Annotated in this window: 55 protein-coding genes, 1 tRNA gene and 1 pseudogene (1 of these 57 running past the window's edge); 24 read left to right on the forward strand and 33 right to left on the reverse strand. The window is 42.1% G+C overall.

Annotated features, from left to right (window positions below; all coding sequences use genetic code 11):
- Positions 1 to 167: 167 nt before the first annotated feature.
- From BV375_RS21160 to prfC, 5 genes are all read right to left on the reverse strand, one after another.
- Complete coding sequence (locus BV375_RS21160) at positions 168 to 548, reverse strand: response regulator (RefSeq protein WP_086763946.1); 381 nt, start codon at positions 546 to 548, stop codon at positions 168 to 170.
- A gap of 13 nt (positions 549 to 561) precedes the next feature.
- Positions 562 to 2,424 (reverse strand): response regulator, encoded by a 1,863-nt coding sequence (locus BV375_RS21165; RefSeq protein ID WP_086763948.1) that lies wholly within the window; start codon positions 2,422 to 2,424, stop codon positions 562 to 564.
- Positions 2,425 to 2,973: 549 nt separating this feature from the next.
- Complete coding sequence (locus BV375_RS21170) at positions 2,974 to 3,480, reverse strand: RNA-binding protein (protein ID WP_086763950.1); 507 nt, start codon at positions 3,478 to 3,480, stop codon at positions 2,974 to 2,976.
- A 647-nt stretch (positions 3,481 to 4,127) separates the two neighbouring features.
- Positions 4,128 to 6,359 carry a M48 family metalloprotease gene (locus tag BV375_RS21175; RefSeq protein WP_086763952.1) on the reverse strand — a complete coding sequence of 744 codons (2,232 nt, stop codon included), beginning with the start codon at positions 6,357 to 6,359 and terminating at the stop codon, positions 4,128 to 4,130.
- Between the two features lie 93 nt (positions 6,360 to 6,452).
- Positions 6,453 to 8,081 carry a peptide chain release factor 3 gene (gene prfC, locus BV375_RS21180; protein ID WP_086763954.1) on the reverse strand — a complete coding sequence of 543 codons (1,629 nt, stop codon included), beginning with the start codon at positions 8,079 to 8,081 and terminating at the stop codon, positions 6,453 to 6,455.
- A 173-nt stretch (positions 8,082 to 8,254) separates the two neighbouring features.
- Here prfC and BV375_RS21185 point away from each other — a divergent pair.
- Positions 8,255 to 8,482 (forward strand): annotated as a pseudogene (locus BV375_RS21185) (DUF4870 domain-containing protein); the annotation flags it as partial.
- Positions 8,483 to 8,605: 123 nt separating this feature from the next.
- Here the strand turns inward: BV375_RS21185 and BV375_RS21190 are convergent.
- Positions 8,606 to 8,830, reverse strand: coding sequence for a hypothetical protein (locus BV375_RS21190; RefSeq protein ID WP_086763955.1), 225 nt, complete (start codon positions 8,828 to 8,830; stop codon positions 8,606 to 8,608).
- A gap of 8 nt (positions 8,831 to 8,838) precedes the next feature.
- Here BV375_RS21190 and hemB point away from each other — a divergent pair, with 8 nt between their 5' ends.
- From hemB to BV375_RS21230, 7 genes are all read left to right on the forward strand, one after another.
- The gene (gene hemB, locus BV375_RS21195; protein WP_086763957.1) at positions 8,839 to 9,819 is read left to right on the forward strand and encodes a porphobilinogen synthase; all 981 of its coding nucleotides are present in this window, start codon (positions 8,839 to 8,841) and stop codon (positions 9,817 to 9,819) included.
- 533 nt (positions 9,820 to 10,352) lie between these two features.
- Entirely contained in the window at positions 10,353 to 10,643 is a 291-nt protein-coding gene (locus BV375_RS21200; protein WP_086763959.1) for a helix-turn-helix transcriptional regulator, read from the forward strand.
- Between the two features lie 1,156 nt (positions 10,644 to 11,799).
- Complete coding sequence (locus BV375_RS21205) at positions 11,800 to 12,783, forward strand: alpha-ketoacid dehydrogenase subunit beta (protein ID WP_086763960.1); 984 nt, start codon at positions 11,800 to 11,802, stop codon at positions 12,781 to 12,783.
- A 177-nt stretch (positions 12,784 to 12,960) separates the two neighbouring features.
- On the forward strand, positions 12,961 to 14,373 hold the full coding sequence (gene secD, locus BV375_RS21210) for a protein translocase subunit SecD (protein WP_086763961.1): 1,413 nt from the start codon (positions 12,961 to 12,963) through the stop codon (positions 14,371 to 14,373).
- The gene (secF, locus tag BV375_RS21215; RefSeq protein ID WP_086763962.1) at positions 14,370 to 15,347 is read left to right on the forward strand and encodes a protein translocase subunit SecF; all 978 of its coding nucleotides are present in this window, start codon (positions 14,370 to 14,372) and stop codon (positions 15,345 to 15,347) included. Before secD ends, secF begins: the two co-directional genes overlap by 4 nt.
- Before the next feature lie 166 nt (positions 15,348 to 15,513).
- Positions 15,514 to 15,948 carry a hypothetical protein gene (locus tag BV375_RS21220; protein ID WP_086763963.1) on the forward strand — a complete coding sequence of 145 codons (435 nt, stop codon included), beginning with the start codon at positions 15,514 to 15,516 and terminating at the stop codon, positions 15,946 to 15,948.
- Positions 15,949 to 16,577: 629 nt separating this feature from the next.
- Complete coding sequence (locus BV375_RS21230; RefSeq protein ID WP_086763965.1) at positions 16,578 to 17,048, forward strand: GNAT family N-acetyltransferase; 471 nt, start codon at positions 16,578 to 16,580, stop codon at positions 17,046 to 17,048.
- Here the strand turns inward: BV375_RS21230 and BV375_RS21235 are convergent.
- From BV375_RS21235 to BV375_RS21260, 6 genes are all read right to left on the reverse strand, one after another.
- Positions 16,990 to 17,946, reverse strand: a complete 957-nt coding sequence (locus BV375_RS21235; RefSeq protein WP_086763966.1) for a HAMP domain-containing sensor histidine kinase — start codon at positions 17,944 to 17,946, stop codon at positions 16,990 to 16,992. The genes BV375_RS21230 and BV375_RS21235 overlap by 59 nt on opposite strands.
- A 262-nt stretch (positions 17,947 to 18,208) precedes the next feature.
- The gene (locus BV375_RS21240; protein ID WP_086763967.1) at positions 18,209 to 18,799 is read right to left on the reverse strand and encodes an L-threonylcarbamoyladenylate synthase; all 591 of its coding nucleotides are present in this window, start codon (positions 18,797 to 18,799) and stop codon (positions 18,209 to 18,211) included.
- Between the two features lie 72 nt (positions 18,800 to 18,871).
- Positions 18,872 to 19,795 (reverse strand): peptide chain release factor N(5)-glutamine methyltransferase, encoded by a 924-nt coding sequence (gene prmC / locus BV375_RS21245; RefSeq protein ID WP_086763968.1) that lies wholly within the window; start codon positions 19,793 to 19,795, stop codon positions 18,872 to 18,874.
- Positions 19,796 to 19,804: 9 nt separating this feature from the next.
- On the reverse strand, positions 19,805 to 20,635 hold the full coding sequence (locus tag BV375_RS21250) for a Tic22 family protein (RefSeq protein WP_086763969.1): 831 nt from the start codon (positions 20,633 to 20,635) through the stop codon (positions 19,805 to 19,807).
- A gap of 659 nt (positions 20,636 to 21,294) precedes the next feature.
- Positions 21,295 to 21,368: transfer RNA gene (locus BV375_RS21255), tRNA-Pro, on the reverse strand.
- Positions 21,369 to 21,686: 318 nt separating this feature from the next.
- Complete coding sequence (locus tag BV375_RS21260; protein ID WP_086763970.1) at positions 21,687 to 22,211, reverse strand: GNAT family N-acetyltransferase; 525 nt, start codon at positions 22,209 to 22,211, stop codon at positions 21,687 to 21,689.
- 637 nt (positions 22,212 to 22,848) lie between these two features.
- Here BV375_RS21260 and BV375_RS21265 point away from each other — a divergent pair.
- Both BV375_RS21265 and BV375_RS21270 read left to right on the forward strand, forming a co-directional pair.
- The gene (locus tag BV375_RS21265; protein WP_086763971.1) at positions 22,849 to 23,568 is read left to right on the forward strand and encodes a hypothetical protein; all 720 of its coding nucleotides are present in this window, start codon (positions 22,849 to 22,851) and stop codon (positions 23,566 to 23,568) included.
- A gap of 114 nt (positions 23,569 to 23,682) precedes the next feature.
- Positions 23,683 to 24,615, forward strand: coding sequence for an alpha/beta hydrolase (locus BV375_RS21270; RefSeq protein ID WP_086763973.1), 933 nt, complete (start codon positions 23,683 to 23,685; stop codon positions 24,613 to 24,615).
- Between the two features lie 17 nt (positions 24,616 to 24,632).
- Here the strand turns inward: BV375_RS21270 and tsaD are convergent, their stop codons facing one another.
- Positions 24,633 to 25,682, reverse strand: coding sequence for a tRNA (adenosine(37)-N6)-threonylcarbamoyltransferase complex transferase subunit TsaD (tsaD, locus tag BV375_RS21275; protein WP_086763974.1), 1,050 nt, complete (start codon positions 25,680 to 25,682; stop codon positions 24,633 to 24,635).
- Positions 25,683 to 25,974: 292 nt separating this feature from the next.
- On the opposite strand from tsaD, the gene BV375_RS21280 reads away from it, so the two are divergent.
- The 3 genes from BV375_RS21280 to BV375_RS21290 all read left to right on the forward strand — a co-directional run bounded on the left by BV375_RS21280 (position 25,975) and on the right by BV375_RS21290 (position 27,446).
- The gene (locus BV375_RS21280) at positions 25,975 to 26,469 is read left to right on the forward strand and encodes a Photosystem I reaction center subunit III (protein ID WP_086763975.1); all 495 of its coding nucleotides are present in this window, start codon (positions 25,975 to 25,977) and stop codon (positions 26,467 to 26,469) included.
- Positions 26,470 to 26,508: 39 nt separating this feature from the next.
- Positions 26,509 to 26,658 carry a photosystem I reaction center subunit IX gene (gene psaJ, locus BV375_RS21285; protein ID WP_012410218.1) on the forward strand — a complete coding sequence of 50 codons (150 nt, stop codon included), beginning with the start codon at positions 26,509 to 26,511 and terminating at the stop codon, positions 26,656 to 26,658.
- 269 nt (positions 26,659 to 26,927) lie between these two features.
- Positions 26,928 to 27,446, forward strand: a complete 519-nt coding sequence (locus BV375_RS21290; RefSeq protein WP_086688028.1) for a photosystem I reaction center protein subunit XI — start codon at positions 26,928 to 26,930, stop codon at positions 27,444 to 27,446.
- A gap of 272 nt (positions 27,447 to 27,718) precedes the next feature.
- Here BV375_RS21290 and gmk read toward each other — a convergent pair whose 3' ends face one another.
- From gmk to hetZ, 5 genes are all read right to left on the reverse strand, one after another.
- Complete coding sequence (gene gmk / locus BV375_RS21295; protein ID WP_086763976.1) at positions 27,719 to 28,318, reverse strand: guanylate kinase; 600 nt, start codon at positions 28,316 to 28,318, stop codon at positions 27,719 to 27,721.
- Positions 28,319 to 28,487: 169 nt separating this feature from the next.
- Positions 28,488 to 28,754, reverse strand: a complete 267-nt coding sequence (locus tag BV375_RS21300; RefSeq protein ID WP_086688026.1) for a DUF370 domain-containing protein — start codon at positions 28,752 to 28,754, stop codon at positions 28,488 to 28,490.
- A 297-nt stretch (positions 28,755 to 29,051) separates the two neighbouring features.
- On the reverse strand, positions 29,052 to 31,415 hold the full coding sequence (locus BV375_RS21305; protein WP_208099160.1) for a DUF3488 and DUF4129 domain-containing transglutaminase family protein: 2,364 nt from the start codon (positions 31,413 to 31,415) through the stop codon (positions 29,052 to 29,054).
- A 327-nt stretch (positions 31,416 to 31,742) separates the two neighbouring features.
- The gene (locus BV375_RS21315; RefSeq protein ID WP_086763978.1) at positions 31,743 to 32,720 is read right to left on the reverse strand and encodes a PatU; all 978 of its coding nucleotides are present in this window, start codon (positions 32,718 to 32,720) and stop codon (positions 31,743 to 31,745) included.
- Entirely contained in the window at positions 32,713 to 33,903 is a 1,191-nt protein-coding gene (hetZ, locus tag BV375_RS21320; protein WP_086763980.1) for a heterocyst differentiation protein HetZ, read from the reverse strand. Before hetZ ends, BV375_RS21315 begins: the two co-directional genes overlap by 8 nt.
- Before the next feature lie 206 nt (positions 33,904 to 34,109).
- On the opposite strand from hetZ, the gene BV375_RS21325 reads away from it, so the two are divergent.
- Complete coding sequence (locus tag BV375_RS21325) at positions 34,110 to 34,583, forward strand: hypothetical protein (RefSeq protein ID WP_086763982.1); 474 nt, start codon at positions 34,110 to 34,112, stop codon at positions 34,581 to 34,583.
- Between the two features lie 69 nt (positions 34,584 to 34,652).
- Here BV375_RS21325 and sds read toward each other — a convergent pair whose 3' ends face one another.
- Positions 34,653 to 35,624 carry a solanesyl diphosphate synthase gene (sds, locus tag BV375_RS21330; RefSeq protein ID WP_086763984.1) on the reverse strand — a complete coding sequence of 324 codons (972 nt, stop codon included), beginning with the start codon at positions 35,622 to 35,624 and terminating at the stop codon, positions 34,653 to 34,655.
- A 1,145-nt stretch (positions 35,625 to 36,769) separates the two neighbouring features.
- Between sds and BV375_RS21335 the strand changes: the two genes are divergently transcribed.
- A complete protein-coding gene (locus BV375_RS21335) occupies positions 36,770 to 36,967 on the forward strand; it encodes a hypothetical protein (protein ID WP_208095976.1) in 198 nt (65 codons plus the stop codon).
- Between the two features lie 65 nt (positions 36,968 to 37,032).
- On the opposite strand, the gene murI is transcribed toward BV375_RS21335, so the two are convergent.
- The 3 genes from murI to BV375_RS21350 all read right to left on the reverse strand — a co-directional run bounded on the left by murI (position 37,033) and on the right by BV375_RS21350 (position 41,058).
- Positions 37,033 to 37,914 (reverse strand): glutamate racemase, encoded by an 882-nt coding sequence (murI, locus tag BV375_RS21340; RefSeq protein WP_086763988.1) that lies wholly within the window; start codon positions 37,912 to 37,914, stop codon positions 37,033 to 37,035.
- Positions 37,915 to 38,044: 130 nt separating this feature from the next.
- Complete coding sequence (locus BV375_RS21345) at positions 38,045 to 39,967, reverse strand: N-acetylmuramoyl-L-alanine amidase (RefSeq protein WP_086763990.1); 1,923 nt, start codon at positions 39,965 to 39,967, stop codon at positions 38,045 to 38,047.
- A 758-nt stretch (positions 39,968 to 40,725) separates the two neighbouring features.
- Positions 40,726 to 41,058, reverse strand: a complete 333-nt coding sequence (locus BV375_RS21350) for a hypothetical protein (protein ID WP_086763992.1) — start codon at positions 41,056 to 41,058, stop codon at positions 40,726 to 40,728.
- Positions 41,059 to 41,835: 777 nt separating this feature from the next.
- Here BV375_RS21350 and BV375_RS37050 point away from each other — a divergent pair.
- Positions 41,836 to 41,976 carry a hypothetical protein gene (locus tag BV375_RS37050; protein ID WP_166507495.1) on the forward strand — a complete coding sequence of 47 codons (141 nt, stop codon included), beginning with the start codon at positions 41,836 to 41,838 and terminating at the stop codon, positions 41,974 to 41,976.
- Here the strand turns inward: BV375_RS37050 and BV375_RS38800 are convergent.
- Both BV375_RS38800 and BV375_RS21355 read right to left on the reverse strand, forming a co-directional pair.
- Positions 41,973 to 42,107: a hypothetical protein gene (locus BV375_RS38800; RefSeq protein WP_279432950.1), complete on the reverse strand. Its 135-nt coding sequence runs from the start codon at positions 42,105 to 42,107 to the stop codon at positions 41,973 to 41,975. The two genes, BV375_RS37050 and BV375_RS38800, sit on opposite strands and share 4 nt — an antisense overlap.
- A gap of 137 nt (positions 42,108 to 42,244) precedes the next feature.
- On the reverse strand, positions 42,245 to 43,723 hold the full coding sequence (locus BV375_RS21355) for a cation:proton antiporter (protein ID WP_086763994.1): 1,479 nt from the start codon (positions 43,721 to 43,723) through the stop codon (positions 42,245 to 42,247).
- 453 nt (positions 43,724 to 44,176) lie between these two features.
- Between BV375_RS21355 and BV375_RS21360 the strand changes: the two genes are divergently transcribed.
- Entirely contained in the window at positions 44,177 to 44,926 is a 750-nt protein-coding gene (locus BV375_RS21360; RefSeq protein WP_086763996.1) for an SIMPL domain-containing protein, read from the forward strand.
- Between the two features lie 58 nt (positions 44,927 to 44,984).
- Here BV375_RS21360 and BV375_RS21365 read toward each other — a convergent pair whose 3' ends face one another.
- Positions 44,985 to 45,347, reverse strand: a complete 363-nt coding sequence (locus BV375_RS21365; RefSeq protein WP_086763998.1) for a single-stranded DNA-binding protein — start codon at positions 45,345 to 45,347, stop codon at positions 44,985 to 44,987.
- Between the two features lie 369 nt (positions 45,348 to 45,716).
- Between BV375_RS21365 and BV375_RS21370 the strand changes: the two genes are divergently transcribed.
- The 3 genes from BV375_RS21370 to mreD all read left to right on the forward strand — a co-directional run bounded on the left by BV375_RS21370 (position 45,717) and on the right by mreD (position 48,302).
- A complete protein-coding gene (locus BV375_RS21370) occupies positions 45,717 to 46,724 on the forward strand; it encodes a rod shape-determining protein (RefSeq protein ID WP_086764000.1) in 1,008 nt (335 codons plus the stop codon).
- A 120-nt stretch (positions 46,725 to 46,844) separates the two neighbouring features.
- Positions 46,845 to 47,648, forward strand: a complete 804-nt coding sequence (gene mreC, locus BV375_RS21375; protein ID WP_086764002.1) for a rod shape-determining protein MreC — start codon at positions 46,845 to 46,847, stop codon at positions 47,646 to 47,648.
- A gap of 36 nt (positions 47,649 to 47,684) precedes the next feature.
- The gene (gene mreD / locus BV375_RS21380; RefSeq protein ID WP_086764004.1) at positions 47,685 to 48,302 is read left to right on the forward strand and encodes a rod shape-determining protein MreD; all 618 of its coding nucleotides are present in this window, start codon (positions 47,685 to 47,687) and stop codon (positions 48,300 to 48,302) included.
- 531 nt (positions 48,303 to 48,833) lie between these two features.
- Here mreD and BV375_RS21385 read toward each other — a convergent pair.
- The gene (locus tag BV375_RS21385) at positions 48,834 to 49,106 is read right to left on the reverse strand and encodes a hypothetical protein (RefSeq protein WP_086764006.1); all 273 of its coding nucleotides are present in this window, start codon (positions 49,104 to 49,106) and stop codon (positions 48,834 to 48,836) included.
- 133 nt (positions 49,107 to 49,239) lie between these two features.
- Here BV375_RS21385 and ribD point away from each other — a divergent pair, with 133 nt between their 5' ends.
- Positions 49,240 to 50,424: a bifunctional diaminohydroxyphosphoribosylaminopyrimidine deaminase/5-amino-6-(5-phosphoribosylamino)uracil reductase RibD gene (gene ribD / locus BV375_RS21390; RefSeq protein ID WP_086764008.1), complete on the forward strand. Its 1,185-nt coding sequence runs from the start codon at positions 49,240 to 49,242 to the stop codon at positions 50,422 to 50,424.
- Between the two features lie 61 nt (positions 50,425 to 50,485).
- Here ribD and BV375_RS21395 read toward each other — a convergent pair whose 3' ends face one another.
- A complete protein-coding gene (locus BV375_RS21395; protein ID WP_086764010.1) occupies positions 50,486 to 50,701 on the reverse strand; it encodes a hypothetical protein in 216 nt (71 codons plus the stop codon).
- 579 nt (positions 50,702 to 51,280) lie between these two features.
- Positions 51,281 to 51,667, reverse strand: a complete 387-nt coding sequence (locus tag BV375_RS21400) for a 6-carboxytetrahydropterin synthase (protein WP_086764012.1) — start codon at positions 51,665 to 51,667, stop codon at positions 51,281 to 51,283.
- 159 nt (positions 51,668 to 51,826) lie between these two features.
- On the opposite strand from BV375_RS21400, the gene BV375_RS37055 reads away from it, so the two are divergent.
- Positions 51,827 to 51,985, forward strand: a complete 159-nt coding sequence (locus tag BV375_RS37055; protein ID WP_166507496.1) for a hypothetical protein — start codon at positions 51,827 to 51,829, stop codon at positions 51,983 to 51,985.
- Between the two features lie 367 nt (positions 51,986 to 52,352).
- Here BV375_RS37055 and BV375_RS21405 read toward each other — a convergent pair whose 3' ends face one another.
- The gene (locus BV375_RS21405; protein WP_086764013.1) at positions 52,353 to 53,684 is read right to left on the reverse strand and encodes an NB-ARC domain-containing protein; all 1,332 of its coding nucleotides are present in this window, start codon (positions 53,682 to 53,684) and stop codon (positions 52,353 to 52,355) included.
- A 117-nt stretch (positions 53,685 to 53,801) separates the two neighbouring features.
- On the opposite strand from BV375_RS21405, the gene BV375_RS37060 reads away from it, so the two are divergent.
- Positions 53,802 to 53,960 carry a hypothetical protein gene (locus tag BV375_RS37060; RefSeq protein WP_166507497.1) on the forward strand — a complete coding sequence of 53 codons (159 nt, stop codon included), beginning with the start codon at positions 53,802 to 53,804 and terminating at the stop codon, positions 53,958 to 53,960.
- 274 nt (positions 53,961 to 54,234) lie between these two features.
- Here BV375_RS37060 and BV375_RS21410 read toward each other — a convergent pair whose 3' ends face one another.
- Positions 54,235 to 54,489 (reverse strand): DUF6761 family protein, encoded by a 255-nt coding sequence (locus tag BV375_RS21410; RefSeq protein WP_086688006.1) that lies wholly within the window; start codon positions 54,487 to 54,489, stop codon positions 54,235 to 54,237.
- Positions 54,490 to 55,043: 554 nt separating this feature from the next.
- Here BV375_RS21410 and BV375_RS21415 point away from each other — a divergent pair.
- Positions 55,044 to 55,814 carry a response regulator transcription factor gene (locus BV375_RS21415; protein ID WP_086764015.1) on the forward strand — a complete coding sequence of 257 codons (771 nt, stop codon included), beginning with the start codon at positions 55,044 to 55,046 and terminating at the stop codon, positions 55,812 to 55,814.
- A 98-nt stretch (positions 55,815 to 55,912) separates the two neighbouring features.
- Here the strand turns inward: BV375_RS21415 and BV375_RS21420 are convergent, their stop codons facing one another.
- From BV375_RS21420 to BV375_RS21430, 3 genes are all read right to left on the reverse strand, one after another.
- Positions 55,913 to 56,695: an ATP-binding cassette domain-containing protein gene (locus BV375_RS21420; RefSeq protein ID WP_086764073.1), complete on the reverse strand. Its 783-nt coding sequence runs from the start codon at positions 56,693 to 56,695 to the stop codon at positions 55,913 to 55,915.
- A 55-nt stretch (positions 56,696 to 56,750) separates the two neighbouring features.
- A complete protein-coding gene (locus tag BV375_RS21425) occupies positions 56,751 to 57,305 on the reverse strand; it encodes a hypothetical protein (protein WP_086764017.1) in 555 nt (184 codons plus the stop codon).
- 144 nt (positions 57,306 to 57,449) lie between these two features.
- Positions 57,450 to 57,671 carry the end of a DUF4079 domain-containing protein gene (locus BV375_RS21430; RefSeq protein WP_086764019.1) on the reverse strand. It continues 240 nt past the right edge of the window, so 222 of the gene's 462 nt are visible here — the last part of the coding sequence; the start codon falls outside the window, past its right edge; its stop codon occupies positions 57,450 to 57,452.

Here is a 57,671-nt window from a genome sequence, read left to right on the forward strand (position 1 = left end):
GCCTACGGCATAGCTTCGCTTAGCGCGTAGCGTCTCGTAGAGAGGAGGAACGACGTAGGCGGAGCCTTCCCGAAGGGTAGCAATCACAAAATCTTCAACTAAGAACGAGTCCATGCGATTGCTTCGCTCCGCTCGCAATGACGTTCAAAAAAGTGGGATGCTCCCCTTTACAACTGCCATCCCAGACTGCTTGCAACTAGTTCCGATAAACGCAAAGGGTCAAATGGTTTAGCAATTACTCCCGCGACTCCTAACTGAGAAAATTCATTTAAGTCTACTGTCTGTACTTTAGCGGTTAGTAAAATAACTGGAATTTCCCTGGTAGTCGAATTATCTTGCAATCTCTGGAAAAGTGCCATTCCGTCTATATCTGGCATCATTACATCTAAGAGAATGGCATCAGGATGTTCAGTTTGAGCTAAAGCTAAGCCTTCACTACCAGACTGTGCTACTAAGACTTGCCAACGTCCGATATTTTCTAAACAGGCCTTAATTACTGTACAGAGATTTTTTTCATCATCAATTACTAAGATACGTTTTGCGAGCATGGTATCAAACTGGCTACTGGAAATATTTATGCAATAATTTATTTCTAAGATGTGTCCGTTCTAACCTATTTAATATTCGGGCAACTAATTCTGGTTCGACAATTGGCTTCCTTACATAGTCATCGGCTCCGACAGCATAAACTTTATATAGGATTTCTGGTTCAAAATGAGCGGAGAGAAATAATATAGGTAAGCGACTCCAAAAGCGATCGCCACGTATTGCTTGACATAGCTCTATACCATTAAAATATGGCATCTCAATATCTAAAATTAGCAGATCGGGTTTAATCGATTCCAATACTTCCCACAATTTTTGAGGCTCTTGTAATGGTATTGCTTGCAGTCCCCAAGGCGATAGCAAAGTGCTGACTTGATGTAGCACTAAAGGATCGTCATCCACCACTAAAACTTTGGCATCGGTGGTAATTTGTTGGTTGAACACTATGTTGACTGCTGTGAGTACTTCAACAACAGACATAGTTTTGTTTAAAAAGCTTTGTGCGCCTAAACGTGCAGCTTCTACTCTGTTGTGCAGTTGATTACTGTTAGTAAATACTAAAACTGGAATTTCCGGATGATTCTGTGTTAGTTCCTCTAGAAGGGTGAAACCATTCTCCTCTTGGTCAGGAAATGATAGCTCTAGTAAGATAACTTCGGGAGAATTTAGAGCCAGTATAGTTCTCGCTATTTTTGGATTTGCTGCTACCTCTACGTGAAAACCCCACAATAGTGCTTGTAATTTAATATGTTCAGTGAGTGTGGTATCGTCGTCAACAATTAGCAGTTGTGTCGGTTTAGTTTGTGAGCTGCTAGGGTTAGCAGGTGAACATGGCTGTTGCTGCAATGTTTGTTTCAACAAATTGACTAACTCCGCCAACTTTAAAGCCATACTTTGGTGAGGAGTGGTATGTTTGTCTAGCAACTGTTCTATTTCCCGCCCTACCTTAGAACCTTCCAAAAATCCGTAACATCCCAAAGAACCTGCTAGGCGATGGGCTTCTGCTTGTGCTTGCTTGAGTATACTTTTGTCTGGATTTACACTTGATAACTGAGCGATCGCTTGTTCTAATAACTCAAACTTTTCTGGAAAACTCTTCTGAAACTCTTCCCGCATCTTTGCCACTACAGCCATAATCTTGGCTTCGGCTTGCCCTGTCTCTGCTAATTCCGAATTGTAAATTGTTTTGCTATTTGAGTGCTTGGGTTCTTCTTTTAGCCGATAACCCAATCCATAAACTGTTTCGATTAAATCTGCGGTCATTCCCACAGCTTTTAGCTTCTGTCTTAAACCCTTAATGTGGGTTGTCACAGCCTCTTCCCCAGGAAACTCATCCGCAGACCAAATTCTATCTAGTAAGACACTTCTACTAAATATCCTACGGGGATTTTCCAGAAAAAGTTCTAATAGACCATACTCTTTAGGTGTGAGGTGCAGGCGCTTTCCTGCATACATGACTTCTTTGATATTCGTATCAAGCTCTAAGTTCTCCCAAATTAGTGCTTTTGCTAAAATAGCTTTTCCTCGCCGCATTAACGCCCGAATTCTTGCTATTAGCTCTGACAACTCAAAAGGCTTGATAATATAATCATCAGCACCCGCCTCTAATCCAATGACGCGTGCGCTAATGTCTTCCTTTCCAGTCAGCATCAGAATGGGCATTTGATATCCTGCCAAGCGGATTTGGCGACAAAGACTAATCCCATCTAGTCTTGGAAGCATTACATCCAATATCAGCAGGTTATAATCAAATGCTTTGACTAACTCTAGTCCAGTCTGTCCATCGTTAGTAGTCTCAATGTGATAATTAAGTGTTGAAAGTGCTTCTACAAGCAATGAAATTATTTGTTTATCATCTTCTATTAAGAGAATTTTCACAGAATTTTCCCTGAAGCAAGTATTAATTTTTATAAATATTAAATTTAATTCTTAAAAACTTAAGTTTATCCAGGCAAATTTAGTTTGTCTGCTAGGAATATTATTCCCTTTACCACAAAACTTTTAATGATTATTTATAACAGTATAATTTTGATGTCTATCAGGCGTGTCTACTCGGGATTAACAGTCACTCACCCTGTAGGAACCCCTTTAACGCACTGAACCGCTATGCGGATTTCAAAAAGCAAATAGCAAAAATCTTGTAGGAAGCACAACTTACAAATTGGCGATCGCTTCCAGAAACCCCAAATCTATCATTGGTATGGTTGAGGATTTGCTCTACTGTCACAACATAGTTCCAGCGAGAGGAATTTACTTTTTAATTGATTAAACAAAAAAAACCAGACTCCCTAGGGCAGAGTCTATTCTGGCCACAAAAGCCTGACATTATTGAATTCCACACTTTGGTATTCAAGTACAATGGGAAATTAAAAATTAAAAATCAAAAAAAATCTGATTTTTAATTTTTAATCACACTCCCTGCAAAGATTAATTCGTAGTTTGTGCGGCTAGCATCTGCTTCAGCTTTTCTAATTCAGAAGCCCAACGGGGATCTGGACGAATAGCATCTGAGTCAGATGTTGTGGTATTGTCGCGTCCACCACTACTGCTACCACCACCACGCCGAGGCTTCTTAGAACTTTTCTCGCGACGGTTGCTTTCTTTATGTGTAACAGGTGCAGCAGTCCCGCCACCAGCATTCTGGGCGACTTTAGGAGCTTGCTCCTCACCCTCCTCACCTTTGTTGCGAGGTAATGCCTTCTCTAGCTTGATCGCTGTGTCTTTGAACAACTGACCATTATACTTTTCAATAATTTGATCTGCTTGTTCATCATTATTGACCGTGAGAAAACCGAAGCCACGGCATTTGCCGGTTTTGCGGTCTTTGATTAGTTTTGTGGTGACAGCATCACCTTCGGCAGCAAAAACTGCTTGCAGTTCTTGACGATCTATTTCTTCTTTTGGCAAATTACCTATATATAGGCGAACGGACATGAACTATACCTCCAGAGTTGAATAAAAATAGCAAAGTGAGAAAACTATCGCTTGGCTTTGGCTGCTACATAGATGCTATTGACCAAAATTGCCATAAACAAATTTTTCGACTCAAAACTGTCAACCTATACAATACAATTTTTCGTCGGGATCAAGCTTGTTTAATACAAAAGCGTACACGACGCTTGAATACATACCACCTTAATTCTAAGAATTGTAAATTAATAGTTTACTAACTACTAAAGTAAACTTTTATTTTATGCCCCTGTTCGCAGAATAAAACACCATTCCTTACATTATCACGGTATTTTCTACGTAGCTAGTTCAGCGCATACATTTCTGCAATTATAGTTCAAGAGAATTGTAACATAAAATACATTTTTTCTCAACAGGGGATATTATGAAACAAAAACCAGCCAATGGCTGGTTAGTTTACTGCTGTGTTGGGAGAATACAAGAATAGATCGGCGCAAGTGTTGGCTATTAATAACTGAGCTAGCGTGCTGAGTTATGTTGATTAAGCGGGATTGTGTAAATAAATGTAACACTAGCTCAGAGAAACTGCAATGTTTCTTTACATTTTTGGTGTGGGCATTGGTCATTTCTGATTGATTTCCCTTGTCCCTGCGTCACCTCGTCTCCTTCGCTTAACCTCTCAAGAAAATGTAAGCTCCCCATGCCTGGGCTGCAACAGCTAAGACAGTAGACCAAATAGGATGAGCGCTGTTAATGGTTTTACCGTTTTGAGTTTGCAGCGATTGGATATCAATCCAGGGGGTTGCACCTCGTCGGAACCAACCTACTACAGTAATCTGCCGACCAATCCAGTCTTGAGGATTAATTGATTGCCCCAGCCAGGGAATGTGGTGCAATTTCACTAACCCAATGTTAGATTGCAAAATTAAGTCTTGTGCTAGACAATTGCCAACACCTTGACGACCTAATAGCTTACCAGCAAGGCAGACATTAATGCTGTCGATGGGAATAGCAGATGGATTAGCTAACAAGTTAGGCAGGCGATCATCAGTTTGCACATTAGCAGCTTGGATATCGGGAAAGAAAGCATTCATCCGAATCACCATACCGATACTAAAGCCAATCAGCAAGCAACCTGTAACAAAAGACCAATCCTCATATATCCATTTTAGATTCACAATCTTCAGTGCAAATCCCAACTGCCACATCAACCAGATTAGACCGGCAAACAACAAACCTAAGGGAATACCCAGCCAAGGAGCTATTTGTAAGAAAAACGACTGATGGTTACCTCTCAAAGCTTGTTCGCTGGTAAGATGTAGTTCTGGTTCTAAATGCCAGTGACGAGCGATTTTGCAGAGGCGTTGGATGCGATCGCCAATCAACGGATGACTGTTGTTAAGGGTAAACCAACGACGATAGGGATTAAAATTTTCCCACATCAATAAAGATGTAAAGGGAATATGACCAGCTACACTACCCAAAGAGATACTCTGTTGATAGCTAACTGGTGCTAGGAGATTCAAGCTTTCCAACTGCCAACTAGTTTGTTCTTGTTTGGCAATATCATCAGCAACACCAATGGTAATTTTTAGTAAAGCGCGAATTAAAGCATTAGGATTTCCGGTAAGTTCTGAGGCTGAGCGATCGCTATAATAAAGCCGCAACTTAGACAACCACAAAGCTGTACCCGTCAGCAAACACCAAATCCCATAAGCGAGACTAGCTAAAATTATGGCGGGCCAACGCCATAATCCTTGAAATTTGTTGCCCCACTCTGATATTTGCTGATAAAGCTTGTAAACAATCGTTGTCACCAGCAGTACCACAGACATCACCACAAAATCCCTGTGTACAATCTGTCCGAACTGCATAGCATAGATGACGGCAATTTCATCATCTGCTAGCTGTTCTAATAGTCCCTGACTAACGACAATTCGGGCATTGCGGGTGAGATTACCATAGGTTAGCGCCATTGGAGCAGCGATGGGCAAAATCCGCAGTTTGGGAAACTGCCAACCTCTCTGTTGGCAAGAACGCTGTAGTACTCGAATGGCTTCGCGACTGTAGCCATTCAAAACATCTTTAGACAACTCTTGCTGCCCATAAAATTTTTTCAATAGCCAATCTAGTAACCAAGGTGACAGTGCCATTGCGATCGCTAATACCACAAGCAAAACTACCGTTGGATCGCGATATAAAAATTGCAATGGCTTGACGTAAGGTAGCTTGACTAAAATCTGATTGGTTAAACTCATTGCTAGCCGGAGCATTTCCCGCATCACCCAAAACAGGGCGATGAATGTTCCTGCTGCCAGTAATTTTAAAGGTATTAAATTCAGCTTATGCAGGGGTTGCCAGACTTTAGCTCTTCCTGCATGACGCCAATAAATGTTGAATGATTTAGCTTGGGGGCGATTAATAGAGCCAATGAAACTACTAGCTTCAACAGGAGTTTCTAGATTTGGATTTTGGAAGCCAGCTGCTGGTATGGTGGATGAAGTGCCAATGGAGCTTGCGGCTTTCACCACTGTCTGTTTTCCCTGCTGTTTTGATTCAGCAGCATCCACATTGGAATTATCAAAAGCGACAAATCCAGTTGCAGAATTTGAAGATGTATTTTGACGTTTTTGGCGTTTTTTTAAATGTTCAAGAGCGCGTTCTGCCCACTCTTGAACTTGCGGATTTGGACTCTCAAGAAGATTTTCACACAGGGCGATCGCTTTTGAGACTTGGCCACTGCGTGCATAAGCCATCACTAAACCAACCCTGGCTTGCAAGCCAGCATTGTCATTTTTCTGATTGCTAGCAACAGGCTCTAACTGAGCGATCGCTGTTTGATAATTTCCTTGCTTGAGAGCAACTAAACCAGCCTCCAAAGACAAATCGGCATGTGAAGGCATAGAAATTCTGGCACTCCCATCTCTTCTAACTGATCCAAGTTTGCGCCGAAGCGCATGAATTTAGATACCCTAGCCAATCAATCGCGTCCGGAATTATCCCTCCACTGGTTGCTGACCGGAATATACTGGGGCGATCGCGCTTAACTTCAACTCTGGATGATCTCCCTGTAACTGTTGGCAATTCCATTCGTTGCGGAATAGCAATACTGGGCGTCCCATGCTGTCTTTGACTGTGGTGGTATTGAATATACGTCCCACCTTATTCAAAGCTTCCCAACCGCCTTCGACCCAACGGGCGACGCTATAGGGCAGCAATTCCAAGAGGGTTTCCACGCCATACTCATTTTGTAAGCGAAACTGCACTACCTCAAACTGCAACTGACCTACCGCCGCTAAAATTGGATCGCGTTTGGCTTCATCAGTTGAGTACATAATTTGCACTGCACCTTCTTCGCGCAATTCCGATATGCCTTTTTGAAATTGCTTAAATTTTGAAGGGTTTGGGTTCCTCAGTGTCGCAAACAATTCTGGCGAGAAGTAGGGAATTCCTTCATATTCCAGCTTTTGCCCAGTGTAAATTGTATCGCCAATAGCAAAAACACCAGGATTGTTCAAACCAATCACATCGCCAGGATAAGCTTCATCAATCGATTCTCGCTCTTGAGCAAAGAGTTTTTGCGGGCGAGACAGACGGACGACTTTCCCGGTGCGGGCGTGAGTCACCGTCATATCTTTTTCAAACTTACCCGTGCAGACGCGGATAAAGGCCACGCGATCGCGGTGCTTCGGGTCCATGTTAGCCTGAAGTTTGAAAACAAACCCAGAAAACTCTGGGTAAGTTGGGGGAACTTCTCCGACGCTGCTATTGTGATTACCTGGTTTCAAGGCATATTCCAAGAAGTAATTCAAGAATAGCTCTACGCCAAAGTTGGTCATGGCACTACCAAAGAACACTGGCGTCATTTTTCCTTGATGTACCAAATCTAGATCTAGTTCCGGTCCTACTCCTTCTAATAGTTCTAAGTCGTTTTTTAGTTGATAGTAGAGATCCTGTTCTAGCATTTCCTCAATTCTGGCATCACCCAAATCGACTATCGTATCTCTAGCTTCTTTGCTACCGTGGGCGCTACGTTCAAATAGGTGGATTTGTTGTTTATCTCGGTCAAACACACCTTTAAAGCGATCGCCCATGCCAATGGGCCAGTTGACTGCATAGGTCTGCAATCCCAATTCTTGCTCGATCTCGTCCAACAATTCCAGAGGCTCCCTTCCTGGGCGGTCGAGTTTATTAACAAATGTAAAGATAGGAATACCGCGTAACTTACAGACTTCAAATAATTTGCGAGTTTGAGGTTCTAAGCCTTTTGCTGCATCAATCAGCATCACTGCATTATCTGCTGCGGCAAGAGTGCGATAAGTATCTTCACTAAAGTCTTGGTGTCCAGGGGTATCTAACAAATTTACCTGACAACCTTGGTAGGCAAATTGTAATACTGTGGATGTAATGGAAATACCTCGTTGTTGTTCCATTGCCATCCAGTCAGAGGTAGCCTTTCGTTGGGCCCGACGTGCCTTAACTGCCCCAGCTTCGTGAATTGCGCCTCCATATAATAGGAGCTTTTCAGTGAGTGTCGTTTTCCCCGCGTCAGGGTGAGAAATAATCGCAAAGTTGCGACGAAGTTCAACTGCTTTTTGAAGATCTGACTGAAGTTCAGTTGACATAAGTGTATTTGTTTGCTTGCTATTTAACTTAACTTAATTCTTTTCGAGTTTGGTGAGTCTTTTAATCTTAAAACAAGGGCGCACGCGATCGGGTCGTAAGATCACTAACTGCACAAAGTAATAAGCGATAGGAATTTAGGGCATAGACAAGCCAAAATACTCAGCTTCTATCTCTAGGCTTCTCGATAATCCAATTATTTTTAACGGATGAGTCTGTAGTCAAAGAAAATGCCAAAGAATCTATTAATTTCGACTTTAATGTATACCTTTATGGAACAATAGATTGCAGCAGTGCTATGGCTGACTTTGTATTTACTGTTCCCCTGCGAGTTATCGGGTATCTACTACACCAGGAGCTAACTATTGCGGCCATTGCCCTGGTAATTAGCAACCTAGATTAACTATGCCGTTATGTGTTCGGTTTCCGAGTCTTTTAACGTCAATAATGGTAATTGGTAACTAATAATTTTTGCAGGGTAATTGAGAATTGTTTAAGTTGAGAAACAAACTTTATCCATTACTCATTACCCAATTTGTTTAATTAATTTTAGGGGATTTTTAATCTTGTTTTTTTGCAGTGCGTCGAAGAGATGTCTGCCACGCTGTACAATACGAAATTGCCCCACAGCTTCATCAACAGTAGGGCAAAGGACAGTTAAGCACTGCTGGTAGTCTGTCCTAACTGAGTAAGGTTTTTCCTTACTTTTGTGACGCTTTATGTTGTGTCCATTTGCGTTGTAATTCTTCATAAAACTTTATGTTTCCAACTCACCGCCCCCGCCGTCTGCGTACCCATCCCCAACTGCGCCGGATGGTACGTGAAACTCTTTTATCTACTAGTGATTTGATTTACCCACTATTTGCAGTACCAGGCGAGGGAATTGCTCATGAAGTGAAATCTATGCCTGGTGTTTACCAACTTTCGGTAGACAAAATTGTTGAAGAGGCAAAAGAAGTTTATGACCTAGGAATTCCCGCCATCATTCTGTTTGGTATTCCCGCAGATAAAGATGTCGATGCTACTGGTGCTTGGCATGATTGTGGGATTGTACAAAAAGCAGCTACTGCGGTGAAGGAAACAGTACCAGATTTAATTGTCGTGGCTGATACTTGTCTGTGTGAATACACAAGTCATGGTCACTGTGGCTACTTGCAAGTTGGTGATTTAACGGGAAGGGTATTAAATGACCCCACTCTAGAATTACTGAAAAAAACAGCAGTTTCCCAAGCCAAAGCTGGTGCTGATATTATTGCGCCTTCCGGAATGATGGATGGGTTTGTGCAAGCAATTCGTGCGGGTTTGGATGAAGCGGGATTCCAAGATACACCGATTTTGTCCTATGCTGCTAAGTATGCTTCGGCTTATTATGGCCCATTTCGAGATGCGGCTGATTCAACTCCGCAATTTGGCGATCGCAGAACTTACCAAATGGACCCAGGTAACGCCCGCGAAGCGATTAAAGAAATAGAACTTGATATCGCTGAAGGCGCTGATATGCTGATGGTGAAGCCAGCCTTGGCATATATGGACATCATTTGGCGCGTTAAGGAAGCCAGCAACCTTCCCGTTGCTGCCTATAATGTTTCGGGCGAGTATGCCATGATTAAAGCTGCTGCTCTCAACGGCTGGATTGATGAACAGCGTGTGGTCATGGAAACTTTAACTGGATTTAAACGCGCCGGCGCAGACTTGATTTTGACCTACCATGCCAAAGACGCAGCACGTTGGTTGCGTTAAGCTACAAAACTAATGTAAAGAGCGATCGCTATCTTGTAATCTCACGTACAGATATAAAGGCGCAAACTGGATTTAGTGTCTTCGTATCTGGGCGTGAGATTATTGTTTGAATAAATTTATATGTTTTTTAACCTCATCATGTCTAAATCTTCAAGGGCTAGTAAAACTTTTACTAGCGCAAATTTACTACTAGACTCAAATGATTGATTTAAGAATAGTCAGGAAAAATGTCTGAATAAATGATTTGCGTACAATGTATTTCTGAAAGTTTTATGGAGATGCTCAGCAAAACTAGAGTATTTACATAGGCTTGACATACTGAACATTACCATTAAGCACAGTTAGGTACGGACTTTTGTTGTTTTGAAAGCAGGTTGTGTACGAGATAGTACACAAACATAAAGTTGCCTCGTTTGCCAGAGGGGGAGGCGATCGCTTATAAAAGAATATAGTTAATATACTGCCGACAGTTGATATTAAAGTGTCAATCGATTTAATAAACACAATATAAGTTTTTCAAGGGAGCATGGAATATGGATATGCAAGTCCTGAGAGAACGTGCTGGTCTTAGCCGTGCAGAGGTTGCCTTCAGGCTTGCAATCAGTGAAACTAGTGTGCGCAACTGGGAAGCTGGGCGTACTGAACCCACAATGACACCAAAAAAATATTTAGATGCTTTGCGTCTGTTTAAATGCACACCTGAAGAATTGGCAGCAGCTAGCGAAAAGTCAATTAATCAGCGGCATAAACGCAAACCAGGAAGACCTAAACGCTTTCCAGATAATCCGGTAACTCAAGTAACTGATTCGCCAGTTTGTAGCTGATTGTTTGCTAAGTCAAGGTTCAGGCTGATGGCTGTGTCTTACTCCAGTGATGGTAGTTCCTGCGTTACTACTGCTTTGCGTGCAGTGATGTTAATTTTAGTAACAAAATTTTTTCGGCTCTATGTGTAAGAAATTAACAACGCTGTCTCATTTGATTGATGAGTTGCTAATATTTGGTCTACTTAGCGAATGATTTCAATGTAACTTGCTCGCTCCTGAAGCATCAGAAAACGCTATGCTTTTGTACTCTTTTAAAATCGGGCTTTTGTCGCTGTTGCAATCAGTAGGTTATTAGTTTGGATCAAGAAGTTTTTGTCGACCAAGGTTTTCAGCTTGCAGAAACAGAAAGTCATTTTTTAAAACTAGCTTCTACAGCGACTTTTCCTGAGAATTGAAAAATAGAAAATTACGTATGCTCAATGCTTCTTTATCGTTATCAGACTATTAATAGTTTTGTTGGGAGCTAATGTCTGCCATCAAGAAAGGCTTACCGTTAAGTGGTTGAAATCCACTTAAAGTCGGCTTGGAACATTACCAGGAGTTTCGATATTGGACTTCTTGCAGAAGTAGGGAAAAGGGTAAGGGGTAAAGGGGAAAGCGGCTCATAAAAACCCTTTTACCTTTAACCTTTTCCCTTTACCCCCTCTTGCAAAAGTAACTTTTGCAAGAGGTCTATTGATTGCACGAGAAACAGTACGTTGGCAAAATAATTCCTGTTATATCCGATATGCTTTGTAGCTTAATACAACCAAGGTATTAAACCTAATAACAGTAAAATTAGAGGCTTAGTAGATTTGGGCAACTTAAAAAATTCGGATCTACTCATTTTCTTAGTAGCTAAATTATTGCAGCATAGTTAGCAGTCTTATCAGTATATATAAATGCTACTTTGTGAATCCTCCGCATTGATTACAGTATATTTACTGCTCTTTCTACCATAGGGAGAAACTTGAAAACAGAATAGCAATTAGGTCTAATATTGAAATGGTGAAACGACAAGGAAAAGGAAGAATATTTGTACCTTTAACCCTTTCTGAACTGTTCGCCTCAAGTAGTAACTTGTGAAAAAACCAATTTCTAACTAGTGCGATCGCTCACGGTATTTGCCACGGCGGCGCGATAAGATTCTAAAACGATAGTCGTACTAAAGGTTTAAATGGCAGAAACTCTTTTCTTTAACGCCCTCCGTGAAGCCATTGATGAAGAAATGGCACGTGATTCCAGTGTATTCGTTCTTGGTGAAGACGTAGGACACTACGGCGGTTCCTACAAAGTTACCAAAGACCTTTACAAAAAGTATGGTGACCTGAGAGTTCTCGACACCCCCATCGCCGAAAATAGCTTTACAGGCATGGCAGTAGGAGCAGCGATGACTGGGTTAAGACCGATCATCGAAGGTATGAACATGGGTTTTTTGCTACTTGCCTTTAACCAAATCTCCAATAACGCTGGGATGTTGCGCTATACTTCCGGCGGTAATTTTAAAATTCCAATGGTGATTCGAGGCCCTGGCGGTGTAGGTAGACAACTAGGCGCAGAACATTCGCAACGACTAGAAACCTACTTTCAAGCCGTTCCTGGGTTAAAAATTGTTGCCTGTTCTACACCTTACAATGCCAAAGGGCTGCTGAAATCAGCAATTCGCGATGATAACCCAGTGCTGTTCTTTGAACACGTTCTGCTTTACAACTTAAAAGAAGATCTGCCAGAAGAAGAATACTTACTTCCTTTAGATAAAGCAGAAGTTGTGCGTCCTGGTAAAGATGTCACAATTCTCACTTATTCACGGATGCGCCATCACGTATTGCAAGCCGTGAAAACTTTAGAAAAACAAGGTTACGACCCGGAAGTTATTGATTTAATATCACTGAAGCCATTAGACTTTGATACCATAGGTGCCTCGATCCGCAAAACCCATCGCGTAATTGTGGTGGAAGAGGCCATGCGTACAGCAGGTATTGGAGCAGAAGTCATCGCTTCCATTAATGACCGCTTGTTTGATGAATTGGATGCGCCAGTGTTGCGCCTGTCATCCCAAGATATTCCCACGCCTTACAACGGTAATCTGGAACGACTGACAATTGTCCAACCAGAACAAATAGTGGAAGCTGTAGAAAAAATGGTGGCTATGCGAGTGTAAATCAACAGATAGGGGATGGGTTACTAGGAACTGGGAATTGGATAAAAAACTTAATCAAATATGCCCAATGCCGTATGACTCATTCCCCATCGCTAATCACAATTTTCACTGATAACTAATAACTCATAACTCTTTAAAAGAGCGCTATTATAGCCTTTGTCAGTTGCGAGTTATGGTATGCAGAGACAGCGATCGCTATTAGCTTTAATTGTAGTGTTGATTATTGCCGCTATTGCGGTGATTCTCACAATTCCCATACCTTTGGGACTAGATTTGCGGGGAGGCTCACAGCTAACAATTCAGGTGAAACCCACAGCAGAAATTAAGCAAATCACCGAAAAAGAATTGGAAGGCGTAAAGAAGGTAGTTGAGGGACGGATTAACGGACTTGGCGTTTCCGAACCAGTGATTCAAACTGTCGGCGCAGACAAAATCCTAGTGCAGCTTCCAGGGGTTAACGATCCAGAACAAGCAGAACGGGTACTAGGAGGTACAGCACAGTTAGAATTTCGCAAACAAAAGTCGGGTACAGAAACTCAACTGTTTGCTTTTCAAGCATCTCGTGCCGAACTAAAAGCCAAGCAGCAAGAATTGAGGACTAGCAACGACAGTGCTGCAATCGCCAAAAATCAAGAAGAGTTGCAGAAAAATAATCAAGCGATCGTAGAATTGTTTGAAAGTACCAACCCACCCCTAATCGGTAAATATCTTGAGAATGCCTATGGCGAACCCACCCAAGGTAACAACTGGAATGTTGCCATTCGCTTCAATTCACAGGGTGGTCAACTGTTTGCCGAACTAACTAAAAGTCTCGCAGGTACGGGACGTGGCATTGGAATTTTTCTAGATAACGAACTGATCAGTTCTCCTAGTGTTGGCCCGGAATTTGCCGCCGCAGGTATTACTGGTGGTGCTGCTGTGATTACAGGTAGGTTTACCGCCCAACAAGCTAATGACTTGGGTGTGCAACTCCGTGGTGGTGCATTACCCGTACCAGTAGAAATTGCTGAAAGACGGACAGTAGGGGCCACCTTAGGTAAAGACAGCATTCAAAGCAGTATCTACGCGGGCATTGGTGGTTTGGCTTTAGTCTTAATATTTATGGTAGTGTACTATCGACTACCAGGACTAATTGCGGATGTGGCATTAATAATTTACTCTTTGTTGACTTGGGCTTGCTTTGCCTTGTTGGGCGTAACTTTGACTTTGCCAGGAATTGCCGGTTTCATCCTCAGTATCGGTATGGCGGTTGATGCCAACGTGCTAATTTTTGAGCGCACGCGGGAAGAATTAAGAGCAGGTAAATCACTGTATCGTTCTGTGGAGTCTGGTTTTTACCGAGCATTTTCCAGTATTTTAGACAGCAACGTGACCACATGGATTGCTTGTGCTGCTCTGTTTTGGCTAGGTTCTGGCTTAGTAAAAGGCTTTGCCCTAACTCTGGCTTTAGGGGTAGCAGTAAGTATGTTTACGGCAATAACCTGTAGTCGCACATTGTTATTTGTGGCAATTTCTATTTCCTCGTTGCGGAAGACAGAACTTTACTGTCCTAACCTGCCAGTTGCAAATAAGGCAGAGGTGGCTCAATGAAACTGAGTATAAACAAATCGCGATCGCTATGGTGGACTATTTCTTCCGTCATCATTCTCAGCGGTATCATCTCAATGGTGATTTCTTGGCAAAACCCAAATATTAGAGCACCCCTACGCCCTAGTTTGGATTTCGTCGGTGGTACGCGGTTGCAATTTGAACGCGATTGTACCAAACCTGGTAACTGCGACAAACCCATTGATATCGGTGCTGTTCGGGATGTTGCTAAAGAACAAGGTCTGGGTGATAGCAGTATTCAACTTGTTGGTAATAACGGGATCTTAATTCGCACAAAAAACCTTGATGCCGATCAGCGCACCAAATTGCGAAATACCTTAAGCGAAAAAATTGGTGAGTTTGATCCGCAAAAAAACCAAATTGACTCAGTTGGTCCGACTTTGGGAAAAGAGTTATTTAGGTCTGGTGTATTGGCTTTGATTGTATCCTTCGTGGGAATCACTGTTTACATGGCCTTCCGCTTCCAGCTGGACTATGCCATTTTTGCGATCGTTGCCTTATTCCACGATATCTTAATCACAGTAGGGGCTTTCTCAATTTTGGGTTTAGTACTGGGTATTGAGGCAGATAGTTTATTTATTGTGGCCTTGCTGACGATTACAGGTTTCTCAGTAAATGATACAGTCGTAATTTACGATCGCATTCGCGAAACTATCAAAACTCATCCTGGAAGACCAATTGCTGAGATTGTCGATGATGCAGTGAACCAAACTTTAACTCGGTCAATCAATACGACCTTAACTGTATTGCTGACATTATTGGCTATCTTTCTGTTTGGCGGAGAAACTCTCAGAAATTTTTCCCTAGCCTTGATTATTGGCTTCACAATGGGAGCTTATTCTAGTATTTTCATTGCCAGTACTCTGCTTGCTTGGTGGCGAGAACGTACAGGTCAATCTCTCACGGTAGCAACTACCCAAACAACTGATACCTCTGCCAGTTCTCAAGAGACTTAAGCTGGTGTATATTTCCTCACTGGGTGAAAGCATTTTGAATTGCTGATACCAAATTGCGATAAATTGGATGATTCCAAATTGGTGAAACATCCTAAACATCAATATTCCCAATTAAAAATCTCAAATTCCAAATTGGTATAACCCATATTTTGCCGTTTTACGTTCTATGGATCAATCAGAACAACCGTCACTTAATGGTGATAATTTTGACAATTCTGACCCAGCTTTTGCTCAACAGGTGGAAAGGCTACATCAGCTGACAGTCTACGGTCGGTGGTTGTTTGTTGGTTGCTTGTGGCTCACCATTGCACCTCTTTGCTTGTGGAACCTACAACCTGAAATTGCTCTATGGCAACAATACTTTACCTGGGTGGCGGTGCGATATGGACTCTTCTACCATCCACTGTCTACCTTTGGTTTAGCTTTTTGTATCGGGATGACAACTGCTGTTTTAATTTGGCAAAGTCGCAATATCCTCCTAGGGTTACCACCGCAAGAAAAGCAACGCTTAGAAAAGCAAGTTTTTCGGATACGCCAGCAGGGACCAACTCATCCTCTGTGGAAGTGGGTTTGCCAACCTCTGCGGCAAATTAAAAATTAAACATGAGAAATTAAAAGTCTGAGAACTCGCTAACAAATAATACCAATTTGAAAAATGATTGCGACAGATGGAAATCTGAAATGCTTATCCAATAGATGTTTCACAATCACGCCACTTGCTACAACGCGGCGGCACTTCCTACCCTGCGGGAAGACACCCTCCGGGTGTCTACAAGTCGGCGGAGCCGCCCAACGGAGTGCCTTGGGAACCCGCGCAACGCAGTGGCTCCAAAATCTAGCTTGAAAAGTTTGCTCAAGTTGGGAAACCCTTTCGGCAATTGCTCATGGGGGAAACCCCCAAGACCGCATTGCCTCACCACGCAACGCCAGTTGCTTTAAGCCGGGAAACCCGTAAGGGCGCACTGGCTCAACTTTTCGCAAAATCTAAAATCCAAAATGGTATAAGTTCGCCCAAGATAAAAATTTGGATGACACTCAACTGCAAACTGCTAAATATGTACACGACGAGCGCTATCTGGCAAAATCTGATTTATACTAACTTTTTTGAATTTGGCTACAGATGATGACGCAATGTCACGGAGATAAGCAGAGACAAAAATTTATCTGTAGTAAATTTACCAAAATTGGTATTAACGGTAGTAAAGATACTGTGAAAATCGGGTGTTGTACATGAACTATCCTCAAATTCAATTTAGCGATCACAAGTCTGAAATTGACCTTTATCAACTGCGACAGCTGTTTGATATTTCTGCTTTCTGGGCAAAAGGACGTAGTATTGAGGATTTGAGTATAGCTATTACCAACAGCGATCCGGTAATTTCTGTATGGGATGGAAACCAACTCGTTGGCTTTGCTAGAGCAACTTCCGATGGTATATATCGCGCCACGATTTGGGATGTTGTGATTCATCCAGAGTATCGTGGTACAGGATTAGGAAGCAAATTAGTCGAAACTGTTTTGAGCCATCCTCGGATGAGGTGGGTTGAGCGTGTTTATCTTATGACCACTCACCAGCAGGGATTCTATGAAAAAATTGGTTTTCAGTCCAATACAAGTACCACTATGGTGTTACACAACCAACCTAACCTTGATTCGCTCCCGTCTGAAGAAATTCAGCTTCAGGAATTACGAGGGGGATAGACACTTGCAGCCTAGTAAATTGATCATTTCCTGCCTGAGTAGTGGGAGCTATAACTTCCAGCTTTCCTCCCATCACTTCCACGAGAGTTTGATTCAGTAAAAGCTTCATTCCTGGTGAAAGATTCGGATTTCCTTTGTCAGTTAAAACAGGTTTGTCTTCAGCCTGGATAAAATCTATAGATTTAATAAAATCGATAGATTCACTCCAAGGCAGAGCATGAACTGGTATATCCAGCCAAATATACGCAGAATTTTTCGTAGGTGAAGGGTTAGTAGAAATAGAGATTTTGCCTTCTTCCATCTGGGTAATGGCGGTGTCTACTAAATTTAGCAATACTTGGCGTAGCCACCGAGGATCTGCCAAAACATAAATTTCTAAGTCTGGAGGCGACACTTGAAGAGAAAAGTTGCGATTCGCCGCCAGCATATAAGTTAACTTATAAACTTCCTGCAAAAGTTCATTTAAGGATAGAGGTTGAATATCTAATTTGTTAGTGCCATGTTCAACTCTGGCAACGTTAAGAATTTCATCGATGAGTTTGAGCAACTTCAACGCTCTTTCGTGAGCTTGGGCAATAAATTCTCTCTCTTCCTCTGGATTTTCACACAAATTCGACAAAATTAATTGATGTAAACCAATTAGACCATTGAGAGGCGATCGCAATTCATGAGTAGTTCGCGCCAGAAAACCTGCTTTAAACTGGCTCATCTCCTTGGCCATTTGGTATGCTAACTGCGTTTCCTGCAACCGTTGCAAAGCTGGGGATGAATCTTTTGGCTCTGTTGTTGTTGTTAGAGATGAGCTAAGTGTGGCGTTGGTAGAGCGTGCAAATAACCAACGGAAACTTATCCCTAATAACAGCCCTGCTCCTAAATACACCCAATTATTCCAATTCATAATATTTGACAATTATTCAGCTTTATTCTTTGACCACAAAGATTCAAAATTAAGTTCCTGATGTTCAGATTACCTATTCATTTCTAGTTTCGAGGTGCAATAGCAGATTTTTCAATTTTTACATCAGGAAACTTAGCGTAATTAAAAATACTATACCTTGTGCCTAGCAGTTTACTATCTAAATAGAAGTAGCCTTAACTCTACGCAGGTTAAGGCTACTTTTAAGCAAACTGTATTTTTATAAATACTTATAAATTTATGGCTAAAAATTTAACTTTATAGCACCTTGTCGCAAAATTTGCCAATCCATTCCTGTCCATTTAGCCACTGTAGAAGGTACGCCCATTGCAGATACTTCATTTTGAGATTCTGTTGTTATTAAAGTTAAAACTTCAGGAAATTGTTGCTCAATTTCTGCCATCGTTTGCAAAGGTGCTTGACCAGAAACATTAGCGCTAGTCGTTGCTAAAGGGCCTGTTCGGGACAAAATATTTTGGGCGATCGCATTTGCAGGAACTCTAATACCAATTGTTGTTGGGTCAGTTGGGTTCATCACTTTTGGTACTAAGGCTGACGCTGGCAAAACCAACGTCAGCCCACCTGGCCAGTATTTATCTGTTAATTCCTGCCAAATTTTGTACTCGCGATCGCTACCTTGAACATAAGGCCACAAATCAGGGCCGCTAGCTGCCATCAAAATTAAAGGTTTATCTTGACTGCGTTGTTTAGCAGCAAATATTAAAGCTGCTTGTGTTGGTAAAGCTGCGAGTGCGGGAACGGTATCTGTGGGAAAGCTCACTAATAAACCAGCGCGTGCGCCAGCTACTAGAGCATCCAAGGAAACTAGTGTCATGTTAAACGAGTGCAGAGTTAACAATTAATACATACACTGGTTTGCAGCACACTCAATAAAAACTGCGATCGCTCAACACTCAGCATTAACATAAGCTAGGGCAAAGCGTTCTATTCCAGCTAAATCAGAGTGAATTTCGATATTACTATAGCTACCATGATTTTGCAGAATTTCTTTTACCCTATCTGCCTGCCCTGCCATCATCTCAATCAACCATATACCACCAGGTCGTAAATAACTAGGAGAAATTTCAATCAAATGACGGATGCAATCCAAACCATCAGCACCACCATCTAACGCTAAATGTGGTTCATGGAAAGTTACTTCTGGTTGTAGTGTAGGTAGGATGCTGGTGGGGATATAAGGCGGATTGGAAACCATACCACTGAATTGACCTTTGAGGAATGTGAGTGGCTCCCACCAGTAACCTTGATAAAATCGAATCCGGTCAGCAAATCCCAAATTTTGGGCATTTGCCGCTGCGATCGCCAGAGCTTCTGAACTGTAATCTACGGCGTGAATGGTGGACTCTGGAAAGACATTTGCTAGCCCTAGAGCGATCGCCCCACTACCAGTACCCAAGTCCACCCATTGCCCTTGCTGTAAAGCTGGGATTGCTTCACTATGATTTGTGGCGGTTACAGCTAAATCAATCAAGCATTCTGTTTCTGGTCTAGGAATCAAAACTGCGCTCGAAACGGCGATTTTAAACTGTCGCCAAGGTGAAACTCCCGCGATGTATTGCACTGGCAAGCGATCGTGTAACCGCCTTTGCCACAACTGCTCTAAATCTTCTAAAGGCAACTCCAGTTGAATTTGCGGCCAATTTTTGTAAGATTCTAAACGCAGTGCCAAGCGATCTAAACTAGCTACCTCTTGTAGTAACCAATCAACTTCCGCTACTGGCACATCTGTGGCGATCGCAGCTTGAATTGCCCTATGACGCCACTGCCAAAGTTGTAAACCAGAAACTACTTTTGGCTGTGTATCCGCCATACCTCAACATTACCTAGGCTTTTTAGGTTGTGTATTATTCCGATTGGGAGCCGCAGGAGCCTTAGGTGCATTATTATCTCTAGGCAGGGTCTTAATATATTCTCTAGACTCTGGCGATGGCACTAAGACAACTTGATTGAGCCAAGTATCATTTTTATCCTGCAAAGTTTTAATAACTCCATCTACATCGATCACCTGAATATCTGCTTTGGGATATTTAGGCTTCACTTGGTTTAATAAACCTTGGGCGTCTTGCTTACTTAAAAACAAAGGAATCAGTTGCTGATTGTCAGAGGTCAGTTTAATTGGTACATATCCCTTATCTGGTGCAAATCTAACTGCAAATACTGGCACGCTCTTAAACTGATCTACCTTTTGACCACTTTGGCGCAGTAAGTCCACCGCGCCTTGTATTTCCTGATCTACTGGTTTAAAGGCAAATAAAAGACGGTTGGGCTGATTTTTGCTTTGTTGTAATTGCTGATAAATTACTCCCAGAGGTACTGCTGTTACTTGCAGGCTTTTGACAATTTCTTGGACTTTTGGGTCTTTTCCTTGCGTATTCCGCAAATCGTTGATAAACTTTTGAGCTTCTTGCCGACTCAGATAAACTCCTGTCACTGAGCCACCTGCTTTTTGCCCATTTTGATTTTCGGGCAGGGGACGACTAAGTGGCAGTCCCTTTTCATTTGTAACTAGATATACAGGTACTGAGTCTAATTTATCTTTGATTTGTTGTTCTGACAATGCCAGCACTGGAATATTTCCAGCAAAGACTGTTCCAAGCATTGTACTTCCAACTAAACCTAATGTTGCGCCCCAGCGAACTAATGATTTCATGACTACTCCTCGTGTCAACAATTCTATTAAGTTAGACAAATAGTTGGGTTTGCACAGCCCCAACTTGTTTTAGTTATATAGCAATCCCTTAAAAATGTGAAAAATTTGTGGTGACTATTGAATGTAAATAGACAACCTCAAGAAGTGATATTTACTGGGCATTTAGGATTGCTATAGTATCGCTTTCAGCCATTGATAGTGCTTAAATAGTCTTTTTATCAATGTCTCTCTGGCTATTTTTGCAGTGCAGAGCAAAATGTAGTAGATGCTTTTTATATAGCGCTATCCAGTAGCGACAAACTGCTCAAATTATTTCAGTGCTAAATGTCATTTGATTGTCTTTCCCTAGCTATAAATGACGCCATTATATAGTGAATCGTTCCAATTGCCTTTAATTTAATATCTACTCAAATTTAGGTAAATGTATATAAAATTCAATTGGTAAATTACTTTGTACTAGGGGCAAATTTGTCTATGATAGCTTGCACAATAGCTTAAGACCAGGTTAGGCAAATTAGATTACTCCGAAAAAATATCTAATTTAGAAGCACAGCTATTTACCAAAAAGAAACCCTAATTAACTATTGTTTTTTCTTATTGGACATTAAAAAAACCGCAGTTCCAGTAATGGATCTACGGTTTTGATTTAAACGCTAAGATCGGGATGACAGGATTTGAACCTGCGGCATCCTGCTCCCAAAGCAGGCGCGCTACCAAGCTGCGCTACATCCCGGTTAATCTATCTACTTTTCAGTGGTGCGCTTTACCCTTAGACTAGACTAAGCTTCAGAATTTGGCTGCCACACAGCAATCAACCGTACTTTGCCAATTTTAACAAAGCATTAATCTGATTATATCAGAGTTAGCTGATATTTACTCAGTTTTTTTGCTTTTGCAAAAGCAAGAGTAGTTTTGCTTTTAGTTGCCGACTTTGCTCAACAATGCAGTTAGTTGCTGCTCTATCGGTCAAATCTTTGAGACTAACTTTTAGTAGACTTTGGCTATTATAACTAAATTTTGGGTGGCAAGCTGTTTTATTTATATAAAGTATTTAGTGAGGATACCAAAACATCCCTTTTATGCCTTCTGGATCAGCCATAAAACCCATAGTCCGGTAGAAGTCAACAACATGAGGGTCAGCGAAGAGAGTGACATTGCTAATCTCTTCACTCCTAAGTTTTTTCAGCACGTATTTCATCAGTGCTTTACCCAGCCCTTTACCTTGAAAGTCAGGGTGAACGACTACATCCCAGATAGTGGCATTAAAAGCGTGATCTGAAGTAGCACGCGCAAAACCAATAAGCCGCCTTTGGTTTCCTCGGACTTGCCACATTGAGGCAACGAGAAAACTATGCTCAATAGCTTTTTTTACTTTTCTTAGAGGGCGACGTGACCAACCAACAGCATCACAGAGTTCTTCGAGTTCATACAAATCTATATCTCGCTCTGTGCTGAAGACGATGCGATCACCATTAGGGCCATTGCCCGTAACTTCTGCGCTCATCTCTTCTAAGGGAGCTGTTCTGGTTGTCGCTGTAGATTCAGAAGTACTAAACCAAGTTTTCCAAAAACCCATGCCAACGTGGTTCGGGTAGTATAACTGAATTGGCTTCCACTATTAAAAGTGGCGATTCACTTCTAACAAAGCTATTTCCATCTACTGCCCCTCACACTCAAGATTTTTTGGTGATTTTAGGGTTATCAATGGATACAGGCTGCTAAGGGGTGTTTCACACCAATCATTTTCAACTTTAGCATTTTGTTGTAAAGCTAGGAGAAATTCACCAAAAGGGAAAAATAAGAGAGTGAATTTTATATAAAAACAAGGATTAGGGATTAGCGACTGGAGGATTGTTTGGCAAATTAATCTAGAATAAGACTCCTTTATAAGGTAAGTCAGCACAAAGTCAAGCATTCGGGCAGTTAAAAGCCGAAATTGTTCACGATCAACAATGGCATCTTTGAAAGTCCTGAGTGCGAATATTGCGAGGGGTAATACCCTTTGTTAATTGACCAACAGTATGCTGGAGATTGGGAAATAATTTGTCGCCCGCCTCTATCTTTAGATATGAAAAAGAAAGATTTGTGTGGAAACGTTTAGTGAGACACACAAGATCTGATGCTTTTAAGCAAGCGAAATTCTTTGTAAAGTTTCCCAATCTTCCTAGTCCCCAGTCCCCTAGTGACAAATCTCGCGAGTCTTACCACCCAAGATGGCTTCTGGTTTAAAATCTTCGACTCTGGAACTCCTAAAGCGCTTTAATAGAGCGTTTCCCCAGTTTTATGAACAGTTTGTTAGCAGTGAGATTCAACTGCAAAATTTACGACTAGCTTATCGTCTCTATAAAACTAGACGCGCCGTTATTGAGCTGAAACCGGAAGGTAGCAAAAGCGCCTTGCATTTTGCTTACCGTAACCAGTCTTTTCTCCTCAGCGATATTTTTGGTGTACTCGCTGCTTATGGGTTGACTATTCACGGTCTAAGTCTATACGGTCAGATCCGACCGCCAATGTTAGTTTTTATCAAACTACTGGTATCTCGTGGTAGTAAAGCCTTGACTGATAAAACCGCAGAGAATGTCTGTCGGGCAATTCGCGAGGCTTTAGGAGGGCGGTTTGAGGTAGAAGAAATGCTGGCTGTAGAATTTAACCTCGATACAGGCTTAGAGCAAGTACAGACAGAGTTTTATGTCGATCCAGTCTTTCATCTTCCGGCTTTAGTTATTGAAGCCGATAATCAACCGGGATTATTCTACAAAGTAATGTACGCTATCTGGCAAGAAGACCTGCTGGTAGTCAATGCCAACTTGCTAGTTTGGCGCGGACGTACACGGCTAATTCTCTACTTGTTGGGGCCAAATGAAAGTCTCATTCCTGAATATTTGGGTCATAAAATTGCTGAAGGTGTGCGACAGAGGTTACTAGGTAAATGACTTGAACTATGAATTATCAAATTTTTTCTTTCTGGCAAGCCGCCTTGAGAGGCACTATATCTTTTCTAAACTCCATATCTAGTCGTACCCGTCCTTAAAGGTACGATATTAAGTATGGCAACCATCGAAATTTTGGGCGTTTCACACGCATACGAGCTAACAGCTCCCACATCTTGCCCCCATACTTTAGTTTTTATTCACGGTTGGCTAAATAGCCGTGGATACTGGCAGCCTGTGATTTCCCGTCTGTCGGTAGATTTGCAGTGCCTATCTTATGATTTACGGGGTTTTGGTGAGTCCCAGTCCCAGCCAGATACCGAGTTGAGTCGAGCAGAAGTTTCTCTAAGTCTGGCTCGCAATTTCAGTAGTGGAGTTGACTCACCCTTCGATTCTATGTATACTCCATCTGCCTACGCTCAGGATTTAGTACTCCTGTTGCAACAGCTGCATATTACCAGTGCTTGGCTGATTGGCCACTCTTTGGGTGGCACGATCGCACTTTGGGCAGCAGAACAAATGCCCGATTGCGTTCAAGGAGTTATCTGCATCAATGCAGGCGGTGGCATTTATCTCAAAGAAGCCTTTGAGCAGTTCCGTTCGGCTGGTCAGCGATTTTTACAAATCCGTCCTCGCTGGTTATCTCAAATACCTTTAATTGATTTACTGTTTACTAGAACTAGTGTGGCGCGTCCCTTAGAGCGTTATTGGGCGCGTCAACGAGTGATCGATTTTGTCGTAGCCGATCCTGAAGCAGCCTTGGGAACACTCTTAGACTCTACAACTGAAGAAGAAATCAATCGTTTACCTCAACTGGTATCTCAACTCAAGCAGCCAGTTTATTTTTTAACAGGTACCCACGACAAAGTGATGGAACCTAAGTATGTGCGTCATTTAGCTAGCTTTCACCGACTGTTCCAATACAGTGGCGACAATGTAATTGAAATTCCTGATTGTGGACACTTAGCAATGTTAGAACAGCCAGATGCAGTTGCTAGCCATATCCGCTCAATTGTCAAGATTCAAGAGTCAATAGTCAGTGGTCAATAGGCACAAGTCTTTAATGACTAGTAACCCGATTGATACAGTTTCATCACCTGGGCAAGCGATAGCCTAGATTCGACGCCTAGAGTTAGAGGTGATGTATGCCCTCGTTCCAGATGGTCAGCGGCGGCGCAGGCAATCATGGCAGCATTATCGGTGCAAAATTTTAAGGGAGGGAAGAGGACGCGCAGGTTATTCTTGGCGGCAGATGCTTGTAAATGTTTTCTGAGTCCGCTGTTAGCCGCGACACCTCCACCTACAGCAATTGTACTTAGTCCATAATCAAGAGCACAGGCGATCGCTCTTTTCGTAAGCGATCGCGCTACTGTTTCTTGAAAGCTGGCTGCTACATCTGCTAAAGGAATTTCCGTGTTATTTTTCTCTAGCTGTTGCACTAACCGCAACACTGCTGTTTTCAACCCGCTAAAACTGCCGTCATAGCGATGATATCCTCCACCAGGTAAAGAAACTTTCCCCTCTGGCAAAGCAAAGGCTTGGGGATTACCTGCTTGTGCCAATTGATCAATGATCGGCCCTCCCGGATAACCTAGCTTTAACAGTCGCGCTATTTTATCAAAAGCTTCTCCCGCCGCATCATCACGAGTTTCACCTAAGGTTTCGTAATTACCACAATCTTTGACGTAAATCAAGCTTGTATGTCCGCCTGAAACTAGTAAGCTAAGAAAAGGGGGATCTAAACTTGGTTTGCTCAAGTAAGTTGCATAAATGTGCCCTTCGAGATGATGCACTCCCAAAAATGGTTTTTTTTGGATCATTGCTAAAGTTTTGGCCGCAGTTAACCCTACCAACAGCGCTCCTACAAGACCGGGGGCACAAGTTGCTGCAATGCCATCAATTTGCTCCCAGCTCATCTGGCTCTGCTCGAAAGCTTGAGCGATCGCCCAATTGATTGTTTCTAAATGTTGGCGAGATGCTACCTCTGGTACTACCCCGCCATACTGACGATGGATGGAGATTTGTGAAGCTATGATACTGCTGCACACTTGACGATTGTTAACAATTGCCACGGCAGTTTCATCACAGCTAGTTTCGATTGCTAAAACGGTTGCCATTGCTACAGGGGAGTAATAAATAATGGGACTTAAGCCCTGATTATTGGGTCTTGATGCTAAGTTCTCAGCCGTAAATTTTCTCAAATATTACGAAATTTTGCTGAACATTTGGAACTGAGAACTCAAAACTCGATCCAAACTAGGTTGAGAAGCTTTAACTTTTATTTACTTAAACTTTACTCGGTTCCCAGGCAAGAGTATGATGACTTGCTAGTTATGCAAATAAACACTGTACAAGCCGCTTCGTTTTGTACAAAAAACTTTTTGTTTTGTAATAAAAGGAAACAACTCCATGCGACGATTGTTTGCTTTGATTTTAGCGATTGGTCTTTGGTTCAACTTTGCCCCGCCCGCAAAAGCGCTGGGGGCTAATTTGACACCATGCGCAGACACTCCCGCTTTTCAAGAGCTAGCAAAAAATGCCCGTAATACTACCGCTGACCCAAATTCTGGGCAAAAGCGATTTGAGCGTTATTCTCAAGAATTTTGCGGACCTGAGGGTTATCCCCATTTGATTGTTGATGGTCGTCTCGATCGTGCAGGTGACTTCATAATTCCCAGTATTCTCTTCCTTTACATTGCTGGTTGGATCGGTTGGGTAGGCCGTTCCTATCTGCAAGCAGTCAAAAAAGCTCCTAACACCGAGCAAAAAGAAATCCAAATCGAGCTGGGTTTGGCGCTACCAATTATTGCTTCAGGCTTTGCTTGGCCTGCTGCTGCAATCAAAGAATTACTCTCAGGTGAATTAACAGCCAAGGATACAGAAATACCTGTTTCCCCACGCTAATTCATCAGTACTAATTAACTTGTTTTGGAGACTAAATTCATGGCAGATAAAGGCGACCAATCATCGTATTTAATTAAGTTTATTTCCACTGCACCAGTAGCAGCTACCATTTGGTTGACAATCACAGCAGGGATTTTGATTGAATTTAACCGCTTTTTCCCTGACCTACTTTTCCACCCACTGCCATAAGTAGAAGACGGTATTTTCACAAGCTGAATATGTTGTCTTCTGTCTAATGTTATGTAGTTATATTGTTCAACCTAGCTAGGTGAAAATATAGCTCAAATAGGCAGTACGAATAATTATTTTAAACTCGTACTTTCTTTACAGAGTACGAGTTTCTTTTTTGTAATTAGCTAAATTAATTTTTCTAAACTTCGCTGACAAAAAGCACCTTTAGCTACAATTATTATTAATAGAAAAATGCCACAATTCTAATTTAGAGGCGAACATAAAATATGGCGCAAGCAGTAGATGCATCCAAAAATCTTCCCAGCGATCCTAGAAATCGTGAGGTTGTTTTTCCCGCAAAGCGCGATCCTCAGATAGGCAACTTTGAAACGCCAATTAATTCTTCTCCCTTGGTGAAGTGGTTCATTAATAACTTGCCTGCCTATCGCCCTGGTATAACTCCTTTTAGACGCGGGCTAGAAATTGGTATGGCTCATGGTTACTGGATATTTGGTCCTTTTGCTAAATTAGGTCCCCTGCGTGATACACCTAATGCTAACTTAGCTGGATTACTGGCAGCTATCGGCTTGGTTGTCATTCTGACTGCCGGCTTATCCTTGTATGCTCACAGCAATCCTCCAAAAGCACTTGCTAGCGTTACTGCACCCAATCCTCCGGATGCTTTTACTAGCAATGAAGGCTGGAATAACTTTGCTAGTGCTTTCTTAATCGGTGGTATTGGTGGCGCAGTAGTTGCTTACTTTTTGACTATCAATTTGGCACTCATTCAAGGTTTAGTGGGTTAAATATATCTTCAACTGCCATTAATCTCTAAGTTCTACAAAGCTTCACTTGGTGATTAATGGCGAGTAAAAACGAGCCGTTCTTTACCAAAATAGAGCATAGTAGTACTTAACTTCTGGCAATTGCTAATTAGTGAACAGTAGCCAATCTGCTCAATACTAATTTATTGCTCGTTAATCAAGCAAAAATGGACACATAAAAAGCTGAGTTCTTTGTATGTGTCCTTATTTGTTTGGTCTTAAAAATAATTAAGCTTGGTACAAAAGGCTGAAAATCACCCAAACAAATCTGCTTCCAGGGCTTGTAAAGCAGTTTCAAAATCGTCATTAACGATTTGAACATCAAATTCATCTGCTGCTTTAACCTCTTCTTGGGCGCGGCGCAGACGACGGGCGATCGCTTCCTCAGAATCTTGTGCGCGCCCGCGTATCCGTTTCTCTAATTCATTAAAGGAAGGTGGCAAGATAAAGATGCTATGTGCACTAGGGAAAGAAGTGCGAATTTGTCTTGCCCCTTCTAGCTCAATTTCTAGTACAACCAATTTTCCAGACCCAACTTGGTTAAGTACAGCTTCACGGGGTGTACCGTAATAATTACCAGCAAATTCTGCCCACTCTAAGAATTCGCCTTGAGCAACCAATTGTTCAAACTTGCTACGACTAACAAAGTAGTAATTGTTGCCGTTAATTTCTCCTGGACGAGGAGAACGTGTGGTCATAGATACGGAGTAATACAGTTCCGGATGACGTTGCAACAATGCACGCAGTAAAGTGCCTTTGCCAACCCCACTGGGACCCGTTAAAACAATTAGCCGGCCGGAAGGCGGGCATTCTCTAGTAGTAGCACCACTCTGGATGGGTAGAACTTGCATCATCCGCTAAACCTGTGAATTAATCGATAGACATAGATTCATTAGTCTAGTATTTGTTAGCTGTGTAACTCTTGACTAAGGAATTTACAACACGGGTGACATAAAAGTTGTCTAATTCACATGTTACTGCTGATATGGTGTAAATAGGGTAGGGCCATTAGCCCATCCCTACTTAATTATCTACCACTTGATGCTCGCGAGAGATTACAAAGCGATTTGCTACAGTTTCTGGCTGAATCGCCGACAGAATTACATGGCTGGAATCGGTGATAATCACAGCCCTAGTACGACGACCGTAAGTTGCATCAATCAGTTGACCTCTGTCCCGGGCATCGGTAATGATCCGCTTAATCGGTGCAGACTCTGGACTGACAATGGCAACTACTCGGTTGGCAGATACGATGTTGCCAAAACCTATATTGATTAACTGAATTTCCATAAAAAAACTGATACCAAACGCGGTATGAGTAGTCAGTACATAATTATTTCCATGTTATCCCTAAAAATAGGAGTTACAACGCTTAAATGAACGCCAGCTTTAGTGTTTAAACAATAATTGCTTTTTTTAGCGATTTCTTAACCAATTTTACTGGAAATATTCCTTAAGACACATGCATATTTACCCTAGTACAAGTTATACGTAGACACTATTAATTATGAGTAAAAACAAAAAAGTGTAAGAGATAAATTTTAATTCTCTTACACCAAAGTTTTGAAAATAGCCCAAGAGCTTAATTTATAAGCTTTTTGAATTGTAAAATTTGAATTTTGAATTTTGCGCTGTGGTGGTCGTTTTCAGTTCTTGCCATCTTTGTCGTAGTAGCTGCAAGTTAGGAGTGTGACCACCATAACGCCAGCTTACATAGGCTTGGCAAATTTCATCTATTACCTGAGCATTTCCTGGTGAATAATGTTCATAGGCAACTCTGGCATACTCTAAAGGTGTTTGTGTTGGATGCTTGCCTAAACCTTTTTGGGCTGTCCATTGCAGCATTTGTTGATAAAGGCTTTCCATTGGTGATAATTTTCTCAACCACTGACGGTTCAGCCACACACGCCATTGCTCCCAACCCAACCAACAGAAGAAAGCCGTTGTAGTTGTCAAGATTAAACCAGTTAAGACACCTAGCCAACCTTGTGAGAATAAAGCAAAAAACCAAGCAATCGCTCTGGTAATCCAGGTAAATATTGTGCTAAACACATAATCGAGCCAACCTCGGATCGGAGAGGGGACCCATCCAGCTAGCCATTGCCAAAACTGGCGCAGGACGCTAAAAGTTTGTATATCTTCGATTGAAGGGGGTATCAGGGGATGATTAGGAATCGGGTCAAAAGCAAACCAGCCATATTTGGGGAAATAGACTTCCGTCATGGCATAGGCGTCAGTGTTACGCACAACATACAGCCCTGTGAAGGGATTGAACTCTCCCGGACTGAATCCTGCTACTAACCGTGCGGGGATGCCTATGGAACGCAGCATCATTGTCAGTACTGTAGAGAAGTGATCTGGGTAGCCTCCTTTATACTTGAATAAAAAAGCTTCTACCAGGTCTTCTTTTTCACTTAAATAAGGCAGATCAAAGGGATTTTCGGGAATAGAGTAGTTTTGCTTCAGGTATTGGGCTAGGTAGAGGGCCTTTTCATAAGGTGAATCTAGGGTTTTAGATGACTTTCCTACCCGTTCTCGATTGTAGTTAGCAAGGATTTCTTCGGTGCGTTGCCTAACCTTTTGCGCAATCGCTGGAGGAATTTGCAAATAATGTTTTTGAATCTGCTTTGGATATTTAGTAGAAGCTTGTCCTAAGGCTGTCCGATCGCGGTATGGTACTTCAGAAATTACTGTATAGGTGAGACCCTCTGATAATTCCACAGGCGATCGCAAGCCATTTTCCTGATCGACAGCAATCACTGGTGTGGGAAAATAAATTTCCTTGGGATAAGCCAGCGCTGGAATCAGGTTTGGTAAATCTGCTACTACTGTGTAAGTTTGTACCACCTGCTGGGTTTTTCCACTAATCGCAGGCGGGGCGAGAAAAATTTGGTAAGACCAAGGCGATCGCTTTAAGGTAAGAACATCATCATTGCGAGATACGTCCCATCCCTTACCTGTATAGCGATCGAATGCTAGAACTCGCCAAAAACCCTCTGCATGCGATCGCACTCGCATCACCACCTTGGGTTTCATGGCTCCTCGCAGATTTTGGTTAATTTGGCTATTAAAACCGTAATAAAAATTATTATCTATGTTTCCTGGTTTACCGTTTTTACTTTGTCCATCACCATTGCTACCACTGCCTTGATTTTTGGTATTACCTTGACGGACATAACCCGGATTAATAATACTACGCCCAGTAAAATTGCCTTTGACCGCAATCGCAGAACTTACAGGAAAGGTGCGTAATTGATAGCCTGGGAACCTGGGTAAAACGGCAAAAATTGCCAGTCCCAGTCCTACAATTAACGTGAACAGTAAAAAATAAAAAGGTAAAAGAGAAGACCATTTTTTCTCTTTTACCTTTTGCTTTTGAAAGTTTAACTTTTCTAAGCCGAGTCTTGAGCGGTAATCTAGGACTAGAGTAGGCAAAGCGATCGCTAAAAATAACAGCAGCACAGGCGCAAATGCTAAAGTTTGGCTCAGCGTTGCCGCCACACCTAGTAAAATTAACCCAATGACAATTGAATAGCCCAAGTCTTTACGACGGGGCATATCAAAGCTGTGGAGTACTTGAAGTTGAATCAATAACTCTGCCAAACCCAGCCGGGTATCATTTAATTCCCCTAATAACCGCCCAAAGAAAGCACCCAGTGCTATTAACATTCCTATGGCGATGCAAAATTTGACTGTAATATTGGTATTGCGGCGACTGCGGTTACTCCAAATTGCACCCATAATACTTACAGGAATAGCCCAAAGACTAAATTTAGTCTCGGCGGCAATATCCGTCGCCACAATTCCCATAATTACCAACGCTAGCACTAGCACCCGTAAGGAAATTGAATCTTCCACTTCCATTAAAGGCGACCCTTGCTTGTTTTGCCGCCAGTAGTAATGTCCTACAGGTAAACGCCAAAACTGATTGATCCTGGATAAGTTAAACATTTAAAGTACGAGCAAAGCGATGATATAGACGCTAAGGACATAATGCTGGGCATGGAAACCAACTACCTGACCTCCAGCTGCTACCCTACCCTACTCTATGAGAACGCCTTTAGCGAAGGGGAATTCCCTATATGGCATAGTAACCAACTGGCAATACGTCTATGTGAATCTACGCCTTTTGTGCTAGGTTCTACCAATCTAATGATTAGATTTGCGTCAGATCCTTCAATACCGCTTGTTGAAAAAAAGGATAAGTTTCAAAACCAGGATAATCTTTAATGATCTATTGGCGTTTATCAAACCAAGTGCTAGCAGTGATGGTTTAGCCTATGTGGGATTAATGACAAACAACAGCGGCTGTTGGTCTATTTCTGGAAAATCGACTTCTAAGGTATAAGTCTGGTTGAGTTGCCGACAGTGTAATTCTACACTTAAGCTTCCCGAATCCAAAGACTGTGCTACCGACTGAGTACCCTTGCCTCTAAGTGTCAAAATTCCTTTAGTGGGTAATTCACCTCGGACTCGCACCTTTCCCATCTGACCCTGAGACTGGTATTCTACTTTTAGGTTTAAAACACCGACACTAGTTAACCATTCTCTTTCGATCACCGGATTGGTTGGTGAAAGTGGTAGAGTCAGGTTATCTAAAAGTTGTTTCGCTGCTAACAGCGATAATGCCATTTGTTGACGTTCTTTTAGATCGGCGTAATCGCTCTGAATATTGGGGATTGTCTCCAGGGCATCTACAGACCGATAAGTACTTCTAAGTACTAATCCAGCAATGTCGTTTAGTGCTTGGCTATCGTTGGGAAACAATTCCTCGACTGCCTGAACTAACTTGGCACCCAAAGGTAGGGAAGATGTCAGCAATACTTGACACTTTTGCACTAATTGACGGAAAATGCTTTCCGGCAAGGCAATAGGCAAATTCAGCTTAGACTGTTGTGCCACCCATCCCCAAGTGGGAACTAATGCTATCGATTGCTCGTCGGCATAATCGGGATAGTCTATTAATTGGCTTTCCCAAGGAAATAAAGGCGGGTGGTTTTGAATCTGGATTTGTAAGCGACGTTTGAGGACGGATTGGAAACGTTCTTGCACAGTAGGAATTTCTCCCAGTTGAAAGGTTTGGGGCGTCCCTCCCGACTCTTGCTCACCACTTGTTGATGTGGTGGCTTGCTTGAGAGGGTTTTTTACCCCGTCAATTTCCTGACCATCTACCGAAGACAACTTAGAGGTGATGGCATCTTCTGCCAACACCCAACTAAGTAACTGGTGATGAAAGGATTCTGAGTCACTATTCATGAGTAGATGCACCTGATCCGGACACTAAAGAGTTACGAATTTCCCAAGCTTGTTCAAGAATCTTAAACCACCGTTTTTGCAATTGCGCCATAGACAAACCTAAAGTTTTAGCAATTTTTTCGTCGGGTTGTCCTTGTTGTTTCATGTTGAGTAGAGACCTTTGTTTATCGTCTAACTCCGCTGTGTATGCTTGCCACTGTTGGGGAGTCAAGCCTAGATTCGTAGGTAACGAAGCTTCTAACCATTCGTGAACTAATTCCCAACGATGCAACAAGGCAAACCGAATTAAATGATATTTAAAACGCTGCTGTAAGTAATCTCTCTGGCGAGGGGTTAAACCTAAAATTGACTCTATTTCCTGTGCTGAAAGATCTTGAAGGCGGAGGCTAAAGTAATCGGCACAGTCGTTTTGTTGTCGTTGTTCTAAATAATCTAATAATTCTGTAATTACGACAGAGCGCAACGTATCTTCTTCTGGTTCTGGTTCTGGTTGCGTTGCCATTGCCGAACGCAATTGTTGTACTGCTGGCTCTTCCCAAGAACCATCGGCTTCGTTGGCACTACCTTCTGCCGCTTGCTCAATGTCTACGCTGGTTTCTGGAGGTTGCTGTTGAGAGAAGGTTTGCGCTCGGAGAATAACTAATTGCTGTTGACGACCTGGTAAGGGTATCCGTCGCTTACCATAGCGTTCAGTAAATGCCATATACTCTGCCAATTCCAGAAGTGTCTGGGGGCGATAGGCGGCACCCATTTGATTTTCCCGGCGGAAAGCATTTAATGCCTCCAGATAAAAACTCTGTAGAAAATCTTCAATGATAGTCAGCCGCCCTTGATAACTCAATTGCTTCTGAGGAGGATTAATGTAACGGTAGATAATGGCACTCAAAGTGCTATGTAATTCTATCCTCCCCCGATTTGAACCCAGCTGATAGTACCTCAGGCACTGTTGCAGCCGATGACGGGCTAATGTTATTGCTGAGTTTTCCACAGCACCGGAAGCTTGGATACGTTTACTCTCGTTGCAAATCCGGTAGACTTCGGAGGCAATGCGTGTTGCCACATCATGGCAATTCTGTTCCGAAGCTTTGGTTGACTGTTGAAGCTCCTTGAATAGGAGTTGAAATATCACCTCCACGCCGATAGAATTTTCTCCCTGAATAGTTGCGGTTGCGGCTGAATTCATAGTCTCTGTTTTTAAAAGACCCTAACATACTTAAACACAACCTGTACGACTGTGGGTTTTGGCTTGATGAATTTTGCGTATAAGCTAAACAAAAGACGAACCCTCATTGAGGATTTGGCTTAATTTATTATTCCCAACTTTAGTGAGATTATTCTCACTTTGCTTTGATGTTATGGCCATTACCCAGGAGCCGTTGACAAGTCGTTATGGATTTAGAAGCACAAATTCAATTGTTGATTGATAATGCACCACACGATGGTATAACACCACAACTTGTTGCAGCAATTGCCCCTGCCATCAAGGCGATCGCTCATCAGTTACATTACCCTCAGTATTATATTCTCCAAAGCTTGGAGTCAGAGTGGGTTTTAACTACATTAAGCAACCGGGCAAATCCAGGATTAGAAAAACACGTTGTTTACGCATTTCCTAGCTTAAATGATGCCACACTTGCCTCATCCGCTGGAACTGACTCTCAAATCATAGCTACAGCTATTCCTGTGACTCACATTTTGTTCCAACTGATAGCACTAGAACCAGTAGATAGTATAGTTTTTTTTGAAAGTCCTGGCTTAACTACCAATGCAGTCGAGGTAGGGCGAACTGACCTGCAAAATCAGATTCAACAAAAACTACAACAAAATCCTTCACCAAAACAGGTACCACCTAATATTGCTTGAATGGCAGGGGGCATGGGGCATTGTCAGGAAATTAATCATCTATACTAGCTAGCCCCTAATCCCCAGCTCCTAATACAGCCGACTCAGTACATAGTCAGCCATGTTAATTAAAGCTTGATGAGATTCGGAGGCTGGTAGAACAGCAATATGTTCAGTTGCTACCTTAGCATGGTGAGCGGCTAATTCTCGCGCCCGCTGTATTCCTTGACTTTCTTGAATCAACAAGAGTGCTTGTTCTAAATCTCCTGCTTGGGCAAACTCTCGTTCAATCAGTACTTCTAAATATGGTTTTTCCTTTAAAGCGAATAAAACTGGTGCAGTAAGATTGCCACTTTTAAGATCAGACCCTACTGGTTTACCTAATGTATCTGTCGAACTTGTGAAATCTAAAATATCATCCACAATCTGGAATGCTAGACCAAGATGGCGTCCATAATTATACAAATGCTCAGCATTCTCCTGAGATACTTCGCTCAGTAAGCCCGCTGCTTTAGAACTGTTGGCAATTAATGAGGCAGTTTTGTAATAGCTCTTGTCTAGGTAAGTCTCGATCGAGGTGTTAGTATCAAAGCGATTCAGCCCTTGCTGGATTTCTCCAGCTGCCAAATCCATAATCACCTCTGAGAGCAGTTTTACCACTTCCAAATTGTCTAAGTTAGCCAAATACCAGGAAGATTGGGCGAAAAGAAAATCTCCTGCCAAAACGGCAATTCGGTTACCAAACAAACTATGGACAGTAGGAACACCACGTCGCATCTGGGATTCGTCTACTACATCATCATGCACCAAGCTTGCTGTGTGGATCATTTCTGTGATCTCCGCTAAGCGTCGGTGACGGGATGTAATGTCTTGTTCTAGCATTGTTGCTCGCGCTATCAGCAGAACGATAGCTGGTCTAATGCGCTTTCCCCCAGCTCCAAATAAATGTTCGGCGGCTGCATAAAGGATGGGGTGGCGATTTCCAACTAGCTGTTTGAGATTATCTGCTAGTATTCGCAGGTCTGCTTCCACAGGGGTAAACAGGGAGGTGGCTGGGGTCATGGATGGGCGGACTCTGGCTTAGGTTACGAAAGTTTACATATCCTTTACTCATTTTAAGATAACCCTGGGCCTGCGCAAAATTTTGATCGGCGAATCCCTCAATTTTCTAAGCCTGTACCGTCTTCATAATTAAAAAACCTGCTATTTTAGGCTATTAAAGTGTTTTTCAGAAAAAGTGTATTTCTTTGTGCCATACTAAAATTGCTGCTCGTAGCAAAAAACTGTATTTTTAGCTACTAAAAAAGTAATAATTCTATAAAACTTTGCCTTTAAGGTATGATATCAAATCCATTAACTCTCTAGACTTATGGTGTCAGTTATCTGCGTTTTTCTACCGAACTTTATGGTAATTACTTAAGTACTTAGGCTTTAAATTGGATACATAGTTATAATTAAGACTAGTAAAATATTTGCGAGATTAATGTTTCTGGTAGCTAAATATCTAATTTTTATAAATAATTAATCGTTAAAAATAAAGTAAAGTAGTCAATTTTATTACTAATGACGCAAATTTATATTTTTGATTCATAAAAAACAATAAGCACTAAGTATTATTTTAGCTAGATCGGTTTTTTCTATTTGGGTAAAGTCATTTAGAAAATTTAAAATTTAGCTACGAACTAGGCTTAAAAGTCATGAACGTTGTGTTACGCTTAGATCTAGGGATTTTAAATTTTTCAGATATTCACTCTTGAAGGGAAATCGCCTGTAGGTGATTATCCTTATAAGGAGTTGTAATTCAATAATTAGTCGCGGTTATGTCAAGGGAGTAATTCCTAATTTTTAGCTGCGACCTGCAAACCTTATAGGTTGGAGTTATACCCTACCCTCAAGGGAAACCGCTCGTTTTTGTATTACATTGAGCGTTGGTGTTACTCCCACATTGTGGTGTGTGCAGGAATAACGCGGACTAGGTAGACTACTGAGGAGCGCAGTTAAAAATTACTGTTTGTAATTTAGCTACTCTGCAATGTATAGTCTGCGACAAATTAAGTTAAACAATAATCCGTTGACCGTGGGGGTTATATCTCTACGGTGTAGTCTAGCATAGCAAACTACAGCCATCAAGAATTAGCTTGTTTGGTTGAAGTTTTGTTTAAGTTATGGAATTGCATATTCGTTTAGATAAAGGTGCTGCTAGAACAATGATTTACGAAAATATGCCTATGATGATTTTTATTTTAGCTGCTGGATATTTGTTTACAGTTTACCTACTATTAGCACTAGCAAAGCGAACAGGAAAAAACACTGATGCTACAGATATTTCTTTGGTAACTAAAGGAAACCACAAACAAGAGTTATCAGTAACACCGAAGGTGACTGAAGCAGTTAATAGTCAGTAGTCAACAGCCAAAGGCCAAAGCAGAGTATTTTGACTGTGTACTATTGACTCTTGACTATTTACTAATCACCCAACAAAGTCTTGTTGCAGGTGGGATGTTGTAGCTTCAGTAAAGCAAACTTCCTCAACCAGTGGAGTATAGCCCAACAACTGCAATCCTGATTGGGCAAACTGCTGTGCACAGCCGCTAACAGCAAAGCGAGTCGGCAATGGAGGATGGATATTTCGTAAACCTAGTAAGTCTAAATCTTGGGTACAAGCTGTCACAACATTAACAGCTGGATCAACAAGCTTTACCTGAGAGGGAAGGAGCGATCGCAGCACAGGTGCGAGGTGGGGATAATGGGTACAGCCATAGACTAAAGTGTCGATTTCTTGGTGTATTAACGGTTCAAGATAAGAGCGGGCTACTTCAATTGTGTAGGGGTCGTGGATGCGGTTTTGCTCAATTAGTGGTACAAATTCTGGACAACCCACTTGCCAAACTTGAACATTGGGATCGATTTCTAATATAGCTTGCTTATAAGCATTACTTTTGGCGGTTGCTGGTGTAGCAATCACACCAATCCGCTTACCTTGCTGTACTGCTGCCCTCGCTCCTGGGAGAATAACGCCGAGAATCGGGAGATTAAATTCTTCTCGAACTGTTTCTAGTGCTAGAGCAGAACTTGTATTGCAAGCCATAATGACCATTTTTACCTGCTGCTGTTGCAACCAGGTAAGAATTTCGCGCACAAACTGTAATATCTCTGCTTGTGAACGAATGCCATAAGGCAGTCGAGCTGTATCACCAAAATAAATAACTGATTCGTTAGGGAGTTGCCGATAAACTTGTCGCAGTACGGTTAAACCACCCACGCCACTATCAAAGATGCCAATAGGCGCACGTTGGGGTTCTTGATCCGAAAAATTATAAAGATTGCCTTCAAAGATGGAAGATGAATACACGGGCTGATATTGGTTGAGGTTTTTTGAATTAAGATACAGGATTTAGTAGCCAACTTGCTAAGACTTATAAATCCTGTACATAAAAGAAGTCTAAATATCACCTCTTTAACTAGTAATTTTTACTACATTTTTACCTTCTTTGTAAGTACTTGAGAATTCCATTAGCGATCGCTTCTGCCATCCGATTCTGGTATTCTCGGCTTGCTAATCTGGGATTGTCCTCCCGGCCTGTCATATAGCCTGTTTCCACCAAAATAGAAGGCATAGAACTTTTCCTGAGGACGTAGAATCTGGCTTTGCGTGTTCCTCGGTCTTTGATGGTACCGATACTATTGAGAATTGTATTGCGAACCACGTCAGCAAAATCGTGACCACTGTCGTAATAATATACTTCTAGCCCATTAACATCAGAGCGGTTATCAATTGAATTAGCGTGAACGCTAACAAACAAAGTTGCATTAACTCGCTCAGCTATATCTACACGTCCTTGAAGTTCTACAAAAAAGTCTGCATCCCGCGTCAGTACAGTCTGTACGCCATTTTTCTCTAAAATTCTGGCGATTTGAATACTAATAGGCAGAACAACATCCTTTTCTAGGAGTCCGCCTAGACCTGGTGCGCCAGAGTCTTTACCGCCATGTCCAGGGTCAATCACTACTAATAATTTGCCTCTGGGAACTACGGGGCGCTGTCCTACCTGCGGTAGAGTCCGAGGATTATCAGTGGGGTCTGGTAATTGTCCTTGGGTTGGTGGCAGCGGCGGTAAAGCAACAGGAGGTATTCTAGACGATGTGATTGGACGAGAGCGCTGTAATTGTAGAGCTATCAGCTGACTCCCAACTTGGTTGAGTTCGCCAATTTGTACTCCTGCGGCTGGTTGAACGAAGACAACCACAGTATTCGGTTCTTGCGGTTGCAGTCGTACCCGCAGAATCGGGCTAGTGGCATCTAAAGCAGGCCCGGTCACTCTAGGTGCTAACTTTGCATTAGGAATTGTAATCCGGAACAGACCAGAAGTCCTATCCCAACCTCCCTTAGCAGATAAAGCTTGATCGGCGCGAATTAACAATTGAGTACCATTGCCAGCGAGTTCAACAGCTTGAATGGTAGCTGGGGAGTCTGTAACAGATGTTCTGGGGGGCTGATTATTATCTCCAGGCAATCGCACCACACCACTATTGGGCAGAACTACGAATCCACCAACACTACTAATACTTGCCCGCCAGTCAGGACTGTTGCTGTCTACTCGTAACGTCATCCGCACCACTGGTGGTTGTGTTTGTAATTGGCTAAATAGGATGCGATTGACTCCATAGCGATTAATCAACACATCTCGTTGCTCTAATTTTGGTGATAGCGATGCACCAGCAATGTCGATATTAATTGCCCTTTGGTCATCAGTCCGATTGACCTGGATTTTCGGGTTACCACCACTGGTGCGGATGAAAAACCCATCCCCTGTCACTCGTAAATTCTCAATTTGAGTTGCCCCGTCTGTGGTATTAATTGCAGTTCTGTTATTAGTAGGGGTAACAGTACCAGTTTTGACTACGTTGTAAACGTTTCTTGGGGGAAATAGTGTTGGAGATGTTGTAGAAGGGACTACCGTTCTTGGCACTTCTTTTTGTGGTCTATTAGCATCAGCTAAGGTGGCGACCTCCTCAACTTTTGGATTAGGCAATTTGACTGCCCAGCGGCTAGCAGTAATGCCTGTAAATTTTACTTGCTGAGGGTCTAAGGTATAACCAGGAGTAAGTTCAACGACTATGCGAGTTGTTTCTTGGTCAAATTGTCCAACACGAATCGAGCGAATTGCTCCACCCACTGGTTGCGTCACCTGGGGACGACCAAATACAGTTTGTGGTAAATCAATTACCAACCGGGTAGGGTTGAAGATGAGTTGTGCCTTTGGTTGTACAGCACCCGCAGTGTTAATTTCCAGTCGGTTTTGATTGGGATCAAAACGCCAAGATTCCAGTCTCGCTGCAAAAGCTGGCGACGACAGTATGAAGATAGTTCCAAAAGTACCGGGTAGTAACCAGTGTAGTTTCACAGTCCATTCTCCTGATTTGCATTCATGGGAGCCGTTAAGCTTTCAAAATATTGGTAAATCCTCACACCGTCACCGCCCAAACTTTAGCTTTAATGCAGCAAAAGCACTTCGCGCTTGGATAAAGACACAGCTAATGGCGTAAAATCTTAGCATGTACCTGTAATTTTGCCATGCTGTTAGCGCTGCGAATTTTAACGTGCAAAGCATCAGGGTACACCAAAAAAACATAACTAGAATTAACCTGACTCAATCAATTTTCGTTAATGACATTGCAATCAACTAAAAATTGATTTTAATCTGATTTGATTGCTAATAATTAATGCACCGAGTATAAAAATGTAACTACTGCCAATTGTTATGCTCAGGCTGGTGACAGCTACTCTTTAATATTTAGAAAAATATTTATGGATAGGTGTGTCGAGCAGTACAGATGAGACTAATTGCCCTTAAAAAAGAATCGACGTTTAAGGATTGTTTAGCATGACTGTCTTGAAAATAGGGAATAAAGCACAGGAAATTAGGGTATAGCATCTTAATTCTCTTGTTTGATTGTAGGAATTTTCCTTGATTAGCTGTCTTGAAGAGCAGGCAAAGTCTACGAAGAAGAAAACAGAAGGGATAAATATTTTTATCAATTTGTTCTGTGCGAAGCCCATGCAGATTTGCCTAGAAACAAAGGCATAAGGAAAGAGAAGATTTTCCCCCCTTTCTCGTGTATGCGGTTCATAGCTACTTAGTTTTATAAAAATTGGTGCCATTTAGTGTAAGTACTCAACTTTTTTACTTCTTTTCTTATCTTTGTTTGAGGTAATAAAGGATACCGCGAGCGATCGCTGCCGCCATTTGATTTTGATAACTAGGGTTTGTAAATTAACAATATCCTCCTGACCAGTTAAATAGCTGATTTCCCCGAGAATCGCATAAAAGGCTCGCCTCACTCCTCCTGGGGTTATGACATTCAAACTTTGAAGAATGCTGTGATCCACAATGCGAGTTAGACCTAAACCACTGTCGTAATCATACGCTGCTAATCTACTGACATCAGGATGACCTGCCCCTACTGAATTACCATAAATGCTGACAAAATACATTAGCCTTAGCTCTTGCTGCCATATTGCCTCGCTCTTACTAATTGACAAAATAATCAAAATTTCGTGTCATAATCACTTGCACACCATTTTGCTCCAAAATCTCTGCCACCCTGGTACTTACCTACTTAACTAATACCAATGCCCCAGGTTCTTTGTCGCCGCGTCCAAAGTTAATCATGACTACCATTCGCCCATTTTTGGGCTGAGGAAAATTTTTGAGATGTTTTAGAGGTGGCATAAAAAGTTTATGGTAGCAAAGCCAAAAAATTGCTTATCTGGTATAGGGTATAATCTTACACGTTAATTTCACTGACTATGTTGTTAGCGTCTAGAACTTCGATCTAAAAAGCATTAGATAAAGACCATAAAGGCTAACTAGAATTAATCTTAACTAGTCAATCTTCGTCACTAAAAGTGGACTTAGTCAGGAATTTAATTGGAGTTGTGCGATCGCTGGTAATCGATACCCCATGTCTTAAGTTCTAATTGCTGTCAATAGATGTGGTTAGGCTGGCAAGTGCTAATTCCTAATTGCTAGACCAATGACTAAAGTAAGATGAGAAAAAGGATAAAACCTGGAAACTGATAACATTCTGAATGCTGATTGTAATGAGAAAAAATTAAAATTTACAGTCTTAGGGGACGGATATTTGGCACTGGAAGTTTCCTATGTTCATAGAAAAATCTCCAGATGGCTCGGAAAATACTGACACAGAATGCTATGTAGCCAACACTCATAGCAATATTTAACAACAAATACTTCGGGTACTCTACCCTATGGCAACGCCAAGGGCGAACGGTAAGCCTTACTCTCCAAGTCCAAGGGAAAGCCAAGGGCGAATCAGTTTCCCTTGGAAGTTTGCTGGTGCTTGGGTTGGGCTAACTGGCAGTTCCTTCGTAGGGGAACGCTTACCCTAGCCTTCGGCAACCCCTTTGGGGAACGGGAACGGCTCCGCCGAACAGTGAACAGGTAAAGCTTGTAACTCGCTACTGCTGACACCAGTCGCATAGGTTAGGAAACCCACCTTTAGCGGTGGACTTACTGCCACGGAGTAGCTCCCCAATAATACTGCTTCATATAGGTCTACGTAAGCGATCGCTGAGTTCTGAATAATTCCTACTCAGAACTCAGTCTTAATCTACCTTAAGAAGCAATCAACAGAGTGTTTCTACTTAAGATCTAAAATTAACTTTCCTGGGAATCGGCTCCTGATTCCAGACTACTAGGATCATTTAATTTTGAGACAAGCAACTGAGGTGTTTCTATTGTCAACGATGAAGCCGCAGCGCCGTCTAAAATGAGTTGCTCTGAGTCTGTTGCCACGATATTCGTTTCTGGAAATACAAACCGTAACAAAGGAGGAGCTAAAAAGGTTGTCAAGATTACCATCATGATAATTGCTGCGCCCAGTGGTTTGGTGAGCGCACCACTAGCAGCACCAACACCAGCAAATACCAATCCGACTTCACCTCTGGGAATCATCCCCACACCAATCGCCAAACGGTTGATTTGTGGTTGACCAAACACCGTTAAGCCTGTGATAACTTTACCAAGTATGGCTACTACAATCAGGAAAGATGCCATAACTAGACCTTCCCGATTGCTAGGAATTGCTGGGTTCAATACTCCTAAATCAGTTTTTGCCCCAACAGCAACAAAGAAAATCGGCACCAACATATCAGCAATAGGAATAACTTGCTTTTGCAGTTCTTTGCGCTTATCTGTCTCTTCCAAGACTAAACCAGCGGCAAAAGCTCCTAGAATTGCTTCTAACTGAATAACAGCAGCTAGATATGCCATAACAAAGGCAAACACGAATGCTGGTATTACCAACTCACCCCTCGTTTTGAGGCGATCCACAATTGCGACAAAGGTCTTATTGAAAACATTGCCGAGTAAAATCGCACCTAATAGGAAAGTAGTGGCACTGATTATTAGATAAATGACTTTAGTGACATCTACTTCGCCATCTTTAGCCAAGCTAGCAACCACTGCTAGAACAATGATTCCTAGTACGTCATCAATTACGGCAGCACCGAGAATAATTTGCCCTTCTTTAGAATTGAGACGCCCTAATTCTGAGAGCACCTTAGAAGTGATACCAATGCTAGTAGCAGTTAAAGCTGCCCCAGCAAAAATTGCAGGTATAGCACCAACACCAAACAAAGTCATCAACCCAATAGTACCTGCTGCAAAGGGTGCGACTACCCCTACTACTGCCACGATAGTAGCTTGGATGCCAACTGCCATTAAGTCTTTTAAGTTCGACTCCAAACCTATTTCAAACAGCAGGATAATTACTCCCAGTTCTGATAAAACAGAAATTACTTCTGATTGCGCTCTAAAAACGCCATCAGCAGCTTGTGGACTTAACCCAGCAGTGTTCTGCAAGAATGAAATAATCAAAGAACTAGAACTATCCGTACCACCTTCTGGAAACACCAAAAGGTGTAAAACAGAGATACCGATAATTACGCCACCTACGAGTTCGCCTAATACAGGCGGCAAACCCACCCGATTTGATAACTCTCCACCAACTTTGCTAGCGAGGTAAATTACCACTAAGCTCAGCAGCACTGCTGCGACTACCATTGAGCTATCTGCGGTGTCTGTTGTGCTTGCCAGCAGAGGAAAAGAGAAGTTGATTGCATCTATAAACTGCATTGGTTCTGTGAAAATCCATCTCTTTATTTTTACCTTTTTCTAACAGAAGGCTCCTATTATTCTGCAAGATTAACGGAACGGGAAGAAATACTTAGCGATGGATACTTCATCCCTTTGCAAAAAGCAATTAAGGAATTGAAAATTTTAATTCCTATTCCTTTCTAAATCAGAGTCCGAATAATATGAGATTCAATTTTCAGTAGCTTAATCTGCCATCAAGAATCTCTACAGACTTTGAGGTGCTATTTTAAGTTTCAAAAAATGTAACCATTCCAGCTTTTGAAAATAGCAGTGTCACAGTGGAAATACACAACTCGTATCTATTTAATTCATGAGAATTGTGCAAATCTCTTGGTGGCGGTTAACTATTAACAGTTGATCGTTAAATGTGGATTGTTTAGATATGCTTGATGACGAACATTCGTAGATAATTGTCCGAGGAGTGCAAATCTTATGTATAGAGCCGCTTTATCCGGTTCTCAGTTTCGTATTGGCAAATTTTGGAAAACTTTGCCTTTAGCCTTGCTGGTATGTGTGACTTTTATTCAGCCTAGCTTGGCACAAGAAAAAGAAAAATTATCGCATACACTTACCGTCAGTGGTCGTGGTATGGAAACAATTCCTACTACTCTGTCTCTAGTTAATTTAGGAGTGGAAATTCAGGGTAAAACAGCACAGGAGGTACAACAAGAAGCAGCTCGTAGGTCATCAGCTGTGGTTGCTCTACTCAAGAGCCGTAATGTAGAGAAGTTACAAACCACAGGTATCCATCTCAACCCCGTTTATAGCTATACCAATAATGTGCAGCGAATTACTGGGTATGCGGCTAGTAACACCGTTAGTTTTCGCATCGCCACAGAGAAAGCTGGTACGCTTTTGGATGAAGCTGTGAAAGCTGGTGCTACGCAAATTAACAGTGTTACTTTTGTGGCTACTGATGAGGCGATCGCAGCCGCCCAAAAACAAGCACTCAAAGAAGCTACTCAAGACGCGCAAGCACAAGCAGAAGCTGTTTTTAGTGCTTTGGGCTTGAAGTCTAAAGAAGTGGTAAATATTCAAGTTAATGCTGCTAGTGCTCCGCCGCCACCACCTGTATTGATGCGTACTGAAGCTATGAAGGTGAGCAATGCGGATGTGTCTACCCCAGTAGTTGGCGGCGAACAGCAAGTAGAAGCATCGGTGACGTTGCAGATAAGTTATTAGTTCTTAGCCATTAGTCATTTGTCTTTTGTAAAACTAATGACTAATGGCCAATGACAAATTAAAAGTTTTCTGGTGAAAAATCCCCCGCTCCTCCGTCTCCATCACGCTTGGAACCTAGTAAATCAAGCTGGTCTACTTGGATAACTGGTGATGAACGAGTGACTCCAGAGTTGCGATCGCTCCAGGTATCAAACTTCAAGGAACCTTTGACGGCTATTTGCCTCCCTTTGCGCACATAGTTACCGGCTACCTCTGCCGTCTTTCCCCACAGTTCTAAATTGAACCAATCGGTATGCTCCCCTTCTTTAGTGCGTCGATTAACAGCTAGTGTTAATCTGCACTTAACACTACCAGACTCAAAATACTTTATCTCTGGGTCGTTGCCCACACGACCAATTAGGGTGACAACATTGATGCTCATGTGCGTTACCTTTCAGTACATACGTACTCATTTATTCAGAATTCCATCATAGCGAATTGTGGAACTGTTGAAAATATGTTAAAGATTGAGCAATATACTTGCAACTAAAAATGATACAAATTACTTGGGATAAAGTAGAAAACTATACGGATATACTGAGTTAGTCAGAGAAGATTAGAAATTAGTGGACTGAGATGTAGTAAAGATTCTCAAAAGTTATCTAAAAAAATAGCCTGCTTTACTGGACTCAGGATCAAAAACGTAATAGAATCCAGCACGATTAACTCTTACCGTTGTAGTCATCAAATATCGCAAATAGGGGGCGTAGGACGCGTGGGTTTTTTTAGGAACTTTCGCTCATCGTGGGATATGGGTATCGACCTCGGTACTGCTAATACCCTCGTTTATGTATCTGGTAAAGGTATTGTACTCCAAGAACCTTCGGTAGTTGCCATCGATCAAAACGAAAAGATCGCACTGGCAGTAGGAGAAGATGCCAAAAAAATGCTCGGTCGCACACCTGGAAATGTGGTTGCCCTCCGGCCTTTGCGTGATGGGGTAATCGCTGACTTTGATACAGCTGAGCTGATGTTAAAAAGCTTTATTCAACGTGTTAATGAGGGCAGATCTCTAATTTTACCCCGAATTGTCATTGGGATTCCCAGCGGCGTTACAGGGGTAGAAAGACGGGCTGTAATGGATGCGGCTACCCAAGCGGGAGCCAGAGAGGTTTATTTAATTGATGAACCAGTAGCTGCGGCAATTGGTGCAGGCCTGCCAGTTGCTGAACCCACTGGCAACATGATTATCGATATTGGTGGTGGTACAACAGAAGTTGCAGTACTCAGCCTTCAAGGTACGGTAATCAGCGAATCAGTACGCATTGCTGGTGATGAACTTACCGAAGCCATCCTGCAATACATGAAGAAAGTTCATAACTTGGTGATTGGGGAACGTACTGCTGAGGATATCAAGATTCGGATTGGCTCTGCCTATCCCACTAATGATGATAGTGACGCAATCATGGAAGTTCGAGGCTTGCATCTGCTTTCTGGTTTGCCACGAACTGTCACTATCAAAGGTCCCGAAATTCGTGAAAGTATGATTGAACCTCTATCAGTAATTATAGAAGCGGTGAAGCGGACACTAGAACGCACACCTCCTGAACTAGCAGCAGACATTATTGATAGGGGGATTATGCTCGCTGGTGGTGGTGCTTTGCTTAAAGGCATAGATACTTTAATTAGTCATGAGACAGGTATTGTCACCCATATTGCTGCGGATCCTTTAAGTTGTGTGGTGTTGGGAACAGGTCGTGTGTTGGAGAATTTCAAACAACTGGAACGCGTATTCAGCGGTCGTTCTCGTAATATGTAGCAAAAATATCGGGTAGTGAATGGTAAACACTGAGAATTCACTATCTGATATTGGGTTTTATATAAATAGAACCTCAAAATTCACAAACTATTAAAAATATAAAAATTAAGGTATGGATAGATGGTTTTATCACGTCGTTGGTGGGATCGGAAAAGCCTACAGATTGGATTAATAGCACTAGTGTTAGGTAGTGCTTGGGTATTGCGACAAACCCAGGGTACGCTTCTGCTAGAGATGTACCAAGGAATTACTCGTCCATTACAAATGTTGCAAGCAGGGCCAACACCTGAAGAACGACTCAGAGATGCTCGAACATTAGAGTTGCAAGCACGTATAGTAGACCTGCAAACTCAAAATCAAAAGTTACAAAACTTATTAGGTTATGTAGAAAAAGAGCCAATTTCATCGCGTCCAGTTCCAGCACGGGTACTGGGACGTAGTGCTGACCACTGGTGGCAGCAAATCACCTTAGATCGTGGTGCGAATTCAGGAATTAAAGAAGGCTTTATAGTCAAGGCAGAAGGCGGATTAGTAGGTTTAGTAGAGAGTGTAACTCCTAATACTAGCCGCGTGTTACTCATCAGTGACCTTAAGAGTCAAGTGGGTGTAACAATTAGTCGCACATCAGCCAAAGGCGTTTTACGAGGAGATTCTTCGGCTGAAGCTGTGTTGGAATTTTATGAAAAAGTGCCCAATGTGAAGGTCGGTGATTTTGTTACGACATCAACTTACAGTCAGAAGTTTCCTTCTGGTTTAGCAGTAGGCAGAATTAAATCTCTAGATTTAAAGAAGCTTCCTGCATCCGTTGCCAAAGTGGAATTATTCCCACCAATTCGGTCATTAGATTGGGTGGGTGTATACCCAAAACCAGAAAACCCAATCCCAGAGGTAGAAAATCCCCAGCCAACAAATTCACAACCGTAAAAGTCTAACTAAATTCCCCACAACTCTTGCAACACCATGAAGATTCCTGCTTTTACTGGTCGCCGTCAAAAAAAGTCAAAATCACCAGCGCGGAAAGCCAAAATCCAAATCCCACCTATTGCGCGTTGGCATCCGCGCACGCGTCAGTTTGTGGATTGGACAGTGACAGTTGGGTCTGTGTTGTTATGTTTGCTGATGTTGCCATCCCGCTTACCTGGTATGGAATTATTGGGAATTGGGCCTAACTGGTTGTTAATTTGGGTAGTGGCTTGGAGTGTCAAACGCACAGTTTGGTCTGGGGCATTTGCAGGTATAGTTCTGGGTCTACTTCAGGATGCCATGACTTCACCCAGCCCTACTCATGCCTTGTCGCTGGGAATAGTAGGGATGTTGACTGGTCTAATTGAGAAGCAACGTTTTATCGAGGAAGACTTTATTTCGATTGCGTTAATTGTCTTTGCAATGGCGTTAGTCGCAGAGACTATTTTTGGTTTGGAGTTGAGCTTAATGGGCGATCGCAAAACCGAATACATTTGGACATATTATCAGCGTGTCGCTTTAGCTTCTGCTATCCTCAGCAGTCTTTGGGCACCAGTAGTTTACTATCCCCTGAATCGTTGGTGGCAGGAAATGAAATTGTTTGAGCAATCTTAAATTTGCTTGGCCAAGTAGTTTACAGATGTAGCCGGGATTAGGGAAAACACCATTTTGCAATTAAATAAACCAAGATAAGGGCACAACATTGTTGTGCCCTTATAATTATTCAGCAACGTTCAGGTTTTGATGTGCAATGTTCGTGCTTTTAGCTTCAAGTTTCGCCTTCTGAACTAGAAAATACTCGTTTTGAAGTGCAAGGTTCATGCTTTTAGCTTCAAGTTTCGCCTTCTGAACTCAAATGATGCAGCTTTGAAGACTTCCAATTAAGAAAATGCCCAAATCGTAGGGGCACGATACCGATATAAATGTCTGTTTTACCAAAAGTTTTTGGATGCCGTGCTCCTACAGACCGGATAATTCATGTTTTGGTCTTCCTTTATAATCGGAACCTAAACCCTCAAAACAAGGGATGAGGGCGATAAAAAACAGAATATTTTGATACATAGGCAGACAATATTATTGTGTTTTTACCCCATTGTGCTGAACCATGCTTAATTTTTGCGCTCAAATTGCCATGTGCGATCGCTTTTAATTACGAATTAATGGATTCTCAAACAAAAGATAATCTATATTGCTGCCATTGGCATTTTCCCCTTTCCTAGCTCCCACAGGGTCACTGGATTTCGCCCGTTCATGAAATCGCCCATCGGGGTCATAGACACCATGCCCATCAAAGTGGACAATATCAGTCGATGGTAAGCGTGAGTCTTCTAAGCGGGTGACTAAATTATCCAATGTCGCCGGACGCAAAAATTCTACCTCAATTCTTTCTCCTGCTTCGCCTGTATGCGTGAGGCTCATTCATACTTTCAATCAGCAACGTCAAAAATTGCTGTAAATTAAGATAACCAAAAGTAAAACCTGAATATTACTGTTAAAAGATCGCCCAAAAGACCAGCTAGCGTGGAAAATATTGAGAGTGTTACCCAAAATTATGAATAATTCTCCTGCGATCGCTCAAGTAGATGCATCTCTACCTAACTACACTCCAGAAAATACGCTGCCACTGGATTCGACTGAGAAAAGGATAGGCAGTGATTTTGATTCTCGCATGATGCGGCGATGTTTGGAACTCGCCCGTCGCGCTTTGGGGCGCACTTCACCAAATCCGTTAGTAGGTGCAGTGGTTGTCAAAGATGGGGAGATAGTTGGGGAAGGGTTTCATCCTCGTGCTGGTGAACCTCATGCGGAAGTTTTTGCTTTGAGAGCAGCAGGAGAGAGCGCTCGTGGTGCTACAGTTTATGTCAATCTCGAACCTTGCAATCACTATGGACGCACTCCGCCTTGTTCGGAAGGGTTAATCGCTGCTGGTGTAGCAAAGGTGGTGGTGGGTATGGTAGACCCAAATCCACTAGTAGCGGGTGGCGGCATTGCTCGTTTACGTGCAGCGGGTATAGAAGTGTTAGTGGGTATAGAAGAAACAGCCTGCCAACAACTCAACGAAGCTTTTGTGCATCGCATTCTTTATAAACGCCCTTTAGGTATTTTGAAATATGCCATGACTTTGGATGGCAAAATTGCTACTACTTCTGGTCACAGTGCTTGGGTGACAAACCAAGACGCCCGCAGTGAAGTACATCAACTGCGGGCGTCTTGCGATGCAATAATTGTTGGCGGTAATACAGTGCGACAGGACAATCCTTACCTAACCAGCCATCAGGTAGGGTCCCATAATCCCTTGCGGGTGGTCATGAGTCGCCATCTAAACTTGCCAGAAAATGCTCACCTATGGCAAACAGCTGAGGCTCCTACTTTGGTGTTGACAGAGGTAGGTGCTAACTCCAATTTTCAAGAATTGTTACGGCAACAGGGAGTGGAGGTGGTGGAGTTCACTTCACTCACACCAGATAATGTCATGGCGCACTTATATGAACGGGGTTTTTGTAGCGTATTGTGGGAATGTGGTGGGACTTTAGCAGCTAGTGCGATCGCGGGGAGAGCGGTGCAAAAAATTCTTGCCTTTATTGCTCCTAAAATCATTGGTGGTAGTAATGCTCCCACGCCAGTAGGCGATTTGGGTTTTACCACTATGACCGAAGCTTTGCCCCTAGAAAATGTCCGTTGGCGTGTAGTGGGTTCTGATTGCTTGGTGGAAGGTTATTTGCCCCGACAAAGTTAGTCGTCAACAGCTTAGAGTTATCGCTTTTAACTACGGACTCATGCATTGTGACTAATTCCCATTAACACTGTCGCTCATAAGCCAGATCGCGAATTAGGGAGAGCCGAGATTGAATATAATCACACAGAAAATCCGCTTCATTAGGTTCTAAGAATGCTTGGGTATTTGTCTGTTTTACCAACCATTGCACCAAGTTAGCATCGTCTAGCTGCAATAGGGTCTTGGTGTGAGCGGTTTCAACCACAGACCAAAGCTGACGCATAATTGTAGGAGTCATCAGACCTCAACTTAAGTATTAGCTTAGCTGTTTTCAGATTACACAATTCTGACAACAGATTACGGCCTGAATGTAGAAGCTGAGACAAGTATTATTAATAGCTTAATAAACCGATTTATAACTTTATGAAGATTAAGAATTAGTAATCCCAATCGGCAGATGTCACTAATAGTTTTACTAAAATTTTCAGGTATATATACTTAAATTATCTTAAATCGTGGTTTTTTAATCGGAAGAAAAAATAATATTATTCTGTCCACTCAGAACTTCAGAATGCAAAGGCTCGCCGCAGTAATTACGCAAAACTTTGCCATTGTTTGATTCCACTTCCTTGGTTGCGAAAGTATGTAAAAATAAACATTAGAAATTTTTCTCTGCCCAAAATTAAATAAGAAGAATTTTTACTGAAATTAAGTTAAATTATAAAAACACTTTTTATGCCTTTGGGAGGAAGAGAAATATAAATATTTTGTGTTCGTGATGAGCAGTATAACAAATTACGATTAAATTTTGCAATATTTAGTTATCAGTTATCAATAACACCAAAATTTACTGGTATTTCTCAACCTCACATTGTTTTTAATCTTTGTACTCTACCCAGCTATTAGGTGTTTCAGAAACTCGGACTTTCAATTCCACATCTAGTGGTAAACGCTTCTTGGTTTGATCATAAATATACATAGCAATCATCTCCGCAGTTGTTTCGTATTCAGGAGGTAAGACTTCGTTGAGAACACAATGGTCGAGTCCACCCTTGGTTACGTCTTGTTTAGCCCAACGTAAGGTTCTAAAGTCAGCCACCATGACTGGGTGTGGGCAATACTCCGAAGAGTGCAACTGTGATGATTTTGCCTCAACTCTAACTTTATAAGTATGCCCGTGCATCCGACCACAAGGGCCATCGTAATCTTTGATGTAGTGAGCGCTATCAAAAGTAAATTCTGTTGTTAATTTCCATTCGGGCATTTTGACATTACCGCGTAGTCTATGATGAATAAATACTCATGTCACCTTATCTGATTAACAACCACAACCAGATATTTACAAGTATTGCTTAATTGTTGTTTGTATGACCATGAAGTGATTTGCTAGATAAATTATCGCAGAGTGCGTAGACGCGTAGCGGTGAGTAGGTCGCAGCCTTGGACGCCACTTGCTACCATGCGGGAAGCCAGTCCGCGTCTAAAAGCCGGCAAACCCTTTCGGCTGTTGCTCATGGGGGAAAACCCCAAGACCGCACTGCCTCATCCACGCAGTGGCTCCACTTTGCGTCGATTGCGTTAGCGCACAGCGCTAGCGACGTAGGAGCGTCATCCCCGCACCCTTACTTACTGCAAAGCAGAACTCGCAGAATAGGGCTTGTTTATTCTTCAAGCCTACTTTTGTGCAATGGACTACATTGCCAGTAGATACGAATGTAATTAACCTGAGCTCGGGATAAGAAATCCTCAAACCCTTTGATTTTGCGTTGTCCGGTCTGAAGCTTGGTTTTCATATATTCTCAATAAGGCATGTTGTTGATATTAATCTCATTTGTAAACCTTATTGACGCAACGATTCCACTTTAATCACTTCTTTTACGACTTAGAATTTTTCTCAATCTATACACAATAAGCTTTTTAGCTTCTGGCTTAACCCGAACTCAGGTTAATTATTCAATTTCCCTGGTAGGAATTTCGCAGCATATCTGACCAATAAGTTTGTCAGTAAAGTATTCCATTACCAGAGTCTGTTGCGTATAATTACCCGATTGCTGTTCAATGAGCGATCGCCTTTGCAAAGACAAAAGCGCTTCTAGTAATTCTCGCTCAGAGATGTGCGGAACGAGACACTGTTGTAATTCTTTAAGCGTTACCCAATTTTGTTTGACTGCTAGCGAGTACATCACTTGCTTCTCGTTAGCAGATAGGCGATGAAATTGTTGCTCTAATATTTCCCAGAGATCGCCAAAAACAACTGGACTTTGCTGTAAAAATTGGGAAATATTGCCATCAAAGAGGTACTGGATCGTTGTTGCAACAATTTTCAAAGCTAAAGGATTACCTGTATAGCGCTGAATTAGTTTGTCGCATTCAACTGTTGAATCTACTAATCCCTTAGTGGCAAGAATTTGTTGTGATTCTACTTGGGACAAACCAGTTAATTGCAGCGATCGCACTGGCAGAGTCTCACCTTCCCTAGCTGTAAAACCACTTGGTGTCTCGCGACTAGTAAATACTAGGCAACTTTGATGAACTTCATCTCCTACTCGTCTGAGAAGTTGACCATATCCTTCATATCCAGCGCAATAGTGCCCTGCGGTTTCCCCACTTTGCAAAATTGATTCGATATTATCCAATAGAAGCAGGCATCGTTGGGAGCGCAAGTATTTAATCAGACAGGAAATTTGACCGTCTATAGTTTCTGGGAAATTCGCTTCTGTTTGCTGGGAGATGAACAAAATTAACTCCCGCATGAGGTCAACAATTGGTAGGCTATTTCGGATACTACGCCAAATTACGAAATCAAACTGGCTCTGTAACTGCTCTGCAACCTTCACAGACAAAGCTGTTTTGCCAATCCCACCCATCCCTAACAGCATCACCAAGCGGCATTTTTCATCGACAATCCACTGTCGCAGTAATGCTTGTTCTACTGTACGTCCATAGAACATAGAAACATCAATTGCTTCTCCCCAGTCTTGTTGTTGCTGGAAGCTAGGGATTTGAAATGCTGTGGTGGTAGAGAGTTGTGATTCTGTTTGCGCAAGATTGGAATAATAACGTCGCAAAACTGTTTTGACGTTACTTTTAGCAATATTTTCTCCCAATGCTTTTGAGAGGGTCTGCCATAACCGGAACCCTACGTCTCGGATGTAATCATCGTCATAACCTGAGTTTTCGGCAATCTCTGCATAGGTGTAGCCTTTCCAACACAATTTAAGTACTAACTCTTGGATATTACTTAAATGCTTTTTTTGCAACACTCTATCTAAGACCACCATTGCTTGCTCAAAAGTTAATTCTATGACTCCCCCATAAAATGTTCTTACCTCAAAGCTACATACATTTATCGGAGGTTTATCAAAATTTTATGCAGCTAAGTCAGAAGTCTTTATTTCATGGCAGTTTTTCTTTTAATATGGCATCACCCTGTACTTGGCATCAAGACAATTATTGCCAATAGAGTACTCTACCTTGACCAAAACTCTTCTACTGATGATTGGTTGCGACCTGAAAGCCAAATAGTACTCTGGAGTCATCACCTCAAAGTATTTTGACTTTTCCACAGTAGTACTAGCCTCTCACCCTTTGCCCTACCAAATTGAATGCACACAATTGAGTAACCGCTAGAGACGCTGAAATGTAGAGGCCGCAGCACTAAAAATCCCCTCAGTGCATCGGGAAAACCAAAACATCACTGAGGGGATACTTTTTATCAAAGAAATATCTCCAAAATTTCACACCACTCTAACCCTTGATCAATGCAGGTAATATGTTATAATCATCTGCGTTGATTAATGGTTGCTAACCATGACCCAAAAAGGCCATTGGTTAGTAGTAATCGTGTTGTGGTTCTGGTTCTGGTTGCGTCATCGCAAAATTTGATGCATCGTACAAGTAGCGGCTGGCTTCCTCTTCTAGGCGATGAATCAGATAAGGCTCAATGGCGTTCCCGTGTCGCAGCGCGGCTAAATATCCATCCAAATACATCCGCATATCGTCCATACGATAACCGCGATTCCATAACTCGACGAAGGCGTCGGTAATTCTTTGGTAATAGCGGATGGTTTGTGTGTCTTGGAGCATAACTGCTGAATTAATCTCTTTGGAATGAGAATTGTAAATGATTCACGCGGAAATGTGAAGTGTCACTTTCCCCTCGGCATTGAGTCAAAATCAATATCTCTATTTTGGGCATTACCCTCCAGCAGCTACAACGTATTTTGATCCTATTCCAGAAAGCATGGAATAGGATTATTTGGTAAGCTATTTTTATAATTTCGTCCGTCAACATCCCAGCTTTCCTGAGGAATGGTAAAGACGACTTCCGCAAGATGCAATCGGCTGTTACCATAAGGCTGGAATATAGCTTTGGTAATGATGAGCTTTTTTGGTAATCGTTTTTTGGTACATTACCTGCTTGTGGGAGCTAGGATGTTTAAGTAGAACTAATTTCAATAAGTCTAACAAAAATTTAAGAATATTACTAATCGGCTTGGGGCGAAGCATAAGTTAAACTTTTAGCCAATATTGCTATCAGGAAATGTAAAGCCAATAGTAATTGGAGTAACAAAGGCTACAAAACCTTGGGCATGGGCTTGTTACTTTGAAAGTCATCAACGCTAAGGGGTCTTGCCACCGTGGGTTCGGTTTGTATTGAAATCGTTGAGGGGAATCCTCATCTGAGGTCGTTGCTAGGTTGGCACTTACAACAGTTGGAATACCGGGTACACCAAGCCGCCAGCATATATCAAGCAAGGGAAGTGTTTTTGAGCCAGCAACCAACACTGGTAATTCTTGATGCTGATTTGCCTGATGGTGATGGCATTGAGTTTTGTCGTTGGTTGCACCGTCAGCAACAGCCTTTAATTCTCATGCTCTCTGCTCGTACTAATGAAGCTGATATTGTTGCAGGTTTAAAAGCGGGAGCAGATGATTACTTGAGCAAACCTTTTGGGATGCAAGAGTTTCTAGCAAGGGTAGAAGCATTAATTCGTCGCAACCGGACACCTGTTGCACCAGCTTATCTAGATTATGGTGCCTTGCAAATTGATTTAGTGCAGCGTCGAGTCAGATTTCAAGGAGAGTTTATCGACTTAACACCTCAAGAATTTAGTTTACTATACGTTTTGGCCCAAGCTGGAGGAGTGCCTCTATCTAGGTCAGAATTGCTACGAAGAGCTTGGCCTGACGCTATTGACAATCCGCGTACTATTGATACTCATGTTTTATCGTTACGGAAAAAAGTTGAACTTGATCCTAGACAACCTAGTTTAATTCAAACCATCCGTAATGTGGGATACCGATTTAACATGGAAATTTTGAATTCCAATCTTCCTCAATCACCAACAAAGTTGGCTAAAGAGAGATTTAGCAATCAACGCTCAACTCTTAGTACTCAACGCGTATAAAGCGAATTAGGGAAATAAATAAGGGAGGACAAAAAATTTAAAATTCAAAATTATGACAAATGACTATTGACCCTTATCTATTGCTTTTTGATTCTTGACTAACTCCATTCCTCAGAGGCTTGAGCTTCTGCGTGCGTCAAGCTTGCTCGTAAGTTAAACCAGTTGATTTCAGAGGCGGTTTGATCTGCTAACAACCGACCTTTCTCTAAGTGTAATAGTCGTGTACAAAATAACTGTGCTAATTCTAGCTGGTGATTTACCATCAAAATCGTGGTGTCATGAGTGAGAGCCATCTGAGTTAAGACTTCCATCAGACGGGAGGCTGTACCAGCATCTAAGGCAGAGGTAGGCTCGTCTAATAGTAAAATTTTTGGTTGGATGACTAAAGCACGTGCGATCGCTACTAGCTGTCGCTGTCCAGCCGAAAGTTGCACTTCAGTGCGTTCTAACCAATCATTGGGAATATGCAATTGTTCTACCCAATGACTAACTCGCTGCTGAATTGTCTGCTTGGGTAACCCACGCAAAACTAGTGGATAAGCCAAAGCTTGCTCAACTGTCATTCCCAAAAGCTTAAACTCTTGCAATACCAGTGTCACTACCTGACGTAACTGCACTACAGGAATTTGATGATATTCCTGATTCTCCAGAAATATTTTGCCACTAGTAGGTTCAATTAGTCGGTTAATCAGCTTAAATAGCGCGGTTTTCCCCGCGCCTGCTGGACCAATAATGGCAATGCGATCGCCTGGGATTACCTCAAAAGTAATATCCTGCAATATTGGGTAGCCTTTGTGGTTACCGGAAATTTGGGTTTTGAGCTTCGTAAACAGATTGATTTGCTCTAGCCGGAGTATGGCTTTCGGGATGACATTATCCAAGTTCAAATTTGATTTACTTAACCTGATGGAAATGAGCAAGAATTAGATTTATTGTTCACTGATACAAGGCTGTGGAGATAGTCCAACCATCTATCAATAGTAACAATAACGTGCAACCTAGCAAAATCACATACATCCAAGGCTGTGCTAAGGGACGCACATCTGTGGTATTTATACCTGTTTTTGCCTGCACTTGCCTTACTAGTTGAGCAAATCCAACTACACGCATCGGTAATAAATAAGCTTTTCCTTCTTGACTCAGGAAATAATATACTATGCCTCCTTGACCAGTGGTGCGAGGTTTTAACTCTTTCACCTCAGACCAGGCCAAGAACCAACCTTTACGAAAAAAATGCGGTACCCAAGCGGGGTAAGTCACCTGAATTCCCTGGTCATCTAAGATAACTCGTTCACTCAACACCGCATACAAGGCGACTAAACCGATGCTAATTCCTAGCCACAATAATGCTGGTGGTATGGCTGCATCTGTTGCTTGAGCCAAAAAAGGTAATGGTACTGTGAGTGCTAAATATAAACTTAACAGCGTTATCCGAATCAACGGCGAGAGGCGAAAAACAGAAGCTGAGGTATTAACTAAGTTTACGGTCACGGCTCAATCACGATCCTTTAGTTTAAGTTCATCTTAACTAGGAACTGGGGGAGCATTCAGTCATTGATGCTAATGTGTGGAGAAGGTTCCCTAATTCTGCTATTAATAAAATTGGCGATCGCCTAGCCGAGTACCCCCCAGAAATTAAGGCAAATACTTTTGCACTACACTCCAACCAGTAAGTGATACCCAAGCAAAACCTATAAACAGAATAATATTGATACTGATATGTAAAGGTCTAGCCCAAGGTCTGCTAGCACTAATTTGCGTAGCACTGACAGCTGAGAGCAACACTAATACTACTACTACTAATCCCGCAACCAAGTGTGACGATTGTCCCAAGGAACCAAAATGGCCCAACGTGCC

Source organism: Nostoc sp. 106C, assembly GCF_002154725.1.
GTDB lineage: Bacteria > Cyanobacteriota > Cyanobacteriia > Cyanobacteriales > Nostocaceae > Aulosira.

What these genes read in the sequence shown, in the direction of transcription:
- BV375_RS21160 (WP_086763946.1), bottom strand. Translation starts at nt 548, where the DNA reads ATGCTCGCAAAACGTATCTTAGTAATTGATGATGAAAAAAATCTCTGT.
- BV375_RS21170 (WP_086763950.1), bottom strand. Translation starts at nt 3,480, where the DNA reads ATGTCCGTTCGCCTATATATAGGTAATTTGCCAAAAGAAGAAATAGAT.
- BV375_RS21175 (WP_086763952.1), bottom strand. Translation starts at nt 6,359, where the DNA reads ATGCCTTCACATGCCGATTTGTCTTTGGAGGCTGGTTTAGTTGCTCTC.
- prfC (WP_086763954.1), bottom strand. Translation starts at nt 8,081, where the DNA reads ATGTCAACTGAACTTCAGTCAGATCTTCAAAAAGCAGTTGAACTTCGT.
- BV375_RS21190 (WP_086763955.1), bottom strand. Translation starts at nt 8,830, where the DNA reads ATGAAGAATTACAACGCAAATGGACACAACATAAAGCGTCACAAAAGT.
- hemB (WP_086763957.1), top strand. Translation starts at nt 8,839, where the DNA reads ATGTTTCCAACTCACCGCCCCCGCCGTCTGCGTACCCATCCCCAACTG.
- BV375_RS21200 (WP_086763959.1), top strand. Translation starts at nt 10,353, where the DNA reads ATGGATATGCAAGTCCTGAGAGAACGTGCTGGTCTTAGCCGTGCAGAG.
- BV375_RS21205 (WP_086763960.1), top strand. Translation starts at nt 11,800, where the DNA reads ATGGCAGAAACTCTTTTCTTTAACGCCCTCCGTGAAGCCATTGATGAA.
- secD (WP_086763961.1), top strand. Translation starts at nt 12,961, where the DNA reads ATGCAGAGACAGCGATCGCTATTAGCTTTAATTGTAGTGTTGATTATT.
- secF (WP_086763962.1), top strand. Translation starts at nt 14,370, where the DNA reads ATGAAACTGAGTATAAACAAATCGCGATCGCTATGGTGGACTATTTCT.
- BV375_RS21220 (WP_086763963.1), top strand. Translation starts at nt 15,514, where the DNA reads ATGGATCAATCAGAACAACCGTCACTTAATGGTGATAATTTTGACAAT.
- BV375_RS21230 (WP_086763965.1), top strand. Translation starts at nt 16,578, where the DNA reads ATGAACTATCCTCAAATTCAATTTAGCGATCACAAGTCTGAAATTGAC.
- BV375_RS21235 (WP_086763966.1), bottom strand. Translation starts at nt 17,946, where the DNA reads ATGAATTGGAATAATTGGGTGTATTTAGGAGCAGGGCTGTTATTAGGG.
- BV375_RS21240 (WP_086763967.1), bottom strand. Translation starts at nt 18,799, where the DNA reads ATGACACTAGTTTCCTTGGATGCTCTAGTAGCTGGCGCACGCGCTGGT.
- prmC (WP_086763968.1), bottom strand. Translation starts at nt 19,795, where the DNA reads ATGGCGGATACACAGCCAAAAGTAGTTTCTGGTTTACAACTTTGGCAG.
- BV375_RS21250 (WP_086763969.1), bottom strand. Translation starts at nt 20,635, where the DNA reads ATGAAATCATTAGTTCGCTGGGGCGCAACATTAGGTTTAGTTGGAAGT.
- BV375_RS21260 (WP_086763970.1), bottom strand. Translation starts at nt 22,211, where the DNA reads ATGGGTTTTTGGAAAACTTGGTTTAGTACTTCTGAATCTACAGCGACA.
- BV375_RS21265 (WP_086763971.1), top strand. Translation starts at nt 22,849, where the DNA reads ATGGCTTCTGGTTTAAAATCTTCGACTCTGGAACTCCTAAAGCGCTTT.
- BV375_RS21270 (WP_086763973.1), top strand. Translation starts at nt 23,683, where the DNA reads ATGGCAACCATCGAAATTTTGGGCGTTTCACACGCATACGAGCTAACA.
- tsaD (WP_086763974.1), bottom strand. Translation starts at nt 25,682, where the DNA reads ATGGCAACCGTTTTAGCAATCGAAACTAGCTGTGATGAAACTGCCGTG.
- BV375_RS21280 (WP_086763975.1), top strand. Translation starts at nt 25,975, where the DNA reads ATGCGACGATTGTTTGCTTTGATTTTAGCGATTGGTCTTTGGTTCAAC.
- psaJ (WP_012410218.1), top strand. Translation starts at nt 26,509, where the DNA reads ATGGCAGATAAAGGCGACCAATCATCGTATTTAATTAAGTTTATTTCC.
- BV375_RS21290 (WP_086688028.1), top strand. Translation starts at nt 26,928, where the DNA reads ATGGCGCAAGCAGTAGATGCATCCAAAAATCTTCCCAGCGATCCTAGA.
- gmk (WP_086763976.1), bottom strand. Translation starts at nt 28,318, where the DNA reads ATGATGCAAGTTCTACCCATCCAGAGTGGTGCTACTACTAGAGAATGC.
- BV375_RS21300 (WP_086688026.1), bottom strand. Translation starts at nt 28,754, where the DNA reads ATGGAAATTCAGTTAATCAATATAGGTTTTGGCAACATCGTATCTGCC.
- BV375_RS21305 (WP_208099160.1), bottom strand. Translation starts at nt 31,415, where the DNA reads ATGTTTAACTTATCCAGGATCAATCAGTTTTGGCGTTTACCTGTAGGA.
- BV375_RS21315 (WP_086763978.1), bottom strand. Translation starts at nt 32,720, where the DNA reads ATGAATAGTGACTCAGAATCCTTTCATCACCAGTTACTTAGTTGGGTG.
- hetZ (WP_086763980.1), bottom strand. Translation starts at nt 33,903, where the DNA reads ATGAATTCAGCCGCAACCGCAACTATTCAGGGAGAAAATTCTATCGGC.
- BV375_RS21325 (WP_086763982.1), top strand. Translation starts at nt 34,110, where the DNA reads ATGGATTTAGAAGCACAAATTCAATTGTTGATTGATAATGCACCACAC.
- sds (WP_086763984.1), bottom strand. Translation starts at nt 35,624, where the DNA reads ATGACCCCAGCCACCTCCCTGTTTACCCCTGTGGAAGCAGACCTGCGA.
- BV375_RS21335 (WP_208095976.1), top strand. Translation starts at nt 36,770, where the DNA reads ATGATTTACGAAAATATGCCTATGATGATTTTTATTTTAGCTGCTGGA.
- BV375_RS21350 (WP_086763992.1), bottom strand. Translation starts at nt 41,058, where the DNA reads ATGTATTTTGTCAGCATTTATGGTAATTCAGTAGGGGCAGGTCATCCT.
- BV375_RS37050 (WP_166507495.1), top strand. Translation starts at nt 41,836, where the DNA reads ATGGCAACGCCAAGGGCGAACGGTAAGCCTTACTCTCCAAGTCCAAGG.
- BV375_RS21355 (WP_086763994.1), bottom strand. Translation starts at nt 43,723, where the DNA reads ATGCAGTTTATAGATGCAATCAACTTCTCTTTTCCTCTGCTGGCAAGC.
- BV375_RS21360 (WP_086763996.1), top strand. Translation starts at nt 44,177, where the DNA reads ATGTATAGAGCCGCTTTATCCGGTTCTCAGTTTCGTATTGGCAAATTT.
- BV375_RS21365 (WP_086763998.1), bottom strand. Translation starts at nt 45,347, where the DNA reads ATGAGCATCAATGTTGTCACCCTAATTGGTCGTGTGGGCAACGACCCA.
- BV375_RS21370 (WP_086764000.1), top strand. Translation starts at nt 45,717, where the DNA reads ATGGGTATCGACCTCGGTACTGCTAATACCCTCGTTTATGTATCTGGT.
- mreC (WP_086764002.1), top strand. Translation starts at nt 46,845, where the DNA reads ATGGTTTTATCACGTCGTTGGTGGGATCGGAAAAGCCTACAGATTGGA.
- mreD (WP_086764004.1), top strand. Translation starts at nt 47,685, where the DNA reads ATGAAGATTCCTGCTTTTACTGGTCGCCGTCAAAAAAAGTCAAAATCA.
- BV375_RS21385 (WP_086764006.1), bottom strand. Translation starts at nt 49,106, where the DNA reads ATGAGCCTCACGCATACAGGCGAAGCAGGAGAAAGAATTGAGGTAGAA.
- ribD (WP_086764008.1), top strand. Translation starts at nt 49,240, where the DNA reads ATGAATAATTCTCCTGCGATCGCTCAAGTAGATGCATCTCTACCTAAC.
- BV375_RS21395 (WP_086764010.1), bottom strand. Translation starts at nt 50,701, where the DNA reads ATGACTCCTACAATTATGCGTCAGCTTTGGTCTGTGGTTGAAACCGCT.
- BV375_RS21400 (WP_086764012.1), bottom strand. Translation starts at nt 51,667, where the DNA reads ATGCCCGAATGGAAATTAACAACAGAATTTACTTTTGATAGCGCTCAC.
- BV375_RS21405 (WP_086764013.1), bottom strand. Translation starts at nt 53,684, where the DNA reads ATGGTGGTCTTAGATAGAGTGTTGCAAAAAAAGCATTTAAGTAATATC.
- BV375_RS37060 (WP_166507497.1), top strand. Translation starts at nt 53,802, where the DNA reads ATGGCAGTTTTTCTTTTAATATGGCATCACCCTGTACTTGGCATCAAG.
- BV375_RS21410 (WP_086688006.1), bottom strand. Translation starts at nt 54,489, where the DNA reads ATGCTCCAAGACACACAAACCATCCGCTATTACCAAAGAATTACCGAC.